This is a genomic window from Arthrobacter sp. YAF17 (genome assembly GCF_052113365.1).
GTDB lineage: Bacteria > Actinomycetota > Actinomycetes > Actinomycetales > Micrococcaceae > Arthrobacter.
Genome location: NZ_JBFRDB010000018.1, coordinates 1 through 57,671, shown reverse-complemented (window position 1 = coordinate 57,671; position 57,671 = coordinate 1). Strand labels below are relative to the sequence as shown.

General features: G+C 62.9%; 39 protein-coding genes and 2 pseudogenes (1 of these 41 running past the window's edge). 19 read left to right on the top strand and 22 right to left on the bottom strand.

All coding sequences use genetic code 11. The features are described 5' to 3' along the window. The 8 genes from AB4Y67_RS15185 to AB4Y67_RS15150 form a co-directional block, all read right to left on the bottom strand. Positions 1 to 66 carry the 5' end (the start) of an ABC transporter substrate-binding protein gene (locus tag AB4Y67_RS15185; RefSeq protein ID WP_441406598.1) on the bottom strand. The gene continues 1,254 nt to the left of window position 1, outside the view, so the window shows 66 of its 1,320 coding nt (coding positions 1–66); its start codon is at positions 64 to 66; the stop codon falls past the left edge of the window. Positions 67 to 202: 136 nt separating this feature from the next. Further along, positions 203 to 1,225 (bottom strand): LacI family DNA-binding transcriptional regulator, encoded by a 1,023-nt coding sequence (locus AB4Y67_RS15180; protein WP_441406597.1) that lies wholly within the window; start codon positions 1,223 to 1,225, stop codon positions 203 to 205. A gap of 560 nt (positions 1,226 to 1,785) precedes the next feature. Next, entirely contained in the window at positions 1,786 to 2,556 is a 771-nt protein-coding gene (locus AB4Y67_RS15175) for a DUF4839 domain-containing protein (RefSeq protein WP_441406596.1), read from the bottom strand. A gap of 421 nt (positions 2,557 to 2,977) precedes the next feature. Beyond that, complete coding sequence (locus AB4Y67_RS15170; protein ID WP_441406612.1) at positions 2,978 to 3,817, bottom strand: GmrSD restriction endonuclease domain-containing protein; 840 nt, start codon at positions 3,815 to 3,817, stop codon at positions 2,978 to 2,980. A 779-nt stretch (positions 3,818 to 4,596) separates the two neighbouring features. Continuing rightward, complete coding sequence (locus AB4Y67_RS15165; protein ID WP_441406595.1) at positions 4,597 to 6,276, bottom strand: NERD domain-containing protein; 1,680 nt, start codon at positions 6,274 to 6,276, stop codon at positions 4,597 to 4,599. Beyond that, positions 6,273 to 7,136, bottom strand: a complete 864-nt coding sequence (locus AB4Y67_RS15160; RefSeq protein ID WP_441406594.1) for a hypothetical protein — start codon at positions 7,134 to 7,136, stop codon at positions 6,273 to 6,275. The genes AB4Y67_RS15165 and AB4Y67_RS15160 overlap by 4 nt, the downstream gene beginning before the upstream one ends. Before the next feature lie 63 nt (positions 7,137 to 7,199). Continuing rightward, positions 7,200 to 8,693, bottom strand: a complete 1,494-nt coding sequence (locus tag AB4Y67_RS15155) for an ADP-ribosylglycohydrolase family protein (RefSeq protein WP_441406593.1) — start codon at positions 8,691 to 8,693, stop codon at positions 7,200 to 7,202. A 28-nt stretch (positions 8,694 to 8,721) separates the two neighbouring features. Next, positions 8,722 to 9,648, bottom strand: coding sequence for an ARPP-1 family domain-containing protein (locus AB4Y67_RS15150; RefSeq protein ID WP_441406592.1), 927 nt, complete (start codon positions 9,646 to 9,648; stop codon positions 8,722 to 8,724). A 94-nt stretch (positions 9,649 to 9,742) separates the two neighbouring features. Here AB4Y67_RS15150 and AB4Y67_RS15145 point away from each other — a divergent pair, with 94 nt between their 5' ends. After that, positions 9,743 to 10,411, top strand: coding sequence for an NUDIX hydrolase (locus tag AB4Y67_RS15145; RefSeq protein WP_441406591.1), 669 nt, complete (start codon positions 9,743 to 9,745; stop codon positions 10,409 to 10,411). A 94-nt stretch (positions 10,412 to 10,505) separates the two neighbouring features. On the opposite strand, the gene AB4Y67_RS15140 is transcribed toward AB4Y67_RS15145, so the two are convergent. Continuing rightward, the gene (locus tag AB4Y67_RS15140) at positions 10,506 to 12,104 is read right to left on the bottom strand and encodes an SIR2 family protein (RefSeq protein WP_441406590.1); all 1,599 of its coding nucleotides are present in this window, start codon (positions 12,102 to 12,104) and stop codon (positions 10,506 to 10,508) included. Positions 12,105 to 12,353: 249 nt separating this feature from the next. On the opposite strand from AB4Y67_RS15140, the gene AB4Y67_RS15135 reads away from it, so the two are divergent. From AB4Y67_RS15135 to AB4Y67_RS15115, 5 genes and pseudogenes are all read left to right on the top strand, one after another. Continuing rightward, entirely contained in the window at positions 12,354 to 15,416 is a 3,063-nt protein-coding gene (locus tag AB4Y67_RS15135) for a hypothetical protein (RefSeq protein ID WP_441406589.1), read from the top strand. Next, positions 15,413 to 16,009: pseudogene (locus AB4Y67_RS15130) on the top strand (DEAD/DEAH box helicase); the annotation flags it as partial. The gene AB4Y67_RS15135 and the pseudogene AB4Y67_RS15130, both read left to right, overlap by 4 nt. A gap of 144 nt (positions 16,010 to 16,153) precedes the next feature. After that, a complete protein-coding gene (locus AB4Y67_RS15125; protein ID WP_441406611.1) occupies positions 16,154 to 20,761 on the top strand; it encodes a helicase-related protein in 4,608 nt (1,535 codons plus the stop codon). Between the two features lie 90 nt (positions 20,762 to 20,851). Beyond that, the gene (locus AB4Y67_RS15120; protein WP_441406588.1) at positions 20,852 to 24,013 is read left to right on the top strand and encodes a DUF3427 domain-containing protein; all 3,162 of its coding nucleotides are present in this window, start codon (positions 20,852 to 20,854) and stop codon (positions 24,011 to 24,013) included. A gap of 173 nt (positions 24,014 to 24,186) precedes the next feature. Then, positions 24,187 to 25,137, top strand: a complete 951-nt coding sequence (locus AB4Y67_RS15115) for a DUF5655 domain-containing protein (RefSeq protein ID WP_441406587.1) — start codon at positions 24,187 to 24,189, stop codon at positions 25,135 to 25,137. A 308-nt stretch (positions 25,138 to 25,445) separates the two neighbouring features. Here AB4Y67_RS15115 and AB4Y67_RS15110 read toward each other — a convergent pair whose 3' ends face one another. From AB4Y67_RS15110 to AB4Y67_RS15100, 3 genes are read right to left on the bottom strand one after another with little or no spacing between them, the layout of a single operon-like run. Further along, complete coding sequence (locus AB4Y67_RS15110) at positions 25,446 to 28,598, bottom strand: DEAD/DEAH box helicase (protein ID WP_441406586.1); 3,153 nt, start codon at positions 28,596 to 28,598, stop codon at positions 25,446 to 25,448. Further along, complete coding sequence (locus tag AB4Y67_RS15105) at positions 28,588 to 30,468, bottom strand: hypothetical protein (protein ID WP_441406585.1); 1,881 nt, start codon at positions 30,466 to 30,468, stop codon at positions 28,588 to 28,590. The genes AB4Y67_RS15110 and AB4Y67_RS15105 overlap by 11 nt, the downstream gene beginning before the upstream one ends. After that, positions 30,461 to 31,708 carry a DUF6361 family protein gene (locus tag AB4Y67_RS15100; RefSeq protein WP_441406584.1) on the bottom strand — a complete coding sequence of 416 codons (1,248 nt, stop codon included), beginning with the start codon at positions 31,706 to 31,708 and terminating at the stop codon, positions 30,461 to 30,463. The genes AB4Y67_RS15105 and AB4Y67_RS15100 overlap by 8 nt, the downstream gene beginning before the upstream one ends. A gap of 672 nt (positions 31,709 to 32,380) precedes the next feature. On the opposite strand from AB4Y67_RS15100, the gene AB4Y67_RS15095 reads away from it, so the two are divergent. The 6 genes from AB4Y67_RS15095 to AB4Y67_RS15070 all read left to right on the top strand — a co-directional run bounded on the left by AB4Y67_RS15095 (position 32,381) and on the right by AB4Y67_RS15070 (position 42,008). Continuing rightward, positions 32,381 to 32,779 (top strand): NYN domain-containing protein, encoded by a 399-nt coding sequence (locus AB4Y67_RS15095; protein WP_441406583.1) that lies wholly within the window; start codon positions 32,381 to 32,383, stop codon positions 32,777 to 32,779. A gap of 71 nt (positions 32,780 to 32,850) precedes the next feature. Beyond that, positions 32,851 to 34,881 (top strand): N-6 DNA methylase, encoded by a 2,031-nt coding sequence (locus AB4Y67_RS15090; RefSeq protein ID WP_441406582.1) that lies wholly within the window; start codon positions 32,851 to 32,853, stop codon positions 34,879 to 34,881. After that, the gene (locus tag AB4Y67_RS15085; RefSeq protein WP_441406581.1) at positions 34,878 to 36,440 is read left to right on the top strand and encodes an N-6 DNA methylase; all 1,563 of its coding nucleotides are present in this window, start codon (positions 34,878 to 34,880) and stop codon (positions 36,438 to 36,440) included. Before AB4Y67_RS15090 ends, AB4Y67_RS15085 begins: the two co-directional genes overlap by 4 nt. Continuing rightward, positions 36,437 to 37,930: a type I restriction-modification system subunit M gene (locus AB4Y67_RS15080; RefSeq protein WP_441406580.1), complete on the top strand. Its 1,494-nt coding sequence runs from the start codon at positions 36,437 to 36,439 to the stop codon at positions 37,928 to 37,930. The genes AB4Y67_RS15085 and AB4Y67_RS15080 overlap by 4 nt, the downstream gene beginning before the upstream one ends. Continuing rightward, positions 37,927 to 39,072 carry a restriction endonuclease subunit S gene (locus AB4Y67_RS15075; protein ID WP_441406579.1) on the top strand — a complete coding sequence of 382 codons (1,146 nt, stop codon included), beginning with the start codon at positions 37,927 to 37,929 and terminating at the stop codon, positions 39,070 to 39,072. Before AB4Y67_RS15080 ends, AB4Y67_RS15075 begins: the two co-directional genes overlap by 4 nt. Further along, positions 39,072 to 42,008: a type I restriction endonuclease subunit R gene (locus AB4Y67_RS15070; protein WP_441406578.1), complete on the top strand. Its 2,937-nt coding sequence runs from the start codon at positions 39,072 to 39,074 to the stop codon at positions 42,006 to 42,008. Before AB4Y67_RS15075 ends, AB4Y67_RS15070 begins: the two co-directional genes overlap by 1 nt. Before the next feature lie 304 nt (positions 42,009 to 42,312). Here the strand turns inward: AB4Y67_RS15070 and AB4Y67_RS15065 are convergent, their stop codons facing one another. After that, positions 42,313 to 42,888: an HNH endonuclease gene (locus AB4Y67_RS15065; protein WP_441406577.1), complete on the bottom strand. Its 576-nt coding sequence runs from the start codon at positions 42,886 to 42,888 to the stop codon at positions 42,313 to 42,315. A 173-nt stretch (positions 42,889 to 43,061) separates the two neighbouring features. Further along, positions 43,062 to 43,441: pseudogene (locus AB4Y67_RS15060) on the bottom strand (alkaline phosphatase D family protein); the annotation flags it as partial. Positions 43,442 to 43,527: 86 nt separating this feature from the next. On the opposite strand from AB4Y67_RS15060, the gene AB4Y67_RS15055 reads away from it, so the two are divergent. After that, positions 43,528 to 44,352, top strand: coding sequence for a hypothetical protein (locus AB4Y67_RS15055; RefSeq protein WP_441406576.1), 825 nt, complete (start codon positions 43,528 to 43,530; stop codon positions 44,350 to 44,352). A gap of 19 nt (positions 44,353 to 44,371) precedes the next feature. Here AB4Y67_RS15055 and AB4Y67_RS15050 read toward each other — a convergent pair whose 3' ends face one another. Then, positions 44,372 to 45,661 (bottom strand): flavin-containing monooxygenase, encoded by a 1,290-nt coding sequence (locus AB4Y67_RS15050; RefSeq protein WP_441406575.1) that lies wholly within the window; start codon positions 45,659 to 45,661, stop codon positions 44,372 to 44,374. 11 nt (positions 45,662 to 45,672) lie between these two features. After that, a complete protein-coding gene (locus AB4Y67_RS15045; RefSeq protein ID WP_441406574.1) occupies positions 45,673 to 45,801 on the bottom strand; it encodes a hypothetical protein in 129 nt (42 codons plus the stop codon). A 408-nt stretch (positions 45,802 to 46,209) separates the two neighbouring features. Here AB4Y67_RS15045 and AB4Y67_RS15040 point away from each other — a divergent pair, with 408 nt between their 5' ends. Next, on the top strand, positions 46,210 to 47,058 hold the full coding sequence (locus AB4Y67_RS15040; RefSeq protein ID WP_441406573.1) for an esterase/lipase family protein: 849 nt from the start codon (positions 46,210 to 46,212) through the stop codon (positions 47,056 to 47,058). A gap of 33 nt (positions 47,059 to 47,091) precedes the next feature. Here AB4Y67_RS15040 and AB4Y67_RS15035 read toward each other — a convergent pair whose 3' ends face one another. Both AB4Y67_RS15035 and AB4Y67_RS15030 read right to left on the bottom strand, forming a co-directional pair. Then, positions 47,092 to 48,672: an alkaline phosphatase D family protein gene (locus tag AB4Y67_RS15035; protein WP_441406572.1), complete on the bottom strand. Its 1,581-nt coding sequence runs from the start codon at positions 48,670 to 48,672 to the stop codon at positions 47,092 to 47,094. A gap of 244 nt (positions 48,673 to 48,916) precedes the next feature. Continuing rightward, positions 48,917 to 49,396: a hypothetical protein gene (locus AB4Y67_RS15030; protein ID WP_441406571.1), complete on the bottom strand. Its 480-nt coding sequence runs from the start codon at positions 49,394 to 49,396 to the stop codon at positions 48,917 to 48,919. 333 nt (positions 49,397 to 49,729) lie between these two features. Between AB4Y67_RS15030 and AB4Y67_RS15025 the strand changes: the two genes are divergently transcribed. Both AB4Y67_RS15025 and AB4Y67_RS15020 read left to right on the top strand, forming a co-directional pair. Further along, a complete protein-coding gene (locus AB4Y67_RS15025) occupies positions 49,730 to 50,944 on the top strand; it encodes an acyltransferase family protein (RefSeq protein ID WP_441406570.1) in 1,215 nt (404 codons plus the stop codon). A gap of 366 nt (positions 50,945 to 51,310) precedes the next feature. Then, positions 51,311 to 52,048 carry a hypothetical protein gene (locus AB4Y67_RS15020; protein WP_441406569.1) on the top strand — a complete coding sequence of 246 codons (738 nt, stop codon included), beginning with the start codon at positions 51,311 to 51,313 and terminating at the stop codon, positions 52,046 to 52,048. A 94-nt stretch (positions 52,049 to 52,142) separates the two neighbouring features. Here the strand turns inward: AB4Y67_RS15020 and AB4Y67_RS15015 are convergent, their stop codons facing one another. Next, positions 52,143 to 52,526, bottom strand: a complete 384-nt coding sequence (locus tag AB4Y67_RS15015; protein WP_441406568.1) for a TfoX/Sxy family protein — start codon at positions 52,524 to 52,526, stop codon at positions 52,143 to 52,145. Between the two features lie 330 nt (positions 52,527 to 52,856). Here AB4Y67_RS15015 and AB4Y67_RS15010 point away from each other — a divergent pair, with 330 nt between their 5' ends. After that, a complete protein-coding gene (locus AB4Y67_RS15010; RefSeq protein ID WP_024365339.1) occupies positions 52,857 to 53,060 on the top strand; it encodes a cold-shock protein in 204 nt (67 codons plus the stop codon). Between the two features lie 110 nt (positions 53,061 to 53,170). Here the strand turns inward: AB4Y67_RS15010 and AB4Y67_RS15005 are convergent, their stop codons facing one another. Then, on the bottom strand, positions 53,171 to 53,521 hold the full coding sequence (locus tag AB4Y67_RS15005) for a hypothetical protein (RefSeq protein WP_441406567.1): 351 nt from the start codon (positions 53,519 to 53,521) through the stop codon (positions 53,171 to 53,173). 144 nt (positions 53,522 to 53,665) lie between these two features. Further along, positions 53,666 to 55,474 carry an SARP family transcriptional regulator gene (locus AB4Y67_RS15000; RefSeq protein WP_441406566.1) on the bottom strand — a complete coding sequence of 603 codons (1,809 nt, stop codon included), beginning with the start codon at positions 55,472 to 55,474 and terminating at the stop codon, positions 53,666 to 53,668. 130 nt (positions 55,475 to 55,604) lie between these two features. On the opposite strand from AB4Y67_RS15000, the gene AB4Y67_RS14995 reads away from it, so the two are divergent. Beyond that, the gene (locus AB4Y67_RS14995; RefSeq protein WP_441406565.1) at positions 55,605 to 55,799 is read left to right on the top strand and encodes a hypothetical protein; all 195 of its coding nucleotides are present in this window, start codon (positions 55,605 to 55,607) and stop codon (positions 55,797 to 55,799) included. A 116-nt stretch (positions 55,800 to 55,915) separates the two neighbouring features. Here the strand turns inward: AB4Y67_RS14995 and AB4Y67_RS14990 are convergent, their stop codons facing one another. Then, positions 55,916 to 56,098, bottom strand: a complete 183-nt coding sequence (locus AB4Y67_RS14990; RefSeq protein ID WP_441406564.1) for a PspC domain-containing protein — start codon at positions 56,096 to 56,098, stop codon at positions 55,916 to 55,918. A 199-nt stretch (positions 56,099 to 56,297) separates the two neighbouring features. Between AB4Y67_RS14990 and AB4Y67_RS14985 the strand changes: the two genes are divergently transcribed. Then, positions 56,298 to 56,969, top strand: coding sequence for a hypothetical protein (locus AB4Y67_RS14985; protein ID WP_441406563.1), 672 nt, complete (start codon positions 56,298 to 56,300; stop codon positions 56,967 to 56,969). The last annotated feature ends 702 nt before the right edge of the window (positions 56,970 to 57,671 follow it).

Genomic DNA, 57,671 nt, shown 5'->3' with positions numbered 1-57,671 from the left:
GGCGGCGACGGTCAGGGATGCGGTGGTGGCGAGAAGAGTCTGCCAGGTGCGGCGGCGCTGCCTCATGTGTTGCTCCTTGTTTTCTGGGGTGGTGCAAGGTGGGTGGTGCGGGTGGTTTGGTGCATGCGGAACTGCGGCGGCTGGCCGGTTGGTGGCACGGGGGAGTGCCGGCTGCCGCCGTTTGGGTGTTGGTCTAGTGGGGCTAGCTGGTGGGTTGCTGGGGGCCCGGCGGCGCTGGGCTGGGCTGTGTTGAGTTCGGTGGCGCGGTGGAACCGCGCTCGATCAGCCGGTGCGGCATGATCTTCGGCCCCAGGTCGCGGGAGCGGAGCAGCTTCTTCACGGCCATCCGTCCCATCTCCTCGAGCGGCTGCGCCATGGTGCTCAGCGGCGGGTTCACGTGCAGCGAGGTGGAGGTGTTATCGAAGCCCAGGACGGAGACGTCCTCCGACACCCGGAGGCCGCGCCGCTGCAGTTCATTGACGACGGCGGCTCCCATCTCGTCGCTCATCGCGAAGATGGCGGTGAGGCCGGGTTCCTGCTGCAGCAGCTCGTCGACGCCGGGAGCGCCGCTTTCGTAAAAGAAGCTGCCGGTGGCGGTCACCGATGTGCAGTTGGCCTCGGTCATGGCGCGGAGGTAGCCGCGCTTCCGGGGCTGGGCGACGTAGATCGACGCCGGATCGCCGGTCAGCAGCCCGATGCGGCGGTGGCCGAGCCGCAGCAGGTGACGGGTCGCGTCGTAGGCTGCCTGCTCGTCGTCGATGGCCACGCTGGGCGAGCCCGACTTGTCGCTGATGGCGACGGAGATGATGGGGACGTTGGGCCCCAGCAGCTGCCTGGTCTCCGGCGTGATCACCGCGGAGATGAGGATGACGCCGGCGGCCCGGTAGGTGCGCAGGGTCCGGAGGTAGCCGGCGATGTAGGCGGACTTGGCGCCGGTGCGGCCCAGCATCACGGCGTAGCCGCGTTCCTGGGCCTCTTCCTCGACGCCCTGCATGACCTGGGAGGCCAGGGCGTCCGAGACCATCGGGGCGAGGAGCCCGATCACGGACGTCTGCCGGGTCTTGAGGCCCCGGGCGAGGTAGTCCGTTTCATAGCTGAGACTCTTCACCGCAGTCTCGACGCGTTCGCGGGTCTCGTCCGAGTAGCCCACGAGCCCGTTGACAACCCGGGAGACGGTGGCCGGGGAGACGCCTGCGTGCTTGGCGACATCGCGGATGGTGACCACTGTTCCTCCTCCCTGAGGGTGTCTGCGGGTGTTGCTGAATCGGACTACAGATGCCTGACGCAAACGGTTTACGTAAACGGTTTCGTAAGGGTGCAGGATCAACAGTAAGGGGTGGGCGCGGGATCGCGTTGCGTTTCGTAAACGGGGGTGCGCGCTAGGCAGGTCCCTGTGGCTAACACTCTGGGCGGGTGGAGTTCAGAGCATCGTGGCGGTGTTGTGTGATCGACTAATGTCACTCCGGCCCAAGGCTGCCCTCCGCTCCGTAGAGGAGCCTGCCTCCGTTCTCGCCAAGATCAAGGTCAGCACCCTATCGGCTTCAGCCCATCTCTCGAAAGTCCTGCTCACTCATCCGCGCCTTTCCTCACGAGAGGGAACAACGACGCCAGTACGCGCAACACGAAAGCCCTGGCCGGAGGGGCCAGGGCTTTCGCTAATTGACGGAAGTGGGGTAAGGGCGGGTGGTTTCGAAGCCTGTTCCGTCCTCGCTCTTTACCGTTGCGGCAATCTTGAGGAGGTGCGATTTATCGGAGTTTTAGGTTCCGAAGTGGGGTGAGTGAGGCTCATCTCACTTCAGTGGAAACCGGTTTCAAAAAGAAAAGCTCTTGAATGCGATTATAGCCTTCGACCCTAGCGATAATGTGAAGATTCTGTCCCGCACCTATAGTGTCTGGAACGTTTGAACCTGTGAGACGTAGATCGCTAACAATATTGACATCCTTGAACTGAAAGTTTGGTCCAGTCGTTGTCGATTTACTGTAATCACCAGCTGCTATTAAGATGTCATATCTAGTTTTATAACTTCCATGATTGTCCATGTGGGCTATGTTTCCATCAAACTCGATATTTTTACCCTCATATTTAGCCGCAAATGCTTCAACCATATCCCCGTCTGAAGCCGACCCAGCCAGAAGCGCTGCAAGGTCCTCGTTGCTCTCTACAGTCAGCGTCTGCGCTAGCTCGGGTACCACTGCTGCGGCCTCGGTCGGGGCGCTCTGCTCGGGTTTCTCGGAGGGCCCCTGCGTCGGCTCCTCGGAGGCAGTCTTAGCGTTATCGCAGGTTCGGTCAACGGTAAGGCGAGGAGCAGTAGAGACCTTTGCCCCGATTTGAGGTTCTTGGCTGCACACCTTCCAGTTCGACTTGTCGACAACACCGAACATGCCGCCGCCGAGGACCTCCACCTCATCGTCGATTCCGGCTCGCTTCACGTCGCTGATTGCAACATCGAGGCCCTTTCCGACCACGTCGGGCATGGTGACGGCGGCCTCGCCAGAGCACCCTGCGACTAGCAAAGCGACGGTGAAGACAGCGGACGTGACGACAAGACGGCGCATGGATGTTCCCCCGGGGACGTGACTCAGATTTGGATGGTGGCGCGCTCAACGGCAGGTAGATACGTGCTGGATGAGCCCCGCTATTTATAAGACTTACAGTACTAGGACTACGCAGCGATAAGACTCACCAGCCGATCACGAAACGCCGCCATGAACCACTGCAATCCACAGCAAAAGCAGGGGCGGGCCAGGCAACCCCCGGCGCACGGCCACCCGGGTGTAGTCTCGCTGGCTGGACTGCAAAAGCACTAAGCCCTAGGGGTTTCTTTGTAACCCTCATGATGGTTCTGTCCGAGTGGGCGGCCAACGGTGAATTTCCAGTCGCAAGAACCCCGTTAGTCGCAAGGACCAACGGGGTTACTCGCGCCATGGTATCGACGTTTTAGCTCCGGGTGGGCGGCCATGTGGCTCTCGACGGTCTTTACTTTTCGCAGCCTACTCCGTCGCCATCGCGGTCCAGGCTTCGACTGTAGCCGGGCTGGCCCGCATAGATCGGAGCTGCCCCGGCAGCCCTAACCGCTGCACAGTTGGCGTAGGAGGTCACAGGTGCCGGGGGCACGTAGACACGTGCCGGCGGAACGTAAGGCGCGGGCGCGGGAGCCGGTCGTACGTATGGCGCGGGGGCCGGCGCGACGTAGACGGGAGCAGGCGGGACATAGGGTCTGGGCGCAGGTGCCACGGGCTCGGGCACCACGACAACTGCTTTGGCTGCGTCATCCCCTTCCGTGTCGGCAGACGCGACGACCGCAGCCTCCTTCTCATTGGTCGGAACCAATTGTCCGGAGCAATCTTGCAGTACGGCTGCCATCGCGTCGTGTTCGGCCTGCGTTACCCACAGGTCATACGTCGCTTTGACGGCGATCTGCCGGGCGACGTATTCGCAGCGGAAGTTCTGGTTCGGCGGCAACCAGGCAGCTGCGTCGCTTTCACCTTTTTTGACATCGGTCGGGCCGTCGGTGGCCTGTAGGTTCAGGGGATCGTTGGCGAGAGCCATGCGCTGCGCGCCGGTGAGTTGCTGGGCTCCCTTTATCCAGGCGTCACCGAGCGCGACTACGTGGTCTATCTGCACGGCGCTGCTGGTTTCCGGGCCGCGTTGGAAATTGATCGTCATTGCCGTGTAGGGGTCGGGTTCAAGGATCCCGCTCTCCACCTTGCAGGTGGAATTGGTCATGAAAATGACCTTGGTCAGGTCTCGCTTGAGTATGTCGTTCCTGGTGTCGCATCCGTTCCTGTCAATATCTGCCCACGCCTGACCGTACATGGCTCGGGCGCTGTAGCCCGGTGTCGGAGCAATGCTCTTTATGGGGAGAAGGGCGAGAAGATCCAGTGCCTTCGTTGCGAAGGCGGGTTGGCTTCTCGGGGCGGTGTAACTGACGCCTCTGGCGAGTTCCGTGACCCTGTCGGGGTCGAGCGGTTCCCCCGTGTTTGTCGGGGACGGCGTGGGGGAAGGAGTGGCCGGTGGTTTGGCTGCGGCGGCGCGGGACGCCTCTTCTGCCGCCCGTTTTTCATTCTCCGAGGCCGCCTGGGCAGCAATGCGTTCGGCTGACGGGGGCGGCACAGCTAGGGCACCAACAAAAAAGAGCACCACAGAGGCCGCCAGAACGATGCCACCAACTTTTCGGCTGCCCGGCAGTCGCGCCCAAGAGCGGCGGCCAGTAGCGACGACGTAAAGGCCGGTGACCGCGGCAAATATGGAAAGAAGTAGCAGTGCTCCACCGACTCCACCACTGGCTGAGCCCAACGCCACGGCCCCCAGAGCGAGAGCTCCGACAATGAAAGTTGAGACTTTGGGCTTTCGTGGCGGCTGAGGCGGATCGTACGAATCCTGCGTGCCTCGAAACAATTGGTAGCTATTCAATTTGAGATCCCCATGTTTTTGGCACATCAGCTTCGTCGCTGGTGCCCGACCTATGACGCTGTCCCGCGTCAAGGGGAGTATATGGCCTTGTTACGATTTCGTGGATTCCGTCTCATCATGTCGTTCCTGACGCCGCTTCGATGGACTAGGCCGCCAGGATTAAAGCCCTGTCGCCCTCCTTCTCAGCGGTGAACGGGCGTTGCCGGCGTCCAAACCTCTGCCCGCGACAGAGCCATCTTCAGATCCCGCCCGCCGGCCTCCTCCAGCAAATCGGAGTCGCCGACAACCACGAGGAGACTTCGAGCCCGGGACAGGCCAACATAAAGCTGTTCGGCTGCCCGGCCTAGGTCCTTAAAGCCGTTGACGCACAGAACAATCACAGACCGTTCCAGGCCTTTGAAGCCCAGAACGTGGCCGTAGAACTCGCTTTCGTTGGCGTGAAACTCGCGCCAGTAGTCAGCGGTAGTGCCGTTCTCGAAGAATTCCTTATGGATTGGATGGCGTTCCTTCGTCGTCAACATGGCGATCTGGTTGTTCGCCCACCCCTCGTCGATCAGAGCATCGATGCAGTCACCGGCAACGTCGAGGGCGTCCTCGCTGGCGCACTGAACGCGCCGGACGGGAAGGCCAGTGCTTCCCCGGGGCGTGAAGTGATCGCCGGCAAAGGATTTGAATGTTTCGGCGATCTTCCTCGTGTTGCGCAGATTCTCGTCGATGTGGATCGTCACTAGGTCTTCCAGCGGGCTTGCCCCATCCGTCGAGGGATTGCCCCAACGCCGGTAAACGTCCTGGTGGTCGTCCAGGAAGGCGTAGATCTCGGCGTCGTCCGTGGTGGTGGCAAGCAGCGCTTGCCACCACAGCGGGGCAAAGTCCTGAGCCTCATCAACGATGACGGCATCCAGTCGCTGTTGGGGCTGCAGGCTGACCGCGAGGTCCTTGAGCAGCTGCGGCAGTTCCTCTTCGAAATAGGCGGGTCCCGTGCCGTCTGGCACCCCGAGACGCCGGGCATATTCATGGAACTCTCCGGTGAATGCCGGCTGGGCATGACGCCAGATCGAAACCCGGTCCTGGAGGTACTGGCTTATGCCCTTGTTGTAGCTAAACAGGCCGACGCGTTTGCCCTGCTTGCAGAGCAGTCGGGCTTTCTCCACGGCCAGCCAAGTCTTTCCACTTCCCGCGCCGCCGGTGAACCGAATCCTTGGCAGCGACCGCGTGGCCTTCAACAGCACCGACTGCCGCTCGGTGAGATGATCCTGGACATCTTCCGATTCTTTGGGGTCCAGCGGCTTGGTGCCATCGTGAGCCAGGGTTCCGTTGAGTACGCGGACGATGCGTTCCATGAACTGCGGCGCCAGCGACGAAGCGCCGCCGCCTTCCCGTTCGATGGCGGTCCGGACCAGTTCGGCCGCTGACACGGTGTCTTCCTTGTCGAGGACCAGCGATCGCGGGCAGCCCGCCATCTCCCAATCACGGGGCACCTCGGTGTAGGGGACGCTGACCATGTAGGCGAAGCGGCTCGTCAGCGGCGTCCCTAGCTGGCGGCCGATCCAGTGCTTGAAGGCGTGAAGGGAGCCCTGCGACTGCGCAACGGGACTCTGTATCTTGTGCGCCCCGGACCTGTCGGACTGGAGCCACTGCCCGTTTTCGACAGAGACGCGTCCGCCCTTCACCTCAATGGCGGCCATGCCGACGCCGGGCCAGAGGACGAGGATGTCGATCTCGTGTTCTGCCCGCCCGTCTCGCAACTGGACCGAGTGGGCAAGTACGACGTCGTCCGGGAGGCTGTTTTTCAGCGCGTCCCAGACAGCCTTCTCTGCCAGCTGGCCCTCGCTGAATTCGGGTTCTTCCGGAATGCACTTCATTGCTGCCCCGTGGCTGCGTTCCGAATTCGCTCAATATCCTCGGGATACTGGGTCTCCAGCACTGCAGAGCCGCCACGCGCTCCCGGGTGCCTGATGAAGCATACGAGCCTCGTGCTGCCGCCGATTTCCAGCGGGAAGACGTTTTGGCTTGCATCAGGCAGACCGTCAAGGCTGTATTTGCCGAAGTTGGGCTTGCCGGCAAGCGCTTCCAGGTGCGCAGCGCGAAAGGCGTTGGCGGCCTTACCTCCAACGACGACGACAAGGCTAGCGGCGGAGGCCGCCAGGATCCGATCCATATGCCGCGTCGAACAATGCAGGGCAGCCTCGGGGACACCATGCTCGTTGTTGGACTTGCAGTGGACAACTTCGGTCATCACGGCTGCTTCGTACCAGACGGTGTCCGAATTCAGCAATGAGTTTGTTTGCTTCTCAACCCAGCCCCAGTAAGGCTCAGGGGAACCGTACGTGGGGCGGCCGGCCTTGATTGCCGCGTCGACTTTACGATGCTGCCGTTCCACCACCCAGCCGCGTTCGGGGTTGAACCGGTTGATCATGAAGTCGGCGATGTCGGGGTCGGCCCAGTTCACGGTTGGGTACTTCTCGGCGTACTGTTTTGAGGCCCACTTTGCAAGCGGGTTTCCGACGCTTATGGCGGGATTGGAAGACAGATAGACAATTCGTGCCGATTCGAGGTTTCCGGCCCACGCCTCCGGCACTTGAAACGTGCCCGGGTGTACGTCCTGGGAATGGACAATTTTGTGGCAAGGATGAGTGCTGCCATCCGGAAGCGCAAAGTCAACTTCCGCCAAGTCAGGACACCGGGCGACGCTCAAAGCGAGTTCTTCAAGGTAAACGGGCAACTATCTTCCCCCTGCATTCGCCGCGTACACCCGTTGGACTTCGGGACATACAATTTGCTCATCTTATGGTGTGGTTTGAGCATTCCTTAGCACCTTCAGGAACAAGTCATTCGGGTTCGCTCCGCGCAGCACGCGCCGCACATCCTCAAGCGCCTCCAGCGGCGAAGTACCTACAACAGCCGCTCCGTATAGCGCAGCCACGGTCGGTGTCCGGGACTCCGCCCTCACACAGTGCAGCAGCACGGTCTTGCCCTCGGCGCGGAAGCGTTCGACGGCGGCCGCCGCGTCGAGCAGCACAAACGCGGGGTGGGCGTTGTCGTCCTCATCAAGGGAGTCGATGACCCAGAACGTGGCGTGGTCTTCCGGTGCCACACTCGGCACACCCAATGCCCCCAGCCGGCACAGCGAGACGACGGCGTCGATCTCCAACTCAGCCAGCCTCCCGAGTGAACCGACTCCGCCCAGCCAGACACCGTCGTCCTGCGGGTGCTGGGCCAGGGCGTCGGTGCGACTCCACATGCTGTAGTCCTGGCGCTCGGCCCGGGGCCAGGAATTGGGGCGGCGGCCCTCGCCCCGGCCGAGCTCCATGCCCAGCATCATGAGGTCGCGGGCCCGCAGCCCGGGCCAGCCGTGCAGGTGCCGGCGCCATTCGAACGGCACGGCCGTATAGCCGTAGGCGGCACCGAGCAGGCCGCCGGCGATGGCGGCGACGGTGTCGGTGTCCCGGCCGCCGCGGACCGCTTCCTCCAGCGCCGCCCGCAGGTGCGCCGGGCCGGAGGCGTACAGGCCCGCGAAGTGGATGGCGCTCCAGGCGCCCTGGAAAGCCTCGACCACCCAGCCGTTGCGGGCGAAGTCCCGCGGCCGGGACCGCTCGGCCACCTCGATCCGTCCCAGCCACAGGGCCGCCCGCTCGGCGAACAGCAGCGGCAGGCCGGCCCGCACGTCCAGCCGTCCGGTCAGGACCGCCTCCCGGATGGCCACACACCAGAGACCGCAGGCTTCCTGCGCATCCGGGTCAGCGTGGGTCAGCGCGCTGAGCACCCCCGCCGCGGCCATCAGCTCAGCCGGGTCCCGGTCCAGGTAGGCCAGCGCCAGCGGTGCAGTGCGCATCAGCGAGCCGTTGCCGGCGCTGCGGCCGGTGCGGGCGTGGAAGTCGGCGGCCGCGGCACTGAAGTCGGCGGCAGTCACCTTGCTCCGCCCGGAGTCGGACGCCAGCCGACCGGCGGCGGCGATCACGGAGCTGGTCTGGGCGCCCACGTCCTTGGCCTCGGCGGCCCACGCAGTCCAGGCCCGGACCACCATGGTGAGCGCCGCGGGAGAAGTGGTTCCGGCGTCGGACGCCGCCGCCAGCAGGACCTGGGCGATCGGGATTGCCATGGAGGTATCGTCCGTCCATTCGGCCGGCGCGAACTCGAACGGCCCACCGCCCTTCATCGTGACTTCGGCGCCGTCGGGCAGCGGCGCGCCGAACTCGTAGCCGGCGCCGAGGGCGTCGCCGGCGGCCAGGGCGACGAGGACGCCGGCCGCGCGGTCATTCTGCAAGGGGGTCAGTTTCATGCCAGCTCCATGAGGGGGTGTTTCGTGTTCAGCCGGTCAGGTGGGCCAGCTGGGGGCGGCGCGTGGGAAGCTCAACGGCCATGCCGGCGGCGGACACCGTCCCGGCAGCGCGGGCGAGGTTCCGGCTCCGGAGCGACCCGTGGCTCCGGACCTCGACCGCCGCGGCGCCGCCGTCGAACGTCCCGAAGTCCATCGCCTGGACGCGGGCGRCGAAGTCGCGGGCCCGCTGGCCCGGCATCGGGCCGGACGCCAGCGCCTGGTGTGAGAGGAGCTCCAGGTCCAGCAGGGCGGAGTCGATCAGCTGGCGGTAGTGCCGGCGGAACAGCGTTCCAGTGCCGAAGACCTCCAGGAGCAGCGGCTGCGTGCCCAGCCCGATCACGACGCCGCGCTGGCCCTCCAGCGGCGCCGGGGCGTCGGCGGCAGCGAAGCGGTTGTGCGCGTTGTCCTTGAACAGGTCCAGGTGGTCCAGTAGGGAGCTCGTCACCGACGCGCCGCGGGCCGCGTCGAAGCGGCTGACCCGCTCCCAGATCCGCCCCTGCCGGTCGCCGCCGCGGCGGCCGTCGACGCCGGTGGCCAGTTCGGACCAGACGTTCAGCGGTGCCCGCCGTGCCTGCCGGCGATGGCTGGACGGGCCGGCTTCCCAGCGGCCGGCCTCGACGCAGAAGGTGTCGATGTCGCGGGTTTCGCCGGGGCCAAGGACGACATCGCGGGCGCAGGTCCGGTGCTGCTGCCCGCCCTCGAGCAGCTCGCCCTCCAGGAGCAGCGCCGGGTGCGGGCCGTTGTTGGTGACGGTGAGCCGGGCGACCTGGGGGCCGCTGGCGAGCTCGGTCACGGCGACGTCGGCGTGAGTGCCGGTGCTGTTGCCCAGGCTGCCGGAGCCGGAGGTCCAAACGGGGAAGATGCTGAGGGGGCCGAGCCGGCTGCCGGCGCCGACGTGGAGCTGGGGGACCTTCATGGTGAACCTCCGGTTGATTTAATGCATTTCTGCGCTAATTGACTCCAGTATGCACGGCTTGCATCTTTAGCGCAATGCTGCGTTAAATAATCGTGTGAAGGATTCCAAGAACAGCCCTGGCCCGTCCCTGCTCGACTATCCGCGCCCCTCGGTGGCGGTGGATACGGCGGTGCTGACGGTTTCAGGGGACAGCGTGTGCGTGCTGCTGGTGCGGCGCGAAGAGGATCATCAGCACGGAAAGTGGGCGCTGCCGGGTACGTTCCTGCGTGAAAGCGAGACGCTCGCGGACGCGGTGCTTCGTTGTCTGCGAGAGAAGGCGGGCATCTCCGGACGCGTGCCGCGCCAGCTGCAGGTCTTTGACGAGCCCGGGCGCGACGACCGCGGCTGGGTGCTCTCAGTGGCGCACGTGGATGTGGTGCCGCTGACGGATCTGGAAGAGGCACTGAAGTCCGACGGCGTCCGGCTGGCTTCGGTGGCTGGGTCACCGGAGCTGATCGCGGGACTGCCCTTCGGCCACGCGGACATTGTGGCGAAGGCTGTGAAGTGGCTGCAGGCGGCCTACGTTGAGGCCCCGGATCCTGGCGAGCTGTTGGATGAGCCGTTCACGCTGCGGGATTTACGGGAGCTGCACGAGGCGGTGGCGGGCGTGGCTTTGATGCGTGACACGTTCCGGCGTTTCATGGAGCCGAAGCTGGCGGGAACTGGGCAGATGTCTGACGGGACGCGGGGGAGGCCGTCGCGGTTGTGGGTGCGGGGACTGTAACCGTCGAGTAGCCCCAGGCAGTGAGTGGGCAGCGTGCCGTTCGAGTATGGGGCGGGTGCAGGTTTTGAGTGACAATAACGAGCAGCCGGACTCGCTATTCGTCTGTTTGTGCCACTGAAGTCGGACCTTCCCAGCCGAGCTCCTGAAACATCCGATGGAGGACAGGCGTGACGCTGCTGGCCTTACCGACAGCGGAGATTCTGGCGACTTCGAGCAAAGCATCCCTGAGTTCCGACTCTTTCTCCGTGAGGCCCTCTCCGTAGTGCGGAGCCAAAAGGAATGAGTGGCTGTCTGAAGAGTGGGCAACGAGTGCGTCCAAGAAGATCTCAAGCCGTCTGGCTGGTTCGTTGGTGCCGAACTCCGGTGCATCCTGATTCTTCATATTGATCAAATTGAGGTGCTTTCCCCAAAGTTTCTCCTGCATCCCATCCTGCTCCAGCATTAGTGCTGATCCGAATCGATCCCCTCCTTTCTTGGGTGGCAGCGCCCGTCGAACGTCGTGAACAATCTCATGGAAGTGGTCATCGGTTAGTCCGAAGCCCACGAAGAGTAAGTGATGAGTTATGAGATGGGCCTTTACCAGGGCGGAGAGCGCTTCCCTTGTGGCGCTATAGCCGAGGTAATCGTCTCTAGTGAGGACAATGGTCTCTGGCTTATCGACTGACCCGTGGAGCTTCAGAAGCCATTTCTTGCTTGCAGCGGTGTGGTCGTCCGGCGGATCGCCGGGAATAACTGTCCGGGGACTTCCTGCGTCCTTAGATGCTGCCTCGAAGAGAGTGTCGTAATTGAGCGTGATCGCTCCGTCAGATGGGAGACAGGCGAGGAGGCTCGGTGCGAGGCCGTAATTCTTAATATCGACGGCGGCGGCCACTGCCTGACCAAACCTGGCATCGCTGTCGCGGGGAAACTTATCCGAGAAGAAGGATCGGAGGACGTCGGCCTGATCCAAATTACTCATTTTCCCGAGTGCGTCCTGTTCGGACAATTCGAGGCCTGCGGCACCGGCCAGACTCTGCAGCAGCTGGCGCCAGCTTGGGGCTCCTGCGCTCATGCTGACGCCGGCGCCCATGAATGGAACTAACCGGCCATCACGTGCGATCCCGGCCAATTCTTTCGCCTGATTGAGGAGAGAAGGCCCCAGGGAGGACCACGCATCCCCGCGTTCCCTCCGTTGCTGTTGCGCGAGAGCGAACGCCGCAGGATCCTGAAAGACAAAGACGACGTCAACCCCAGCCTCGTCCGTGTGACGGTATGCCTCGCCAAGAAGGACGCGGAGAATTTCGCCCCGATAGATGTTCCCGCCACCTCCCCCCGTGCCGAAGAATGGCACGGCCAACACGGGGCGAGTCGCCGATTCTACCGTTAATCGACGGCGCTCGGTGGCGGCAGCTGTGGCGGCTTCGAGGAACGCGCGGAAACGCGGTAGGAGCTGTTCGGCATGGGATATTCCTGCCATCGGAACCGCCGTGAGAACCGGAATGGATGCTTTGTCACGGACATTAAGAGGCAAAGCGAACGCCGATTCGTTCTTTATCGTCTGGAGGTTGTTGGTTTCTAGGGCCTCCTGCAGCCCCGGCAACCTCTCTTTCCAGCGTTTGCCGGGCGAAGCCCGCCGGTCGACTGGCAGAAGCCACGCATCCGACTTGAAGTTGAGCAAGTCGCCCCTGGTGACGAAAACGTGGCCTTTGGTCATTGGGACGGTATATCAGCAGTCATCCACTACATCAACAACTGCGTTTCTGCAGAAAACGTGTCGTCTCACAAAGGTCACCGTTCAAATTCTTGATGCACGCTGGGCATTAACGGCATAAACCTATGGATCTCAGCGGCTGCACTTGTTGGAATGGCTGCGTGCCTGGCTTCTGCGCGTCCAATCAGTAACTGTCAGTACCTCCTACTAACCTGACCTGAAAGAGTTCCTTTGTACTGGGGGTACGTGTAAATGGTTGAACTGGCGGCAAACGATGTCGAGCTAGAAGCCCGTGCGGGCTACGAAGAGTGGAACGCCGCGTTGGCGCACAGATTCTTCGCTGCGGATCGGGCGGGCGAGCTCGTCTACTTGGACAAAGACGACGAGGCGTTTGCCCGTGTTTGCTCCGACGTTGGAGTGGACGCCGATGAGGCTGACGATTCGTTGGCGAACGCCATCAGGGCCAAGCTCTTCTGGAAGGATTCGGGCCGGGCGGCCTTCGCCGAGTTCGATCGAGTCACCTCTCTGTGGCTGGCCAGGAGACGCGATGCACTCGCGAGTGCCGAGCAGGTGCCCCCGCCGCCTCATATCGCGCTTCTTACACTCTTCTCACTGGCCGCCGAAAGGATCGGCGGCGCCAACACGAACACAGGCGCTGTCGAATCCAGCTATTACTCCACACTGGAGGGACTTCTCTGTATACCTGCCAACGAATCGGGGAGATTTCGAACGTCTTTCACGAAATCCAGTGAGGCTTACTGGGAGTCGTTGAGCCTCTGGCTTGAGGACCTGGACGGCCACCGCGGCCTGCCGAGCGCGTACGCGCTCATGCACCGCTATGTTGGCTTGCCCATTTCCCAAGCCCTGGTGCGCGCCCGTGAACGAAGAAACCTAAAAAAGATGTTTGAAGAGCAGGGCTTCGTCGCTGGCATGACGGTGTCTCACACCGACATGTATGGGGCTATTGACGTCTGGATCAATTCTGCAAGGACCTCGGCGAATGCTGCGCTCATCAAGATGTGGGTTTCACCCGAACTCAAGAGTCGAATAGTGGAAATCGCCTTGGCTGAGTTTGCGACTTGGGAAGGAGCTGCGCTGACCGGCGCAGGAAAGAAGACGCCGGGACAGACATCCGGACGCTGTCTCCTCACCCTGAGGGATGGGCGTGTCATGCTTCGATCCGAACTACGATTCGGGTTGATGGTCGGCGGCTCGTCAGTCGTCGGGGAAACTTGCCATGTTGAAGGACTCAACGGTGCGGCCCGAGAGTTCACGCTGGAGGCCCTCGGAATCGGCTCGACAGGATTTGATTTTCGGGCGGTCGGTATCGATGCCGGTTCGGCCATCAACGGTGACTTGCGAATTGTTGTCGGGGACGGCAAGGGTCTACGGCGCTTTCCAAAAAAGGTGGTCATCCTGACCCGTGACGCATTCTCCGCTGGCTATATCGAATCTGATCGAATAAACGCTGCTGCTTTGTCGCGAATTCTGGTCAAGGACGAAGCGCAGCTCGTGTCGTCGGTGGAGAAAATCCTCAACGATGCGGCCCAGCCGGGATACTCCCGAACTCATGGGGGAACAGCCGGCGTTCCGCAAGGTTGGACGGTGTTCACGGACGTCATTCTGTTGCGGGCACCAGCGCCCGCACTGGTGACGGCGAATGACCTCTCAGCATTCCAACCGCGGCTTTCGACACAAATGACCGTCACAGGGGGACTCAAGCTCCCTGGTCACGTGCCGCGCTGGAGTGCGCTCAGCCCGATCCGGGTCATGATCGCCTCCGAGAGCGAAGAGCCCGTTGACGTCGTTTTGTTGACGCGAAACTTGGAAACACTCCAAACAGAAGAGCTTGTCATTCACCGTGGCTTGGCTGTTCCTGCCGTGGTTGACCTGGAAGAGCTACCGGGTGACTGCAAGGACTTCACTTTGTCACTGCGCCGGGGAAAGACAATCCTCCAGAACCTGGCTGTGAAGCTGAGGAGTTCATTGGAGCCAAGCCCGGACGTAACGGAGCGGTTCAGGTCTCTCTGCCACGACCTGGAAGATCCAGTTTGGCCCATGAAGTGTGTCGCCAGCGAAGACGCAGTCGTTCCCGGTCTCGACGGGTTAGCACTCTCAGCCCCGTCGGTGCCATACCGAAGCCGCGCTGTAGCCTCCCGCCCGAATTGGGCCGGCAACGGGCGGATGGGTCTCGGCGGACAGCTGCTTGTTGTGGCTGGACCGCCGGAGAACTCCTGCATCGTGACAGGGCATCACCGGTTCGACTTCCCAGCTTTTGATGGAAAACGTCCAAAATCGAGTTGGATGTATGGTGTCTGCACCCTATGCGGTATGAGCAAACGACAACCGACTTCAGGGCGCAAATCAGCACCCGTCAACGAGATCCCGACCCGACGGACCAGGCATGCCCTGCCCGAGCTATCTGCCGCGGGTCCGAGCTGGAGCGCTCTCATCGACTCCCTGTTCTTCCTGGGCGCGGGGTCACGTCGAGAATTCTCGACTCTAGCGAGGCAGATCGAAGACACTGCTATTTTCGAGAATCAGCTTCTACGCGATTTGGAGGCCCTGAGCATTATCGAGTTGCAGCGCAACGACGAACTCGACGTCACTCGGTGGGAATCCGCAGCGACGTGCTTTGGTGAATTAGCGGATGGATCGTGGATTCTCACAGGATTCTGGAACCGACAACTCAAAGGCGAAGCGATTGAAGCCTTGGAGGCAGCTGGGGCCACGATTTCAGTCAACGCCCCTACCCGCCAGTCCTTGCTCGTCGTCAACAATATCTTGCACGGCAAGATCGCCTCCATCGCTGAGGAGCTAGGGGTCGACTTAGTGCCGAATGCTTCGACGGCCCTATCCAGCGCGCTGCCTGCGTTGTCCTCCGTTGGTGAAGGGCTAGTCCGCTGCGGCATGCCTTTCTCAGAATCATATGAGTACTTCAACCCACCGTCTGCATCATGGATGACGGCGGAAACCGCTGGACTTCCGGGGCTCTATCGCGTGTCTCGGAGTTTCAGTTCGCGGTACTTTTTCCGTAGCGCTCAAGACGTCGCCGACGGTGTCGCGGCTATGGTAACCGTGGAATTGGGAAAGCACCTGGCCGGGCTGGCGGCGAATCGCCCGCTGATTGCCTATGACCCCGCGGAAGCCACTTTGTCAGTGCCAGTGGGTGCCGAACTTCCAGGCATATACGGACGTGCAGCTGTCATGGGCGACGGTGGATTGCCCCAAATACAGCGGGCAGACCGTTCAACGACCTACTTTAATGTCCCTCTCGCCGCTGCAGAAGCGATTATTGGAAAGCTCACGTCATGACTCAGTATCCCAATCCGATCAGCGTAAGTAACGACCTCAAAGAAGCTTTTTCGCGATACTTCTCGACAAATTATCGCCTCCGATCCCCCGGGCTTTCAGCAGATAGGGATGAACTTCTCGCTGCGCCTGGGCATGTATTCCAGGAACCGTTAGTCGAGCCCGTCATTCCCTATCCCACAACCGACGACCTCGTCGACACAGCTACAGCTGCGGGATACACGGAATCGGTTGGACGCGTCGTCGGCGACGCATTCTTTCGCCAATTCGTAAATCCTGGTGAGCGAATGGGAGTTCGCCGCCATCAAGCAACAAGTATCCTGACGAATAGGGGTGCTGGTGAGGCCGGCAAAAGAAACGTCGTCCTTACCTCGGGTACTGGATCCGGGAAGACTGAAGCGATCCTGCTGCCAATCCTGCTTCGGCTAGTGGAGGAATCGGAGGAGTGGAGCAGACCCGGGCCGGTCAACACATGGTGGACTGGGGACTCGTTCAGCCCGATGCGGAAGAACGAGACTCGCAAGGCAGCGGTCCGCGCCATGATCTTGTACCCTACGAACGCGCTAGTGGAAGACCAGCTAACCCGTCTACGTCTTGCCTTCCGGAGGATTTCCGAGACGCGGCCCGAGGCACGGCTCTGGTTCGGCAGGTACACGGGTGCAACGCCCGGAAATAATGTAATGCCGAAACCGTCCGCAAAATCGGGGGCCGTTTCACGGGTAATTCAAGAACTTCGCGAAATGGCCGACGAGTATCAGAGCCTTGTCACTGCGGGGACAGTCGACGAGAGCGATCTGTCGCTATTTACCGACCCAAGGGTTCACGAGATGGTCACGCGTTGGGACATGGTTCAAGACCCACCCGACGTTATGGTTTCAAACTTTGCAATGATCAACGCCATCCTCATGCGGGACTTCGAAGCTCCGCTCTTTCGGCAGACGCGCGAATGGCTTGCTCAATCCCCGGAGCACGTGTTCACGTTGGCAGTGGACGAACTCCACTCTTACCGAGGTTCCGCCGGCAGCGAAGTTGCACTACTTCTGAGAAGGCTCATGAGCAGGCTTGGCCTCGAACCGGACAGCCCACAGCTGCGCATCATCGCGGCCAGCGCATCGCTGAATCAGGATGAGGCAGGCTTGAACTTTCTGGAGGAGTTTTTCGGAGCTTCGAAGAACAGCTTCGTAGTCACCGCAGGCTTATCCCGCGAAATTGTGAGCCCACTACCGATCAGTCGGAATCAAGTGCTGGCAGAGCACGCGGCGGGGACACTAGTGAATCGATCTGCGGAATTGTCGGAGGCGATCGCGGCGGCCTGCTTTGAGGAAGCGGACGGCAGGTACCGCGCGCAGTTCCTACAAACCATTTCTCAACGGGTGTTCGGCACCGACGATCCTGAATTGACTGCACTGCAAGCAGCATTCCAAGCGGTTGCACTCGGCGAACACGTTGGCATCCCACTGCGTGGCCACATATTTGCCCGCGTCCTTTCCGGGTTATGGGCCTGCAGTAGCGCCCAGTGTGCGGGTGTGTCTCCGGACCGACGCGACCAACACCGAAACGTCGGCAAGCTCTTCGGGCAACCGGTATCAGTCTGCGACGACTGCGGCAGCCGAGTCCTGGAACTGATCTTGTGTGGCGAGTGCGGTGACACCAGCTTAGGTGGCTATGTCTTGCCGTTTAGCGACGGAACGGAGAGCCTGAGCGCGACGCCGGCCGGTATCTTGTCGGACGCCCCCGGATTGGTCACCCGTCGAAACCGGGGCATATATCGGTGGTTTTGGCCGGCTGTCGGCAACCAGCCGCCGGTTGGTGCGGGTAGTAAATGGTCAAGTCAGAGTTTCGACGTTGCCTGGGTCCGGGCAAGTTTGGATACCAGCGGCCGCGTTGAAGTAGGGGCTCCTGAGGGCGCAAACGGCTGGGTGCTGCAGATCAGCGGCAAAGGCGACGCCACTGCGACGCCCGCCATCCCGGGTAGGTGTCCCCAATGCGGACAACAGGGCCGCCAGACGGCGGAATTTGTTCAGGGCCAAGTCGCCTCCCCGCTTCAAGGCCACGCAACGTCGCCTGCTCAGACGACTTCGGTATATCTCCGTCAGCTTCCTCGGACGCTCGGAGAGCGTCCGGAGGATTACCGAACCATTGTGTTTACAGATAATCGAGATTCCGCGGCGAGGACGGCCGCTTCACTGGCCACCCGGCAATATAGCGACATCTTGGTGCAGATGCTCCGAAGGGGCCTCTCCGATGCGGCGGCCACAGATATCGTTGACATCCTTCGACGCTTCACCTCCGACCAATCCGTTCTGAAGCCTGCTGAACTCGCCCAAGCACAACACATACTGCAGACCAACCCCGGCGCCCTCATGGCTGTCATGCGCGAAACGGCGGGCGTCGCCACACCCATGGACAATGAGTTGTTGTCGGAGCTCAACGCAACGGGTTCCGAATCCATTGCATGGACGGACCTCCGGGTTCGGATCGAAACCCAGATGATTGACTTGGGGATAAGCCCGGGCGGCCCGTCGCCCTTTGCACAGGACTTCAACAAGGAACCTTGGTACACGTTTTACGCGCCGCCGGAGCCGGGACTCTGGACCAAGGCCGATGCAGCTTCCTCTGCTGTCGCGCAAGAGAAGCTTGGAAACATGCTGGACATGGAATTGGCACGGCAAGTCTTCGACTCCGGCCGGCGCGACGTTGAATCGACCGGGCTTGCCTGGGTCCGTGCAGAAGTCTCGGGGTCCGGGTCCGGCCTAAGCGACGAACTCGCAAGCGAAGTTGCGGCAAGCTGCGTGCGTTTGTTGGGTCTCGACCTCAACTATGAAGGGTCCTTCGCTGCCGGGTCGGACGGGATCAAGACGCCGACCGCGGTGAAGGACTACCTCAAACGAGTTTCGTTTCTGCATGGCGTCGACATCGGAACACTCGAGGCATGGGCATTTGGTGTGCTTAAGAGCCAGGGACTGACCCACGACGGTTGGATTCTAAAAATTCACGGTTCGACGAACCACATCCGCTTTGCTCCTCCATCGGGCCGAGTGTGGACTTGCGACCGTTGTGGTTTTATCCATCTGCAAGGCTCTGCGGGAGTCTGCGCCAACAAGGGCTGCGACTCCACCGCCTTGTCACAACGCGAACGGCTGGCGGACGGTGGCGATTACTATGGGTGGCTTGCGAGCCAGGACCTGAGGCGAATAGCAGTCGCCGAGCTGACAGCACAGACTAAGCCTGCCAGCGAACAGCGTAAGCGCCAGCGCTGGTTCAAGGGCATCCAGCTGCCAGCGCCTAAGGAGAACCCACGCACCTGCCAGCTCGATGTTCTAAGTGTGACTACGACCATGGAGGTCGGTGTGGACATCGGAGCGCTCAACGCAACCCTCATGGCTAACATGCCGCCCCAGCGGTTCAACTATCAGCAGAGAGTCGGCCGCGCCGGCCGCGCGGGGCAGGCGTTCTCATTCGCCATCACATCGTGCCGCGACTCTGCCCATGATGAGTATTACTTCAACAATGCTTATCGTATGACCGGCGATCTTCCGCCACAGCCGTTCCTTGACCTGGGACGACCTCGAATCGTGCAGCGGGTCGCCGCATCCGAGCTGCTCAAGCGGGCCTTCTCATCGTTGGCAGGGAAGCCAGAATGGACCCCCGACAGCCTGCATGGATCATTCGGAAAGGTAGATTCCTGGCCTAGCTACAGGCCCGGGGTCGCTAACTGGCTTGATTCGCACCCGACCGTGAGCGACGTCGTGAGGCAGCTGAGCCGATACACGAGGCTCAGCGAGGCGCAGGTCCTGGAGATCGAGCGTTGGGCCCGCGTCGAACTCGTCGCAGAGGTTGATCGCATAATTGGGTCGCCGGAACGAAGCGAGGAGGAACTCAGCCTGGTCTTGGCCCTGGGTGGGCTGCTTCCCCTCTTCGGATTCCCCACGAGAGTCCGCAATCTCTACGACAGTCAGGTGATGGGCAGGGTACTGGACAACAACGTTGTAGCTGACCGTCCCCTGGCAATGGCTGTTACAAACTACGCGCCGGGCGCGGAAATTGTCAGGGATGGTCTCGTTCACACGGCAGCCGGCTTTGCCCACTACGAGAAGACCGGCAGATCATGGTCCCCGGCCGACCCCATGGGGGCGGCCCACGAAGTTGTCTCGTGTCCGGAATGCGCTACGACCTTTATCGACCGGAAAGTCGGTGACGTCTGTGAGAATTGCGGCCGTGAAGTGGTTCGGTTCTCAATGTTTGAGCCGCGAGGATTCAGAACGACCTACAAACCGCGTCCCTACCGTATCGACGGCTCGCGAGCACAGTCCAAGAGCCTGCCAACGTTCGTTTCTGCCCAGAAGGAAACGGCCCGGGAAGAAGTACTCGGCGTGGACGTCCGCCTTTATGAGCAGGGCAAGTTGCTGCAATACAACGACAACAGAGGGAGGCTATTCGACCTAAAGCGTCAGGGCGACGGGTCCGTTGTGGCCGTGGATAAGGCCATCTATCCGCGGGGTTGGAAGGACATGCCGACGACAGGGATCGACATCGGAAAGAGTGCCATCGGAGAAATTCGCACAACCGATGCCGTGACTGTCGCGTTCACCCGGCTGAAGACGCCAACCGGCGGCCTTCCCACATCTTCTGGGGTACTGCCGGCAGGAATGTCTGCACTGTGGTCGCTGGCGGAAGTGATGCGTGCTGGCGTGAAAGCGCAGCTGGACATCGATCCACAGGAGATACAGGCGGGCCTTCAGCACCTCACCACAGCCGGCGAGCCGACCGCCAGGGTCTTCCTGGCCGACAGCCTGGACAATGGGGCGGGTTATGCCGTGGAAATTGCCAAGCCGGCAAACTTCAAAGCCTTGTTGCGCTCCACCCGTGAGACTTTGAGGGACATGTTCGAAGACAACGGCCACGCCGCATGCTCCACCTCTTGTCCCGACTGTCTGAGGTCGTGGGACAACCAACGACTCCATGGCGTTCTCGACTGGAGACTGGCGCTCGACATGCTCGATTTGTGCGCGGGCGACGAGCTGAAACTCTCCAGATGGTTCGGCCGCAAGCTGGAGCTCCAGTCGGCGGCGCAGTCCATCGATGCTGGTTGCGAGGTCATAGTCGCTGGATCCATGGATGTCCCGGTCGTGCTAATGCCGGATGAGAAAGTTGGGGTGGTTGTGGGGCATCCTTTGTGGTTCCGGGGAGGCACTGCCAACACAGATGCACAAAGAGAAACCGCCATTGCCGAGGCAAAACTGGAGCTGCCCGGGTACCGACTCTCAATCAGCGATCATTTCGAGTTCGACAGGCGGGCACTTCCTGTGCTCGTAGCGGCGTTGGAGGGCGAAGCAGCTGTTCTCTGAGCGGGCCTTCCGTCGGCTTACCCTTTGCTATGCCCTGGGTGAGCCGACAGAATGCGCGTGGTTGTCGGTGACGACTAGTACCCTGGCGCAGTGACTAATTCCATTGGGGGAGTGGCAGCGAATCAGCTGCCCGAGGGCTTGTATGAACTGCTCAACACGGATTCGCTCGACAGTCTGCTGAGCAACGCATCGGATCTGCAACCAGTCTTCGCAGCAATAGACGACGAAGATAGTTCGGACTTCTTGTCACGTCACGTCGCCAATGCCGTCCGCCAAGCCCTTGAGGCAGCCAAACCCACGGAACGGGTGGCCCTAGCAAACAAACTCCTCCAGGAGTTGAAGCACAGCGACCGCATCGGTGAAGGCCCCACCCAGCTTCAGTCCCTGTACCGCCCGGACACACTGAAGCGCCGCAATCTGCGTCGCCCGGCAACAAAGCTGAGCGACTCAGCCCTCCTTACCAACAGCAAGGACGATCCGAACCTCGCCGCGGAACTCCGAACCGAAATCGAATCCGCCAACACCGTAGATCTCCTCTGCGCCTTCGTCCGCTGGACGGGGCTCCGACTGCTCCACCCAGCACTCGAACAGCTCAAGGAGCGTGGCGCCAAACTCCGCGTCATCACCACCACCTACATGGGCGCCACGGAACGCCGCGCCATCGACGAGCTCGTCACGCGCTACGGCGCCGAGGTGAAGATCAGCTACGAAACCCAGGCCACCCGCCTGCACGCCAAGGCCTGGCTGTTCCGCCGGGACTCAGGGTTCGACACCGCATACGTCGGCAGCTCCAACCTCAGCCAGGCTGCCCTCCTGGACGGACTGGAATGGAACGTCCGGCTCAGCTCGGTCGGCACGCCCGCTCTGCTGCAGAAGTTCGAGGTCACCTTCGACAGCTACTGGGCGCAGCGCGCCTTCCAGAGCTACGATCCGGAACGCGACGGTGAAAAGCTGGACGCCGCCCTGGAACGCAACGGCGGCCGGCGGACTGCTGTGCCCGGGGCAGCTACCGGACTTGAAGTCCAGCCATACCTCCACCAGGAGGAAATGCTGGAAGACCTGGAAGCCGAACGGCTCAAGGGCTTCAACCATAACCTTGTCGTCGCAGCCACCGGCACCGGCAAGACCGTCATCGCCGCCCTGGACCATAAGCGCCTCTGCGAAACTGCAGGCCGCGATCTGAAACTGCTGTTCGTGGCCCACCGCCAGGAAATCCTCAAGCAGGCCATGCGCACCTACCGTGACGTCATGCAGGACGGCGCCTTCGGCGAACTCTACGTCGGGGAACACAAACCCGGGCAGTGGAAGCACATCTTCGCCTCCGTCCAGTCGCTGTCATCCCTTGGCATTGAACAGCTCGCACCCGACTTCTTCGACATCGTGGTGATCGATGAATTCCATCACGCCATGGCGCCCACCTACCGCCGGCTGCTGGACCACCTGCAGCCGCAGCAGCTCCTCGGCCTGACCGCGACGCCGGAACGCGGCGACGGCGTCGACGTCGCCAAGCAGTTCTTCGACGGCCGCACCGCCAGCGAACTGCGCCTCTGGGACGCCCTGGACGCGGATCTGCTGGTGCCGTTCCACTACTTCGGCGTTTCGGACGACGTCGACCTGAGCCAGTTGGAGTGGAAGCGCGGCAACTACGACACCGCCCAGCTGAGCAACCTCTATACCGGGAACGACGCCCGTGCCGCCAAGGTGATCCGCGAACTGCGGGACAAGGTCACTAGCACGGACCAGATGCGGGCCATCGGCTTCTGCGTCTCGGTCCAGCACGCCCACTACATGGCGCTGGTGTTCAACCGCGCCGGCATCGCCTCCGTTGCCGTCGACGGGAGCACCGACGACGCCGACCGCGCGGTGGCCCTGGAGCGGCTCAGGACACGGGAGATCAACTGCATCTTCGCCGTCGACCTCTTCAACGAGGGCCTGGACCTGCCGCAGGTGGACACCATCCTGCTGCTCCGGCCCACGCAGAGCGCCACGATCTTCCTTCAGCAGCTGGGGCGCGGGCTGCGCCGTGCCGAGGGCAAGGCGGTGCTGACCGTCATGGACTTCATCGGCCAGCAACGCCGCGAGTTCCGCTTCGACCTACGCTACCGGGCGCTCACCGGCTACGGACGCAAGGAACTGGAGCAGGCGGTCGAGGACGAATTTCCCTACCTGCCGTCGGGCTCGCAAATCGTGCTGGACCGGGTGGCGCAGAAAGTAGTGCTGGACAACATCAAGGCGCAGCTGCGGTTCAACCGGGCGCAGCTGGTTCGGAACATCGCTTCATACGCGGAGACGGAGCTGGCGGCCTATCTAGAGCGGTCCGGAAACGACGTGAAGTCGATCTACCGGTCCACCAGGGATTCGTGGACCGGCTACCTGCGCCAGGCCGGGCTGATCGACGGGTTCTCACCGCTGGAGACTGTCCTAAGCGGAAGGATTCGGGAGCTCTCCGACGCCGACGAGAAAAAGCTCCTCGGCCGGATGGCCGCGCTGATCCATGTGGACGATCCGGAACGCGCCGCGGCGTATTCGATGCTCGTCGATGTCGACGCCGACGCGCCCCGCTACGCGGAGCTCGGCCTGCGGGAGCAGACATTCGCCCGCATGCTGTTCTACACGCTCTGGGACGACGGCGGCGGGTTCCAGTCGTACGACGCCGGCCTGGACTACCTGCGCGGCTACCAGTTTGTCTGCCGCGAGATCCGCCAGATCGTGCAGCTCGGCGTGGCCGCGTCCAAGCACGCTGCAAAGGGATTGGGTGCGGGGCTGCAGCACATTCCACTGCTCTCGCACGCCACCTATCGGCGCGAGGAAATCCTGGCTGCCTTGCAATACGGGTCGCTGGAGCTCGGCAAAAATGTGCAGCACCGGGAGGGCGTGGCCTGGTGCCCTGCAACATCCACGGACGCCTTTTTTGTCACGCTCAACAAGGACGACAAAAAGCACTCGGCCACGACCATGTACCGGGACTACGCCATCAGCCCGGAGCTCTTTCACTGGGAATCGCAGAACGCGACCTCGCCCGGAAGTCCGACCGGCAGACGCTACCTGGACCGGGCATCGTACGGCTCGAAGACCCTGATCTTCACTCGGGATACTTCAGAGGACGAGACCGGCCTGACTGTTCCGTACACGTGCCTCGGACAGGTGGACTACGTCCAGCATGCGGGGGAGAAACCGATCGCTATCACTTGGAAGCTGCACCGGCCGATGCCGGCTGATGTGTTTGCAACGGCGGCCGCAGTGGCGCAATAAGTGCACAATGCCAGCTCACTGCCTTCGCAGAACCAAGCCGTGGCCGCTCGTGCATGCTGTCGGTACTACGATCAACCCAGCGAAACAATGGAAGCCGCCTTCGACCGTGCTGATGAACCATCTCTGCGTGCAACTCGATACTATGCAGCGGTCCGAAAAGAAGAAAGTGACGAATGACTGACTTGAAATTGTTCGAAGTTCTGGACGGTGCGGCCACGGAGTTGGTTTCCCAGTCTGTTGCCCTCGAGAAGTCTCTACAGCTCCTCATCGAAGAGAACATGCAGACTATGTTTGGCATCCACTTTCTCGCGCGCGAATATTCCACCGGCAAAGTGCATCGAGGGCGGATAGACTCTCTAGGTCTGGATGAAAATTTATCGCCCGTAATTTTTGAATACAAGCGCACAATGCATGAAAGCGTCATAAACCAGGGGCTTTTCTATTTGGATTGGCTTATGGACCATCAGGCGGAGTTCCGTTATCTCGTTCAGAAGAAGCTCGGTGCCCATCTAGCCGATGAAATCGACTGGTCGACGCCGCGCCTAATCTGCGTGGCGAACGACTTCACGCGCTACGACGAGTACGCGGTGAGACAGATCGACAGAAATATTGAACTTGTGCGATATCGCGATTTTGGGTCGAAGTTCGTCGCCATCGAACTAGTTTCCTCGGTCACGTCATCTTCAAGTCCCGTGAAGAAAATTTCAACTACTGCAGAGGATTTGGTCGGTAAAAATGCGAATCCTGCGCCGAAGCTTTTTAACAAATCAAAGACGGTCGCCCAGAAGTTAACGCAAGCAGCCTCCCCTCTTGCTGCTCTTTATGAAGCGTTTGAAACTTTTGCCCTGGCCTTAGGTGATGATGTGTCAAAAAAAGAGAATGCCACTTACTTTGCCTTCCGAAGATTGAAAAATTTTGCGTGCGTCGAAGTCCATCCTTCGGCAAATGAATTACTCATCTTCTTGCGCCTCAACCCGGACGAGGTGCAGCTAGAGGAAGGCTTCCTACGCGACGTCACGAATATAGGTCATTACGGAACCGGGGACTTGGAATTGAGAGTGACCCCGGACTCCCCGTGGTCCACGGTGGAGGAGCTCACGAGGAGGTCGTATCTCAGTAGCTAGCGCCCTGGCTGGTGTTCGCCGGACGTGGTGACTGCACTGTAGTCGTGGCAATTGGGTCAAACAGTGCGGTGAATCGAGGTGCCCGAGCCCGCCAGCGACGGGCGACCAAAGAAGCTCGATCGCTGCCGTGAGAGGGTTCGTGATCGGCCCAAAAAGATGCCTCGGAACGTCTCAGCTGAATCCGGCTAGATCAGCTGAGTTCTACACTTGGCTCTGGGAGGCAGATGTAGAATTCATTCTCCCGGCGGGAGGCGTGACTGCGACGAAATGTTTAGGACCTCCGGCAGTCATGTATCTCAACAATGCTCCTAGGGTCGCAAATTCAGCGGCTTGATCTCCCCACCATCCTTGATCAACCCCAGCAAGTCATCCTGACGGGCCTGACCCAGCGTCAGCCGGTACTTCGCCAGGCCGGCCAGCATGTGCTTGGTTCGGGGCACGTCGCGGCTCAGGGGGTGGTCCAGCAGCCGACGCTCGATCTTGTGCGCTCCTGGATGGATCCAGTGCGGAGCAAACTCAGTACTGGAATCTTCCGGGTGTGCCGCAACGTCAGCTGCGGCAACGGAGAACAGTGTCTCCCACGGGTCTGTGACCCCGGGCTTGAGCACTTCAGCGCCATGTGCTTCCGCAACGTTCTTCCGCACGGCATGACCCAAATACCGGTGCACCCGGCCCTCCCGCTGTTCGAAGTCAACGGGGTTTCCTGGCACGTTCCAGTGGATGACGGAGTGGGCCCACCAGTGGAAGTCGATGCCTTCCTGCCCGACGGACGTCGAGGCCAGGACGAACGGCCAGAACGGGCTGTTGAACGCCCTGCGGACGTCGGGCATACGGTTGCTGTCGCCGTCGTCCGTCTTGGCGTTGCTGTACCGGACGGCGAAGCGGACACCCATCCGGAGATCCTCGTGTGACTCGTCGGGATACTTGGCCAGCATCTGCGCGGGCTTGAGCGACAGGGCGCGCCGGATGTCGTCGGCCAGCGCCCACAGCTGCTCGGCGGTGACATCCCCCGGAGCCTGCTGGCTGCGGAGCTGGAAGACATACTCATCCAGCACGGCCTGGAGGTTTCCGGCCTCGCAGTAGCGCAGGACCTTCTGCCAGTAATCGCCTTCGGGGTAGAGCTTGTCCAGCAGCTCGGTGGCATCAAGGCGGTTGAACAGCGTGCGCAGACCGGTAGCCGCGAACACGGCAGCCTTCCACAGCGCCGCGCCATCGAACTCGTCCGGCACCACACGCCTCAGCGCACGGTAGAGGCAGTTGGCGGGGGAGTTAACGGCCAGATCTTCCAGGCCGTCCTCCCAGCCGGCCGGCCCGCCGGTGGACGCCTCCAGCATCCGGTCAACGTGGGCAAGGTAGAGCCCGGCCTCGGAGCCACCTTCGTGCTCGGTGTCCCCGCCGTCCGAGGCCTTGCCGTGCTGCTGGGTGAACTCGTCCAGCTGCCGCAGCTCCCGCGCCGCCAGCTTCGCATCGTCGTTCCACTCGGTTGGCAGACCGCCTGGCACTGAGAAATAGGACGCCCAGGCACCGAGCCGGCTGGCCGGGTCGACCGCAGCGCCCCCAACCATGGCTGTGCCGGCCGCTGCGGCGGCATCCCGCACTGCGTCTCCGGCCACGAGGGAACCGCTCATGGAGGCAGTCTCCAACGGGTCTCCCGCCAGTGCCAGGGCGGCGTGGGGGATGAACAATGCCAGCGTGGACATGGCCTGGGGTTCGCCGTCACGGACGCGGAACCTGAGCCTGCCACGGAAACGCTTGCGGGCCTCGGCCGAATTTTCACCGTGCAGCAGCGAACCCTCGAGGATCTGACGTTCGGCCTCGTAAGAGAGCATCGTGGTGATCGCCGTTGGGGCAGCGTTCCACGCCGAGAAGACCAGTTGCTTGGTGACATCCGGGCCCACCTCAGCGAAAGCAGCGGAGGGCTCAACATAGGGGAGTGACGGCGGCATCCACAGCAGCTTCCACCAGCCCTGCCCGACGGTGTGTTCGCGCACGGCCCGGAATTTGGCGTTATCAGTCTCCACGGGCCCATATCGGCGATAGGCATCTGGATCGATGGTGGTTAGGGCCGGCAGCACCGGGTCAACGGCTTCGCGGTCGCAGTGGATCCTGCCGTCCAGCATCCTGCCAACTTTGTAGTCGGTCAGGAAGTGCGCGAACATCGGCACGGACTTCCAGTACTCCATCGGATTGCCGGTGCGGGCTGCCCGGAACAAAGCGGAGAGGGACTTGTAGCTGGTGAGATCCCCGGCGCGGACATCCGTGGGTGCCATCTCGAGCACGGACAGCATGTCGTCTTTGCCCAGCTGGGGCCGCTCCGTGCGGCTCATGAACAGCTTCAGGCCGTCCTCAATGCGGTGCGTGAGCGCATCGTCCGGGATCTGCTTTAGCAGCTGGGTCCGGCGGCCGTCGAGGTCTGCCTCGAGGCTTTCCATGTAGCCTGGCCGTTCGCTGCTCAGGAAACGCAGCAGCTGCCGGAAGTCTGCGGCGTGGTCGTCGCCGTCTTCCTCGTTCGCTCCGGTGTGCGCCTTGTATGGCGTGGCCGATAGCAGGATCAGTTTGGCGCCCTTGTAGTTCAGGAATTGCCGTGCGAGCTCCGCCGCGGAATCCTCGTCGTCGGGCGCGGTGCCGGGGGAGTAGAGCAGATCGCGGAAGCGTTGGAACTCGTCCAGGATGATCAGGTCCGGTTCCAGACAATCAAGCCCGGCTTGCGCCAGGTCTCCCCGGAGTCCGCCGATGATGGCGCTCATGCGGGGCCGGACCGTCTCCGCCCCATCGTGCGTTGCTTCGCGCAGGGCCTTGCGGAAGGCGGGCAGGTTGCCGCTTTGGTGCGCCAGCGTGCGGAAGCGGTTCCGCACGGCGACGGCGAAGCCGTCCGGGAACTGCTCGTGCATGTACTGGACGCGGCGCGCGAAATTCTGTGGGGAGGCGCCCGCGCGCAGGAGCTCGACGGCGTCGTCGTGCTGTTCCTCGCCGATGACCCCAAGCTGCGCAATGATGCGGAAGAGCACAGCCCGTTCCTTGGCCTGGCCGGTGGCGCCGCCGACGTTGAAGGACGTGCCCGGAGTCAGCGAGATGAAGTTGACGCGCTTCCGTGTTCCCGGCGCGGCCGGAGCGTTGAGCTTGGCCAGCTCGGTGGGCAGCAGTGTCAGCCGGCCGGACTCGATGATGTCCTTCTGTCCGGTGACGTTCAGCCGGCCGAGGTTCTGCTTGGCCAGGTCAGCGTTGGAGCAGACATAGACGACGTCGATGCGGTTCACCCCGGAGTCGGGCCGGTCGAGCAGCTCAATGGCCTTGGCAATGACGCCGCGGGCCACCATGCTCTTGCCCAGCCCGGTCTCGTCCGCGACGAGGAAGCGGTCCGCCGGCTGGTCATCCAGGTAAAGGCGCTTGAAGACATGTTCCACGGTCCGGCGCTGAAAGCCCCTCAGTCCGTCCAGCGCGGGCGTTGCGTCAAACCCCATGAAGTTCCCCTATGTCCAATGCTTCGGTGGCTGCCGTCCAGAGCGCGTGCAGCTGCTGAATCTCCGGGTCATCGCCGCGAAGGGCGAGCAGCCGGTCCATGACCACCTTCAGATCCGGGAAGACCGAGCCAGCGTCCGGCCCCGCCATCGCGCCTACCATCGCTTCGAAGAGCCCGGCGGTGGAGCCGTCGCCGAACTCTGAACCGGCGAACCACCCTGTGCCCGTCCCGGACCCAGGCAGGGCGTCTTCCGGGGTAAGGAACAACAACAGGAACTGGCGAAGCTTCTGCGGGTCGTCCAGCTGGCGGGCGATGATCTCATCCAGGCGTCCCGCAGGATCGGTGCGCAGACGGCCCTGGATCACCGTGCTCTTGGACAGCCCGGCCGCCGGGTCCTCCAGCGTGAGCACCAGGTAAGGCGTCACATCAGCCAGCGGGATGGCGCGGAAGACATGTTCGTGCTGGGCGCCGGAGGGCTCGACGACGGCGCTCGGCTGGGCGAGCGAAAGGAGCCGTAACTTTGCAGTGAACTCGGGCTTCGGCGACCAGTCATGCGTGACGGTCACGTTGAACGTGTTTTTGGCATCGCCGTCGGGGACGGCGTCGAGGAGGAACCGCTGCGCGGCGGCCTCCCGCAGGGCGTTTTCCAGCCGGAACGCGGCCACGTCCTCTTCCGAGCGGGCTGCGCCGCCCGTGCCCAGATAATCGGCGAAGGGCACGTCCTTAAGGCTTTCCCGGATGCGCTGCACCCCCAGGCGCTTCTTTGCTCCCCGCATTTCCAGCAGGAACTCCACGTTCCTAGTGAAACCCGCTTCGGTGGCGTTGGCGGAGCCCAGGAGCGCGTAGGTGAAGTGGTTGTAGTCGCAGAAGTACGCCTTCGCATGCAGGCCGGTCAGATCATCGGCGACCCGCTGTACCCCGGACTCGTCCACATCGCTCTGCCCTGACTCTGACGATTCGGGGATGCCGAGCTCGTCAAAAACTTTGAACGAGGTATGGGTATCAGCGACCGTCTGTTGCTGGAGAAGGTCCAGCTGATCGTCGCGCGAATAGACGTAGAGGTTGTCTGTCCATTTGTCCCGGAGCCGGCCGATCAGCTTGTCATCGAGGAAGGGGGAGATGACCAGCTTGTCCCGACCTAGGTGCGCCCGGTCTCCGGTCTTGTTGTTGAGCGCGATGAAGTTCTCCGGGTCGCGGAGATGCGCCGCGATCGAGCCCTGTTCGAAGTCTTCGCCCATGCCCATCGGCCGGAAGGCCAGGCGGTGGATATCCTCCGGCAACTCCCAGCGGACGTCCGCCAGGCGGGAGGCGAGCCCGCGCACCCTAGCCAGCCGTCCGGCGTCGGGCGTCACGGTGCAGAGGTCGGGGAGCCCGGCGATGAAGCGCGCCAGGGGCCCGCTGTCCGGCCCGGCATCCCCGGCGTCCTGCACGGGTTCGCCGTCCAGCCGGACGAGGAGGTCCCAGCTGGCGTCGGTGGTGAGGTTGCGGCTGCTGCACAGGAAGCGGTAACGGCGCTCGGTGTCGTTCTCGAATTCGAGGAGCCAGACCTTCGGGTGGAACAGCCCGCGCCGGACGCTGACCTGGTGGACCATCGGCTCCAGCAGCGCGAGCAGGTCCGAGGCGTCCGAGGGTGCCTTGATGTGGCCGGCTTGGCAGAAGATGTCGACGCGGTCGGAGACTTTGCGCAGGGCGCTGAGTACCGCCACCGGGTTGGTGAATTCCTCGCCGGAACCCGCAACGAAGCTCAGCGGTACCGACAGGGCGCTGGTCATATCCAGGGTGAAGGTGGTGCCCACCGCGTGGGAGAGCCGGAATCCTGCCGGTGGGCGCAGCTGCTGGGTGAGCGCCTGCCTGTTTGCTGCCTCAAGCATTCAACTGCCCTTCCAGTGCGAGCCCTGCATGGATGTCCAGGGCATTCCGGCGCACTTGCGTCCAGCGGAACGTCAGGGCTGCCACCCGGGCGGGCGGCTGCCAGGCGCGGAGCCGGCGTTCGTTGCGGAACCGCGAGTTGGACTTCTTCATGAGCTTTTCTCGGGTTTCGACGGCGGCACGGAAGTCTGTGTTGTCGATCAGTTTTCCGGGGCTAGTGGCTGCCTCGGCCATGGCCCGCGCGAAGCCGGCGGTGTTGCTGTTGATGCCGCGGTTCAGGGCCGTGGCGCGGTCGATGAAGCCGTCGACGTCCCAGCCGGCGAGGAGATCGCGTTTGCTGTCCCGCTGGTCCTCCCACGCCGCAAGGAGTTCCTGCGTAGGCTCCAGGGTGTCCGCCCCGGCGGTGAAGACGCTCGCTGAGAGCTCGGCGAGCAGGTGCTGGTAAAGGATAGTGGCGCCGTTATGGATGAAGGAGAACGCCTCTGCGTTCTTGAGCCACTGCGCGGGGTCACCTTCCGCGCTTCGGCACGCCGGGTCCAGCCAGGGCGCCCAGAGCCCGGGGGTGGGGCTGACATCGGAGCCGACGACGTGGGCCAGCATGGTGCCGGCGCAGGTGGTCAGGATGCGTTCCTGGAGCCAGCGTGCCTCTTCGTGGGACAGCGTCAGACCGCGGTCCTCCGTTTGCGGGAACCCAGCTGGCGGCTTGGGGAGAGTCTGGTTCCAGACCGAGTAGCTGTTTTCGCCGTCTTCCGGTGCGGGGGCGTCTGCGCACATGAGCTGGGCGACGGCGGAGCGGTCGGTGTCCGGGCTGACGATGCCGTAGGTGCGCAGCGCGGTCCAGTACGCGGCGGAGGGAAGCTGCATCACGTTCCGGCCTGCGTCGCGGCCGATGTAGCTTTCCTCCCCGATTTCCTTGAGTCGGCCGATTAGCTGCCGCTCTGATTCCTCGGACCGCTTCCGCAGGTCATCCGGGTTCCGTGTGCTGCGGTGGGCGGTTTGATAGGCCCACGGGACGAGGAGCATGTAGCGCGCGCCCAGGTGCAGCACGGAGGTGCCAGGGAACAGGCTGTTGCTAATCGCGTCCCGAAGCTGCCCCATGCCGAGGTCATCAGTGGTTTCCGGCGTGCCGAAGAGCTTTACGAGCTCGCGCATCTTCGAGTTTTCCTCAGTGGACGCGTCGAGCCAGGAGATGAGGGAGGTCATTGGGTTCGTGGACTCGCTTCTATCGGTCGGATGGATCACGTCACGGAGGATCCTTCGTTGCTGCGAGCGGCCCCCTATGGACCCTATGACACGAGGAGACCAGGGAGAGCGAAGCGGCGTCAATATTGAGCAAATCCTTGGCCTGTGCCAGTACGGGCTCTGATGGCATGCCAGCGGAAAACGACTTGCTGCAGGTGAGCGCAGATGGATGCGTGTTACTTCATCTCAAGCGTTTTCGTGGAGGGGATCCAATCGACGAGGAACAGTTCGTCCGCCACAACTGCGGCCGACTCGTGCGCACGACGTTAGTCATCTATGACCTCACGACTTATCCTCCTTCCCTCTTCATGCGACCGAAAGTCTGGCCGCTTTGGCCACCGGCCAAACACGTTGATGACACGCAGGAGTCCGGCAGGCCATCCGCTCTCAAGTCCTGCGTGGCGGCACTCAGCGACAAGAATCCAGGAACAAGAGATCAGCCTGTGAACCCGTTCCTCTCATATTTCCTTGTGAATACGATTTACACTTGACAACGGTAAGCGACGACCTTAGAGTAATGACATGAAAAACATTAGAAAATCTGATTCACACAAACTGTGCCCTAGGGTAAGGTTTACATGCAAGCCTCTCGTGTCCAACGGAAAGACTTGGGCAGTAAGGGGGCGCCGCTTGGTCCTGGTGGACCTTGAGAACGTCGTAGGAGGGGCCCGTATGACGGTTGAAGACGCAGCTGAAGCACGGCGGTTGATAAGCAGGGCTTTGCGCCTCAGTTCTGCCGAGCAAGTCATCATTGGAATTGGACCCACCGCCCTCCTTGCCGCGGGTCTCTGCTGGCCGGGATCGCGCCTCGTCATGGGCTCTGGCCAGGACGGCGCAGATTTGGCGCTGTTGGACGTTCTCTCTTCGGAGAGGGTCGAGGAGCGCTTTGATGAGGTTGTAGTGGTCTCTGGCGATGGAATTTTCAGTGAAGCCGTAGCAGCCCTTGGGGCTCACGGAATCGATGTGACGGTCGTCGCCTTGGCGGGTTCTTGTTCGAAGCGGTTGCGGCTGGCTGCCGGCCGTACTTTGTTCCTCGACCCCGCGGCTGCCTATCTTGAGGGTGTGGCTTGATGAATCATCCAGATCAGGGCCTAGTCTCGCCAAGTGACATTGCAGACATGGCAGGAGTGTCTAGGGGAGCTGTGAGTAATTGGCGCAAGCGTACGCACGACTTTCCTGAAGCGGTCGCCGGCACTCCCGCTAAGCCATTGTTCTCCCGCCGAGCAGTTATTGCATGGCTTGAACCGCGCGGACACAAGCCAATAGAGGATGCTGGGGAGACAAATGTATGGGCGGCGCTCAATCTCGTACGCGGACGCCTTTCCGCTGATGAGGCCGCTGAACTGGTGCTATCGCTCGCAGTCAGCCGTAAGACCGGCTACGCACCCGACATCGACATTCCTCAGGTGGCATCTGAAACACTCGAGAAGCTGCAGGAAGCCATCGAAAGCGTCGATGTTAAGAATCTTGCTGCTGCAGCTGATTTCGCCCTTGAACGCCTCGCCAAGGCGCAGGGAAAGGCAGGTGCAGATTTCGGTTTCGTTGGTTCGCGTACTACGAGAATTCTTGCCAGTTTGGCGGCAGCCAAGCAGGGCAATGTGCTTTACGATCCCGCATGTGGGATCGGCGCCGCGCTCATAGAATCGGTGATGCTCGGGGCGCGGCCAGCGAGACTCATTGGTCACGACATCAATAGTCGTGCATTGCGGATCGCTTCAATGCGAGCAAAATTGCGTGGGGTTGCCCTCGAACTAAGTCAGACTGACGTTCTATCTGAAGACATTGAACCCGCTCTCCAGGCAGATGTAATTCTCCTAGAGCCCCCATTTGGGGTTCGATTAGAAGTGCCTGCGCGCCTAACTGACGCTCGATTTCACTTTGGAACACCACCGAGGTCTTCGGCAGACACTGCATGGCTTCAGCATGCGGTATCCCATCTGACCGATACGGGGCGCGCTTATGTCCTCAGCCCGGCAGGTCCCCTCTTCCGTGGAGGCGAGGAAGGAAAGATACGAACTGAACTTGTGCGTCGCGGTTGCGTCGAGGCTGTTGTGGGGTTGCCGGGTAAGTTACTTCCCCACACCTCTATTCCCCTGGCACTTTGGGTCCTAAGGCGGCCTGTTATCGGAGTGCGTACTGCGAAGATTCTGTTCATCGACGCTTCAACGGCAGTCAGCCCGGAGGCGGACATCGCGGCGTGGCTCACGGAACCGGCTTCTCGTCGTCAGGTTGAAAACATTACGGTACCGACCACTGATGTCCTGGCTGCGGATTCTGTACTCACGCCTCACCGGTGGATTGACCGAGTCGAACGTGAGCCGAGTGAGGTCACTGAGGCTTTCGCCGGTAGCTCGGCCGCCATTAGTGACACTCTTCTTCGACTGAAGAGCGACTCGTTTGCCTTCGATTACCTTGACGCTTTTCCGGCGTCACGTGTCATGACGATTGGTGACCTGATCGATCAAGGCGTTCTTGATCTCCGGCCTGGTCGACCAAAAGAACGCTATGCGGAAGCGCCGGAGGAACTTCGCCAGAGAATAGCAACGGCCGCTGACATTCGCGACGGCACTCTGCTAGAGACAGGCATCGATGCGGACTATACGGGGTATTCCGACCAAACCCTTGAAGGTGACGTATTGACGACAACCATGAATACGATCCGTGCTCGTGTGGACAAGGTAGGCGGGCACCTGCCTTCGACTGGCGTCTACCGGCTACGTGTGCGGGATCACGAGGTGCTCTCACCCAGTTACCTCGCGATGATGCTAACAGGAAGTTGGAACGGGCGCTTTCAGGGCGGCAGCACCATTCAACGCGCTTCGATACGTGACCTCGAGGTACCCTTGGTGCCGAGATCAGACCAGGAGAAGATCGAGAGCGCCGTGCGGTCACTCATGACGCTTAGGGAGCACGCCGAATATTTGGCTGCAGAGGCGAAGACGGCTCGGCTTTCCCTCTTGGACGCTGTACGTTACAACGCTCCGCTGATGAATTCTCGGCGTACACGCTCGCGAGTTGCGGCTAAGATCCAAGGGGCGACTCCGGCCCCAGATGAAGACACCAGGAATGCTGTGGCTCGTCGGACATTGAAGGCTCCCAACAAGGACCTCAGCGGCAAGATTTTGCCAGCGCGCCATGAAAAGCAAACGTCTGATACAGAAGGAAAAGAGTGACTGAACACGAGGCACGGGAGTACGCGAGCCGCTTCCTTGTGGCAGCTCAACAGCTGTCACTATCCGAGCTCGAGAGCTATCTGGCCAAGGCGGCTGACCTGCTGCGTGGCAGTATCGATCAGGCCGATTTCAAAGCGTACATTTTCCCGCTGATGTTCTTCAAGCGAGTCTGCGATGTCTATATGGAAGAATTCGGGCAGGCGCTGGAGGAGTCCGGGGGGGACCATGAGTACGCATCGTTCGCCGAGAACCATCGTTTCGCCATCCCCAAAGGTCACCTCTGGGAGGACGTCCGTAGCCGGACCGAGAATATCGGCACGGCTCTGCAGACCGCGTTCCGGGAGATCGAAAAGGCCAACCCCGAGACGCTCTACGGCATTTTCGGTAACGCCAACTGGACCAACAAGGACAAGTTGCCTGACCGCAAAATCGCGGCCTTGATCGAACACTTCTCGACCCGGGCCCTTTCTAACGCCGCCGTTTCCCCTGATGTCTTCGGCAACGCGTACGAATATCTCATCAAGCGCTTCGCCGACCAGTCGAACAAGAAGGCCGGTGAGTACTATACGCCCCGCTCAGTCGTGAACCTGCTCATCAACATCCTCAACCCCCTCGAGGGAGAAAGCGTCTATGATCCAGCCTGCGGCACGGGAGGCATGCTTATCGAGGTCATCGAGCACGTGAAGTCATCCGGCGGCAACCCGAAGACCTTGTGGGGCAAGCTCTATGGCCAAGAGAAGGTTCTCGCCACGTCGGCGATCGCACGCATGAACCTGCTGCTCCACGGCGTCGAGGACTTCCAGATCATCCGCGAAGACACCTTGCGCAGCCCGGCCTTCTACTCCGGCAACCATCTGGCCCAGTTCGACTGTGTGGTCGCCAACCCTCCGTTCTCCCTGAAGAACTGGGGCGAGAGCGAGTGGGGCTCTGACAAATGGGGCCGCAACAGCCTCGGGGGCGTGCCGCCGAAGGGATACGCCGATTGGGCGTGGGTCCAACACATGCTGACCTCAGCCCGTCCGGAGACCGGACGTGTGGCGGTCGTCCTGCCTCAGGGCGCGCTGTTCCGCCAGGGCGCCGAGGCCAAGATCCGAACTCACATACTCAGATCCGGTGTCATAGATTCCGTTATTGGCCTTGCACCCAACCTGTTCTACGGCACCGGCCTCGCCGCCTGCGTCCTGATCCTCTGCCTCGACAAACCCCGCCTGCGCCCGGGCAAGGTGTTGTTCGTCAACGGCGAGCAGCTCTTCAAGCGAGGCCGCAACCAAAACACCTTGGAGCCCGAGCACGCCCAGCAGTTGCTGCGCGCTTATGAGGCGTACGACGACGTCGACGGCCTGGCGCGGGTCGTCRGCCTCGATGAAATCGAAGGCAACGACCGCAACCTCAACATCGCGCTGTACGTCGCCCCCGCCGACACTGGCGAGAAGCTGACCCTGAAGGACGCCCTAGTGAACCTCGAAACCGCCCATGCCACTGCAGCCGAAACCCATGCTGCGCTTCAAGCAGAGTTGGCTAAGTGGGGACTCGGCCAGCAGCAGGAGGCAAGCGCGTGACGACCCGGATCACCCAGCGCGAACTGGAGTCCTACTTGTGGGGTGCCGCCACCGTTCTGCGCGGCCTCATCGACGCCGGCGACTACAAGCAGTACATCTTCCCGCTCGTCTTCCTCAAGAGGATCTCCGACGTCTACGACGAAGAGCACGCCTTCGCGATGGAGATCTACAATGACGAGGAACTCTCCAGCCTGCCGGAGAACCACCGCTTCGCTATCCCGGCAGGCTGCCACTGGGACGACATCCGCGCTGTCACCACCGACATCGGTTCCACCGTGCTCAAAGCGATGCGGGCCATCGAATCCGCCAACCCCGACACCCTGCCCGGAGTGTTCGGTGACGGCGACTGGGGCAACAAGAGCCTGTTGCCGGACTCAACCCTCGCCAACCTAATCGAGCACTTCTCGACGAAGACGTTGTCGATCGAAAACCTGCCCGAGGACGAGCTCGGCAACGGTTATGAGTACCTCATCAAGAAGTTCGCCGACGACTCCGGCCACACGGCCCAGGAGTTCTACACCAACCGCACTCTGGTGCACCTGATGACGTTCATGCTGGAGCCCCACCCTGGGGAGTCTGTCTACGACCCCACGTGCGGCACTGGCGGAATGCTCATCTCCACCGCCGCCGAGGTGAAACGACAGGGCAAGGAGTGGCGCAACCTGCGCCTCTACGGCCAAGAGCTCAACTATGGGACCTCGGCGATCGCGCGCATGAACCTGTTCCTCCACGGCGTCACCGACGGCCACATCGCCCACGGCGATACGCTCTCGCGGCCGGCGTTCCACGACGCCAAGGGCCAGCTCCAAACCTTCGACGTCGTGCTCGCCAACCCGCCCTATTCCATCAAGGAGTGGAACCGCGAGGCGTTCAGCAACGACTCCTACGGCCGCAACATGTGGGGCGTCCCGCCCCAAGGACGCGCCGACTATGCCTTCTTCCAGCACATCGCCAAGAGCCTCGATCCGAAGACCGGCCGGGCCGCGATCCTCTTCCCGCACGGTGTGCTCTTCCGCCGCGAAGAGGCGGCCCTGCGCGAGGCGCTTGTGAAATCGGATCTGATCGAGTGCGTTCTTGGCCTGGGCGCTGGCCTCTTCTACAACAGCCCGATGGAAGCCATCGTCATCACTCTGCGTGCCAGCAAGCCCGCCGAGCACGAGGGCAAGGTGCTGTTCATCAACGCGCTTAACGAGGTCGCCCGCGAGCAGGCGCAGTCCTTCCTGCGCGAGACCCACCAGAAGAGGATTCTCAACGCCTACCGCGGCTTCACGGACGTCGATCAGTTCGCTGCTGTTGCCACCCTCGACCAGATCGCTGAGAAGTCCTACAGTCTCGCGATTCCGCTCTATGTCGCAGCCGCCAAAGCGGCCGACTCGGGCGAGCAGATCGAGGTCGTTGATGCGCTTACATGTTGGCGCGCGGCGGCCGAGGCCTCCGATGCCGCCATCGCCGATGTCCTCGCCCTGCTTCGACCGGAGGTTTCGGCATGAGTCTCAACCTCGACAGGGCAGCTTGGAAGCGCGTCGCCTTTGGTGATGTGGTTCGCAACGTCAGTGACACGATCCGCGACCCGGAGGCCGCTGGAATTGATCGGCTGGTCGCCATGGAGCACCTTGACCGCGGCGAGCTCAAGATCATGCGATGGGGTTCGCCGGAAGACGGCACCACCTTCACTCGTCGTGTGACGCCCGGCCAGACGCTCTTCGGAAAGCGCCGCGCCTACCAACGTAAGGTCGCCTATGCCGAGTTCGACGCAATTTGCTCCGGCGACATTCTCACCCTCGAGGCCGACGAATCGCAACTGCTTTCCGGGTTCCTGCCGTTCCTCGTTCAGTCCGACGATTTCTTCGACCACGCTCTCGGCACGTCGGCCGGCTCGTTGTCACCGCGCACGAACTGGCGTGACCTGTCGAACTTCGAGTTCGATCTCCCGCCCCTCGACGAGCAGCAGCGCATTGCCGACCTCCTCTGGGCTATCGAGCGCCACCGACGCGCTGTCGCGGCCGTTGACGGTCCAATACAAGCATGCCAAGTTCCCCTGCTGGCAGTGGACACTGACGCGTATGTGACAGTCGGCGATGTTGTAACCATCGCCCGGAGTGGGGCGACACCCCTTCGCTCAAATAAGGACTTCTTCGGCGGCTCCATTCCGTGGCTCAAGTCTGGCGAAGTGGTCGGCGACGGGATCACGACGACCGAAGAGTCGATCACGGACATGGGCTTGGCAGGATCCGCGGCCTCGCTTGTACCGTCAGGCGCGGTCGTCGTTGCTATGTACGGAGACGGGAAGACCCGCGGACAGGTGGGGCGAATCGGCGCGCCTATGAGCACGAATCAAGCAGTTCTGGCCCTCGTCGCCGACCCGTCAAAGGCCGACCCCGACTTTCTCTACTACTGGCTGCGGTCCCGTCAAGGAGAACTTCGCAACAAGGGCGCAGGAGCTGCACAGAAGAATTTGTCCAAGGTATTAGTCGTCTCGGAGCCGTTCCCTGCTCTTTCGGTCGCAGACCAGGCGGCTGCAGTGAAACAGGTCATTGGCCTTGACGTGGCCCGGGGCAAGGTCACCGCGGAATGCACAGCCCTCACAACGTTGCGCGCAGTCTTGCTCGCCGAAGTATTTGGAGGCAATTGATGGCTCACTTTGATGAGGCGAACTCGGTTCGGGACTTCGTGCGTGACCTGGTGCAGTCGAGGGATGTCCAGTTCGTGCCGGGCAACGAGCTTCCGCGTCGCACTGACGAGGTCATGCTGGAAGGCCTAGTAGGGGCCGCCCTTCTCCGGCTGAACCCCGAGATCGAAGCTGACCCGGACAAAGTCGATGAGGTCATCTATAACCTCCGGGCTGTCTTGATTGCAGCTCGAACAAGCCCGCATCCGGTGGTGGCGAACGAGGAGTTCATGGCGTGGCTCACGGGGCAGAAGTCGATGCCGTTCGGTCCGAACGGCGAGCACACCACGGTCCGGCTGATTGACTTCGACCACTTGGATGATGACTCGTCGAACCATTGGGTGATTTCGACCGAAGTCACATTCAAGCAAGGCCGTGTCGAGAAACGTTTCGACCTGGTGCTGTGGTGCAACGGGCTCCCACTCGTCGTGGGTGAGGCGAAGTCGCCGACGCGCCCGGCGTACACCTGGATCGACGGCGCTGCACAGGTGCATGACGACTATGAGAAGAGCGTCCCGCAATTCTTCGTTCCCAACGTGTTCTCGTTCGCGACGGAGGGCAAGGACTTCCGGTATGGCACTGTCGGGATGCCCGTCGAGCTGTGGGGGCCTTGGCGTGAAGAAACCACTGCCGAGAACGCCCCGGCCAAGATCGGCCTCGTCGCCGTACAGGAAGCGGTCGAGGGCGCCCTGAAGCCGGCCGCAGTGCTGGAGTTCCTGCGGTTCTTCACCATCTACGCCACCGACAAGAAGCACCGCAAAATCAAGATCATCGCCCGTTTCCAGCAGTTCCAGGCGACCAACCTGATTGTTGAGCGCGTGCTGCGCGGCAAGATCAAGCAGGGCCTCATCTGGCACTTCCAAGGCTCGGGCAAGTCGCTGCTCATGGTCTTCACCGCACTGAAGCTGCGCGCCATGGCGGAGCTGACGAACCCGACCATCCTAATCGTCGTCGATCGCATCGACCTCGACACCCAGATCACCGGCACCTTCAACGCCTCCGACGTCCCCGGGTTGGTGTCGACCGACTCACGGTCCCAGTTGCAGACCCTGCTCAGCCAAGGTGCTCGCAAGGTCATCATCACGACGATCCACAAGTTCGGCGAGGCGCCCGGTACGCTCGACGCGCGCAACAACATCATCGCGATGGTCGATGAGGCCCACCGGTCACAGGAAGGTGACTACGGGCAGAAGATGCGCGAAGCCCTGCCCAATGCGTTCCTGTTCGGCCTCACGGGCACTCCAATCAACAAGCGGGACCGCAACACCTTCATGTGGTTCGGCTCGCAGGACGACGAGGGCGGGTACCTGTCGCGCTACTCCTTCCATGACTCGATCCGAGACGGCGCCACCCTTCCGCTGCACTTCGAACCGCGTCTGTCAGAGATCCACATCGACCAAGAAGCGATCGACGCCGCCTTCGAGGAGCTCGCTGCCGACCGGGACCTGTCCGAGAACGACAAGACCACCCTGTCGAGGAAGGCCGCCTCAATCGAGGTGCTCATCAAGACCCCGTCGCGCATCGCAAGGATCGCCGCCGACATCGCCGACCACTTCCGGGCCAAGGTCGAGCCCGAGGGGTTCAAGGCTCAGGTAGTCGTCTACGACAAAACCTCCTGCGTCGCGTATAAGGAAGAGCTCGACAAGCATCTCGGTCCCGAGGCCGCAACCATCGTGATGTCTAAGTCCCGCGGCGACTCACCCGACTGGGCGAAGTGGACCCCCGGGGCGGAGGACCTGGCGCAGATCGTCTCCCGGTTCAACGACCCGGCCGACCCGCTGAAGATCATCATCGTCACGGCGAAGTTGCTCACCGGCTTTGATGCGCCGATCCTCTACTGCCAGTACCTCGACAAGCCACTCAAGGAACATACGCTGCTGCAGGCGATCACCCGCACCAACCGTGTCTATCCGCCGAAGAAGACGCACGGCCTAATCGTCGACTACCTCGGGATCTTCGATGATGTCGCCAAGTCGCTGGCGTTCGATGAGAAGTCAGTGCAGCAGGTGGTCTCCAACATCGAGGAGTTGAAGAAACAGCTCGCTCCGGCCATCGGCGCAGCGCTTGCGTTCTTCCCCGGCGTCGATCGGACCGTCGGCGGTTACGAAGGCCTGGTCCAGGCTCAGTCGGCAATTGCCGACGACATAGCGAAGGATGCGTTCGGGCTCGCTTACAGCGTCGTGTCCCAGCTTTGGGAGGCGCTTAGTCCCGATCCGATGCTAGCGCCGCATCGCGACGACTACCGCTGGCTGACAGACGTCTACGAGTCCGTCCGGCCTTCCGACATCACCGGCCGGCTGGTCTGGCATGCTCTCGGCGCGAAGACGATCGATCTCATCAACGAAAACGTTCAAGTGGAGATCCCGCAGGGCGCCGAGACGATCGTTCTGGATGCACAGACCATCGAGGACCTAATGCAAGGTAAGCGCAAGGACATTCCGCGAGACGAGATCGAGAAACAGATCACTGCCCGCATCGCTCGCCACCTCAACAACCCAGTCTTCGTCGAACTAGGCAAGCGGCTTAACGCTCTTCGCGAGAAGTACGCCGACATCCAGCAATCCAGCTTGGACTTCCTTCGCCAACTCTTGGAGCTGGCCCGCGACACCGTTGCCGCCGAGAAATCCGTCAATGAAGTTCCGCGCGAAGAGCAGGGCAAGGCCGCCCTGACCGAGCTTTTCGAAGCTCTGAAAACCGACGCGACTCCAATCATCGTTGAGAATATAGTCAACCGGATCGACGAGGTCGTTCGCGCCGTGAGGTTCGATGGCTGGCAATCGACCCATCGCGGGGACCAAGAGGTCCGTCAAGCACTACGCAAGACGCTGTACGTCCAGTTCAAGATCCGCGACAACGACGTCTTCGAGAATGCGCTCGGCTACATCCGCGAGTACTATTAGCCTGTTTCAAACGGTTTCGATCATGCCAACATCGGTCGGGCGCCGTCTTCTGGTATTGGGGGCAGCCTGCTCCCCGCAAGGCGAAGGGATAGCTTCCTCCGTGGCCGTTTTCGGGATGCAACTACGGTTTCTGGGCGTCCTTAGGCTGAGGGCGCATGGACATGTGCTCGCATATCGTCGCGCCACCTTGCGAATGGCCCCCGTCCAAGCGCAGAAACTGCGGGCCCGACGGAGCTCCCGTCAAAAAAGCGAGCGCTGTCGACATAATCAGAAGGTCCGTGGACTGACGGCCCGCTCAGGCAGGTCAGGCCAGGAGTCGTCGCTCGCCGACGCTGTCCGAACCGTCCGGCGCAACGTAGTCCCGCCGTCGTCCTTGAATCCTTGCCTGCTGACCTGGCGACGGAATCCTCGCGCCCTTCGTCCGGTTGCACCTCGCGCAGGCGGCGACGAAGTTCTGCAGGTTGGTGGAGCCACCCTTGGACCAAGGGTAGAAGTGGTCACCGTGCTCAGCGGGCCGCGAGCACCGACGCCCAAAGCCGGCCTCCATCTCGCACTGGCCGCCCGCCCGTGCCATACCGTCCCTGCGCTGCTGGCGACTGAAACGCCGGACGGGGTCCCGTCGTCGGACATCGCGGGCGTGGATGACGATCGCAACAATGGACGAAACAACGATCAGCAGCCCAGGGAGTGCAGCTGCAGCCAGCACGCTGTCAACAAAGCTGCGTAGGACCCCGCTGACGGTGGCTGTACTGTTCGTTGCGTCGACTTTGGCCTTCGGCATCAGCGCCAGGACGACAGATACGGCTAACCACACGGTCACAGCCAAGTAAGTGAGACGTAGAGCCTGTCGGCTCCAGTAGGTGCGCTTCAGTTCCAGCATCGGTCCATTCCCCCAAATATTTCTAGATCCGCCCACGCTGCCGCAGGTCGTTAGAAAGACAATATCTCCCCGGCAGCGGCGAAACCCCGGGCCGAACGGGGTCGACACGGGGTTATGGAGAGTCGGCTGGAAAGTACCCAACGCGATGGACGACGGGCGGCCGGTTCTGCCAGCTACACCAGCCCCGGAACCCCGTCCCGAATCGCGAAGGAGGCCTTCGGGCGGACGGGGGAGCCCGGCGTCTTGGCGTAGTCCAGCACCCGGAAGTCAGCGGTCATGGCTTCCTTCGTGATGCGGGTGTTCACCTACCCGTGCGAGTCGTTTGTGAACTTCAGGTGCGGGTTCCAGGTCATTGTCGCGTCCGTGGCGGAGCCGTTGCCGTTGCCGTTGCCCGTGGAGGTAATGGACATGCTCACCAGCTCCGAGCCGGCCACGGGCGACGCCGGATCTTGTAGTCCACCTTGACGTCGTAGGCCCAGCTGCGATGCACATCTCCGGTGAGGACCAGGGCGATGCGCACGTTTGCGTCCACCCATCCCTGCGCGAAGCGGCGGTGCTGGTCGACTGCTTAAACGCCAAAGGTCCCATTCCCCCAAAGTGCGGGACACTGGAAGTCCCGAACCACGAAAGCGGGCCACCTTGATTAGTCTCCAGCAGGATGCCGACGGCTTCGCCAGGCTGCACCCACGTGACGCCATGGTGCTGAGCAACGCAGGCGGCGCCGGCCATCTCGATCCGCTGCTGTACCCGTGGGACCCGCCCGTGGCCTCGGGGGTCATGGAAGGAAATGTATTCCGGCCCCTTGAGCTTGCAGCTGGACTGGATGAAGCCCTCGCACAAGCCGGCGCGGCACCCCTGGAAGCCCGTTCCCTGGTGGTCTCCATCGGCTCGAATTCGAGCGCCGACGTGATGCGGCGGAAATTCGCCAACTACCACCAGCCTGTCAGCGCGGTCCTGCCGCTGGTCCGGGGGCGGCTCCACAACATCTCCGTTGGCCACTCTGCCCATGTGAGCAAGGCCGGCTACATCGCCGCCGCCCCGTATCCGCTGCTGGGGGAGCGCACAACGGTCTGGCTTTCGTGGCTGGACGATGTCCAGCTGAAGGCCCTCGACGAAACGGAGCCCAACTACCGGCGGATCCAGCTCGACGCCGAAACCTGCCCGCTCGTGCCGGACCTTGGGGAAAATCCGGCGGAGTTTTCGCTGTTCACCTCGCGCTGGGGCGTGCTGACCGACGGCGACGGCGGGAAGCTTCCCTTCCTCGACCAGCCTGCCCTCTTCGAGCTCCTCGCCGGCAGCGGCACCGGGGACCTCCTGGAGGAGGGGAAGTCCGTGTTCGACGGGCCGCCGGAGCGAGTTGCCGAGCAACTTGCTATACCCTCGGTTCAAGGTTGGGCCAGGGAATGGTTCAGCTCGGCCTGCCTCGCCGCGCCAGTGGACTTCGACAGGCCTGGTGCCGGGTAGCCCGCCCTAAACGTCACCTTCACCGGGCGGCGATGTTCTGCCCAATGTTGTCAGCGATGTTCTGCGCGATGGATTCGGCATCGCGGCCCACGCCCGCCACGATGGCCGAGCCGTGCCCGGTCAGCCACGGCAGCCCGACGGCGTACAAACCCGGGTGTTCGGCGACGCCGCGGTGGTGCCGGGGGTAGTTCCATTCGTCCAGCACCGGGATGTCCAGGATGCTGAAGTCCAGCCGGTAGCCTGTGGCCCAGAGGACTGAAGTGACGTTGGCGGCTTCGAAGTTCAGCCGCGCCGGCTCCGAAGGAAGCCAATCGTCTTTGCGCTGCAGCTCCGGCTCCGGTGCCGACATGCCGGTGGCGGCAATGTAGCTGTCGAACATCGGCTTCATCCGCTGGTAGAACGCCGCCTCCACCAGGGCCAGGCGTTCCGGAAGGTCATCGCTGAAGACGAGGTCGCCGTCGTCGGCTGCTTCCAGATGGCCGTGCAGCCGGACGCCGCGCCGGCCGAGGTCCCGCAGGTGGATGTCGTGGCCGCCGTCGGCGCCGGACACCAGCGGGTTGCAGGCGAACCTCGCCGCGGGGGAGGGCAGCTGCCCCACGGTGAGGCCGTTCAGTCCGTAGTCTGGGCCGAATTGTGCAAGCTGCATCATCCAATAGAGGAGGTCCTGGCCGCGGTACCGGCGCGGCGCTTCCGGGCATGTGGACACGGCCAGGTGGATTTCGCGGCCGACGGCGAGCAGTTCCTCGGCGATCTGGCCGCCGGACTGGCCGGTGCCGACGATGAGCACGGCACCCTCGGGCAGTTGGCCCGGGTTGCGGTAGCTGTCGGTGTGGAGTTGCAGAATGTGGCTGGGCAGTTGCGCCGACAGCGCGGGGATTTTCGGCTTCTGGTAGCCGCCGGTAGCGAGCACCACGTTCCGGGCCCGCCAGCTGCCCTGGATTGTGGCCACGTTGAAGCCGCCGCCCTCCGCGGGCGCGATGCGCGTGACATCCGCATCCGTTCGGACCGGAGCGCCGATGCTCTCCGCATAGTGCCTGAGATAGCCGATCATGTCATCGCGCGGCATGAATGCTTCCGGGGCCGGGCCGTCATACGGCATGCCGGGCAGCGCGAGCGAGAAGTTCGGTGTGTTCAGGCAAAACGCGTCCCACCGGTCCTGCCACGCCCCGCCAAGCGTTTCGCGCCGTTCCAGCAACTGATGTTCGACGCCGGCCCGGCTCAGCCAGTAGCTCGTGGCCAGGCCGGCCTGCCCGGCCCCGATGATAAGGGTGTCGACTTCGTTGTCCGGTTTTTCGACGTGGGACTGCATGGCTACTTCTTTCAGGCGTTCGCCTTCGGAGCCCTCTGGGATGTCGGAGCCTTCGCTGGCAGCCCGGCCTCGTGCTCCTCCGGGTGATCTGGGAGCGCCGGGCGGAAGTTTTCCTTGTCGGCGTCGGACGATTTCGACATTTCCAGGGGTCTTCCTCTGACAACTGTGGGTCTTCCTGCAGGATATGCCCGCGGCCCGGCACGGTACAGGTGGTGTGCCAGTACCGGGCGCAGCTGGCGCACGACGTGCCCGGCGCCGCCAACGGCCCGCGGAACGCACGTTTGTGCAGGCGCGGTTGGCCGTTTTCTCAAAGCGTTTCGGGCGAAAAGAAGGTACTGACCAGTAGCTTTGCTTCTCGGCGGGTCGTCATCCCAGGACAGGCGGGATTCGCCCGCGAAGCCGGTTTTTGTGCACATCCGTGCAAATCCATGGCCGGACCGGGCTGTGGGCTGCCTACTGTTGAGTAACCGGGCAACCTTGGCCGACCCGCAGTACAACGGTTACTGCCGGCCCCGCAGCCCGCTGACACACGAACAAAGAGGTTTCAAATGTCGCTGCTCGCCAAAGTCCTGTCCACCGCCGCCGCTGCCGTCATGGCCGGCTCGCTGGCCGTGGCCCCCGCCCATGCGGGAGTTGTTGAGATTTCCCCGCCGGGCGCCAATGACTGGTCCTGCAAGCCGAGCGCCGAGCATCCGTATCCGGTCATCCTGGTGCCTGGCACCTTCGAGAGCATGGACAAAAACTGGTCCACCCTCTCGCCAAACCTCAAGAGCGCCGGGTACTGCGTCTTCGCCCTCAACTACGGCGAGACCAACGGCGTGTACGCCACCGCGCCGGTCGCCGATTCGGCGCAGCAGCTCGCCCCGTTCGTGGACAAAGTGCGTTCCGCCACCGGCGCCAAGCAGGTGGATCTGGTCGGCCACAGCCAGGGCGGCATGATGCCCCGCTACTACATGGGCTTCCTCGGCGGCGCCAAGAATGTCCACCACCTCGTCGGGATCGCACCCTCCAATCACGGCACCGAAGGTGTGATCGTCCCGCAGCCGGGCGCTGTCCCGGACCCCAATTACACCGGCGCGGGCTGTGCCGCCTGCGCCGACCAGCAGGCGGGGTCGGCTTTTATGCAGAAGCTCAACTCCATCGGCGATACGGTTGCGGGACCCTCCTACACCGTCATCTCCACGGTGAACGATGAAGTCGTCATTCCGTACAACAGCCAGTTCCTCAGCGGGCCGGCGCGGCAGGTCACCAACATCACCATCCAGGACAAGTGCCCCGCCGACCCGATCGAACATGACCAGACGCCGAACGACCCCGTGGTGCACCAGTTCGTCGCCCACGCACTGGGCATGGCGTCCGGGCCCGCTGATCCTGCTTATCAGCCCAACTGCGTCTAGAAGCGAGYGGCGGCGGGCCGGGGGAGTGGCGCGCTACTGCAACCCCGGCACCCCGTCCCGGATCTCAAAGGACGCCTTCGTGCTGACGGGCGCACCCGGCGTCGTGACGTAGTCCAGCACCCGGAAGCCAGCGGTCATCGCGTCCTTCGTGATGCGGGTGTTCACGTAGCCGCGGTTGTCGTTGTAGAACTTCAGGTGCGGGTTCCAGGCCATCACCGGATCCGCAGTCGACCCTGAGCCGTTGCCGGTGGACGTGATGGAGGTGCACACCAGCTCCGAGCCCACCACCGGCGACGCCGGATCCTTGTAGTCCACCTTGACGTCGTTGGCCCAGTTCCGGTGCACGCCGCCGGTGAGGACGACGGCGTTGCGCACGTTCGCGTCCACCCAGCCCCGCGTGATGCGGCGGCGCGACGCGGCGTAGCCGTCCCACCCGTCCATGGAGACGTCGTCGATCTCCGGCGCCTGGTTCCGGTCCCGCTCGGCGAAGAAGACCTGCTGGCCCAGGACGTCCCAGCGCTGCGTGGAGTTCTTGAAGCCGTCCAGCAGCCACTTCTCCTGCCCCGCTCCGGTGATGGTGCGGTCCTCGGCGAGGCGCTCAGCCACATTCTTCTTCCAGCCGTCGCCGGCGAGCTGGTCGTCGCGGTACTGCCGGGTGTCCATCATGTGGAAGTTGGCCAGCTGGCCCCACCGGATGGTGCGGTAGATCTTCATGTCGAAACCGGCCGGCACGGACGAGGGCCGCAGCGGCATGTTCTCGTAGTAGGCCTGGAACGCGGCGGCGCGGCGCTGCCGGAAGTGTTCGGTGGTGTCGTTCAGCTGCCCGGCATCCTTGTTCTCCGGGACCTCGTCCGCCCAGTTGTTGTCCACCTCGTGGTCATCCCACACCACCAGCCATGGCGCGATCGCGTGCGCGGTCTGCAGGTCGGCGTCGGCCTTGTACTGCGCGTGCCGCTGCCGGTAGCCCGCCAGGCTGGTGGTCTCCGGACCCTCGTGGTCGCGCGGGTTGCCGCCGCCGATCACGTAACTGTCCTTCTTGTACTCGTACAGGTAGTCGCCCAGGTGCAGCACTAGATCCGGCTGGTCCTGCGCCAGCCGGGCGTAGGCGGTGAAGTAGCCGTGCTCGTACTGCGCGCAGCTGGCGAACGCCATGGCCAGCGCCGCAGGCGTCTCATGCAGGGCCGGGCTGGTGAGGGCGCGGCCCACTGCGCTGAGGTGCCGGCCGGTGCGGAACCGATAGAAGTATTCGCGCCCCGGACGCAGGCCCCGCAGCTCCACGTGCACCGAGTGCGCGGTTTCGATCCGGGCCCGCTCGACGCCGCGGGCTACCACCGTGCGCATGCCCGCGTCCTCGGCCACTTCCCACGCCACCGCGACATTGCGCGAGGGCATGCCGCCCAGGCCGTCCTCGGCCACGGGGTCCACTGCCAGCCGCGTCCAGATGACAAAGCCGTCCGGCCACGGCTCGCCGGAGGCGATCCCGAGCAGGAACGGATCGGTGCGGAGGCCGGCGTCGTCCGCGGTGGAAACGGCGACGGCGGCACCCGGCCAGGCGGCGACGAGCCCGGCCCCGATGCCGGCGGAAAGAAGGGATCTGCGTGAAATGTTGTCCATGCCCTCAACCTACGGAGGCCGGTTGGACAGGTTGCGAGTGCGATGTGAATGCCTGGTTAACTGCGTGACAAGAGCTGTCGACTGCGTTCGACAGACCCGGTTTCGTGAGGCTCAGTCGCCGGGTAGCAGCTTTCTATGCCGCGACTTCTCCGGCGCCCGGCGTTGCCGGAAAAGGCCTGAGCTTTAGTGCAGTCGACAGCGGGCACGGGGGCGCCGTCTATTGGTCATGCCGGGGGCACGCAGCCTACCGGTACCAGCCCACCGCACGGTCGTAGCTGCACTCCAGTGCACCCGTTCCGGGGGCAATGCCGCCGCCAGAGGGAAAGTAGATGGCGCCGAAGTCCGCACCTTCGGCGTCGATCCGTCCCTGTCCCCAGATCTGGGCGGCTTCCAGGTCCTTTTCGGGGATGGATTCCCGGGTGCTGTGGCCGCCGCCAAGGTGAATGTCCAGCTGATACGTTCCCGGTTGGGAAGTCCCGGCGTGATGGGCCGGATCCTTCTCATCGCGCCTGCTGATGAGGACCTGGGCCGAGGCGTGGAGGATGGATGGCTCGCTGGCCAGATTGCCGTGCTCCTGCTGTTTCATCCGCAGGCCCGAGACGACGCTTTCCACGGTGTCTTCCTCCGTGACGACGTAGGCGGAACCGCTGGCGTCGGCCTCTGAGCCGCCGACGCTTTTCAGGTGCTGTCCGAATTGTTCGGAGCTGGACTGGCTGGAAGTCATGCACCCTCCTTGAGGGTTTTCGCGGCGGGTGCCGACCGTCTCACCCTAGACCCGCGGGGAGCATCCGGCCCGTGATGCGGGACTATTTCTTGGGCTGGTCCAAATCGAGGGGTTATTGGGCCACCAACCACTTGGGAAGCCTGTACGTAAGTTACAGCCCTTCCCAACCGTTGCCAGGGGGATCTCCACGTTTAACGGAGGGACTTGAGCTGCGGTTCAGTGGCTCCGTCGTCAGTTATCAGGTGCCAGGGCCGCTCTACCGGCGGCACGAAACGGGCTCAGGAACCCTCGTCGACGGGAGATGCAATGTAACGAACTGGTAACATAAGGTGAATGCGCTCTAAGTCTGGTCAATCACGAGTCACCCAGTTGGACGGCCTCAGGGGGATTGCCGCCCTGGTGGTTGTCGCCTGCCACGTCATGTCGACGCTCCCGGGAATCGGGAATGCTGTCAACGGCGACCGCGCTGCGGAACTCACCGCCGCGGAGTCATGGGCTGTCTTCTCTCCACTGCACGTCCTCTGGAACGGCACCCCGGCGGTCCACGTCTTCTTTGTGCTCTCCGGCTTCGTGCTGGTCCTGCCGTTCACCCGGCCGGGGGCGGCCAAGAGCTGGGCGCAGTACTACGCCAAGCGCTTCTTCCGCCTCTACCTGCCGGCCTGGGCGTCCCTGGCGGTGGCCGTGGCATTGATCCTGATGATTCCCCGGACGGCGTCGCCGCTGCAGAGCCCGTGGGCGGACATGTACGTGATCGACCCCAGCGTGGGCCAGGTCCTCAAGGATGGACTGCTGATGCTGAGCGCGAGCACCATCAACACCCCGCTGTGGTCCCTCAAATGGGAAGTCGCGTTTTCTCTCCTGCTGCCGGCCTACGTTTTTCTTGCCCTCCGCTGGCGGCGCCTCTGGCACGTGAAAATCGGGGCTGCCCTCCTGCTCTCCGTCGTGGGAGGGGTGCAGGACGTGGACTGGCTGACGTACCTCCCGATCTTCGCCATCGGGGCCGTCCTCGGCGCCGAACGTGAGCGGATCAGCGCGCTGACCCGGTCCTGGCCGCGCTTCGTCTGGTTCTTCGTGGCCGCCGCCGGCCTGTTCCTGGCCAACGCGGAATGGATCAGCCGCGAGCAGCCGGTTCCCGGCGTCGAGGCCGTCGTCACCGTGGGGGCCCTGCTGATCGTCCTGCTGTTCGTGTCCTGCGGCTCGGCCAAGAAGCTCGGCGACACGGCCGTGGCGCAATGGCTGGGACGCGTGTCCTTCAGCCTCTACCTGGTGCACCTTCCGATCATCCTGGCCGGCGTCACCCTGCTCCGCTCCGTCTCGCTTCCCCTCGCGCTCGCAGTCTCCGTGGCCGCCTCGTTCGGAATCGCCGAGCTGTTCTTCCGCTACGTGGAACAGCCCGCCCACCGGCTCTCGACGGCGGCTGGCCGCGCCGTGGCGCGCCGGACCCGCCGCGACGCCCCGGCGGACACCCCGCACATCCCGGCCGCAAGGAATATCCAGGCGACTCCGCCCGTCCGGGAGATGGCGGACGCGACGTCGGGTTACCGGTAGTCGGCAGCCCACGGAACCGGGCCGCAGCACAATCACTCCGGAGGATGGTAGCCGTCGGGCGTTTCACGGGCGGCGCGGTTACAGGCCGGTAGGGGCCAGCAGCTCGCGCAATAGTGTCCCGTCAAGCCCGGAAGCCTCTGGTCTTCCCCATAAATACTCGGGCAAAATGAAGACGGCGGTGCCTGCCCGCTGCGACCGTTGGTTTCTTCTCTGTCGCTCCGGGGATGCGGCGCCTCTCCACGCGTGGTGTTCGTCAAGGGTGTCCTGGTTCGGTGCGGACTGCCCTGCTTTTTTCTACGTGGCCATGGGCAAGCAACGGTGCTCTGACCCGGACGGGATTTTCTGCTCAGAAGGAGTGGGAAGGTCATGAATCCACGAACCAGAATCTTTTTTGGTGTCATCGTGCTGTTGCTGGTTGTGGGCGGGGTGTCGCTGTTTGGCTTCGACACCACAAACAAGAGCAGTACCGCGGAGTACAACCCGGAGATCAACCCTGCCGATTTCACCACCAAGATCACCAATAAATACTTCGCCCTCCCGGTCGGCAAGAAACTGACGTACGAGACCGCCGAACAGGGAAATGTCGCCGAGAGGGTCGAGATCGAAATCCTGCCCGAGACCATGACCATCGCGGGTGTGGAGACGGCGGTGTATCTGGACAAGGAATACAAGAACGGGCAGCTCGTCGAGGAAACCAGGGACTACCTGGCGCAGCACAAAAACGGTGACGTGTGGTATTTCGGTGAGGACGTGGACAACTACTCGAATGGAATCCTGTTGAGCCACTCCGGCAGCTTTCTGCATGGAAAAGACGGGGCAAAAGCCGGCATCTGGATGAAGGAAGAGCAGCGCCCCGGCGATTCCTACCGGCAGGAATTCTACGTCGGCCATGCGGAGGATATCCGGGACACCGTCACGACCGGCGAGACCGTCACCACGAAATCCGGCACATACAAGGACTGCGTCAAGGTCTACGACTGGACGCCGCTCGAAAAGAACGCGCGGGAGTACAAATACCACTGCCCCGAGGTCGGTGCGCTGGTCCTCACCGAGGACCTGACGACAGGGAGCCGGTCGGAACTCGTGAATGTCACCCAGCCTTAGACGTAGAACAGCGCACCCGCCTGCCGCCGGCCCTTCCGGCGCGCCTCCGCATCCGCGCGGCCATGCGCGGCAAGCAATCGCCCGACGTCGGCGGCTACTTTTTGGGCCGGGCCTTGGAAACCTTCGGCTCCTTGGCCGGCAGCCCGGCCACGTGCTCGAATGCTTTCTCCACCCAGGCCTTGGCGCGTGCCTGATCGCCGTCGCCCTCGGCGTTCCAGACTTCCGGCAATCCGGTGTAGCCGCCCATGGGTCGCTCGGGCGGCCCGAACGGAACGGTCCGCTCGGTGCTTTCAAGCGTCTCCTTGTCCGCCTCGGCCAGCTTCACGCCGATGGTGGGGCCGAACAGGCCGGCGAACATGTTCCCGTTCACGAAGGCCCCCAGGTTTCCGAACATCGGCTTGATGACCACCTCGGGATGGTCGGGCACCACCGAGCGGAAGTGGTCCTTGTCGGCGTCGGACGCTTTCGGCATTTCCATGAGTCTTCCTCTTATGACGGGTGGCGGGCTGGTCTTCCTGCAGGATATGCCCGCGGTCCGGCACGGTACAGACGGCCCGCCGGGCCGCCGGTGCGGACCCCGGCTGGGGCGGGCGGGCCTGCTGCGGACGGCAGGGCGGCAGGGCTGTGGTAAGCCGCCCCGCGAAACTCCTGTAGAGTTGATCCTGTTGTTGTGTTTATGCAGTTCGTAGTTCAGGCAGTACGCAAGGTTGCAAGACCTTGTTCTTCTGAAGCAGCGGTTTTGAGCACCCCACACCGGAGGACCCGAAAGTCGGGACTTTTCCTCCACCTTCACGAAGGACAAAAAATAATGGCTACTGGTACCGTCAAATGGTTTAACGCTGAAAAGGGCTTCGGCTTCATTTCCCCCGATGACTCCTCACAGGACGTCTTCGCACACTACTCTGCGATCGCTTCCTCCGGCTTCCGCTCCCTCGAAGAGAACCAGAAGGTCTCCTTCGAAACCGAGCAGGGCCCCAAGGGTCCCCAGGCCGTAAACATCCAGGCTCTCTAAGACTTAGCTTTCAGCTAACTCTTCTGAGTCCGGAACCTTACAGGTTTCGAGCAGGGTCCGCCTTTGGCGGGCCCTGCTTTTGTTTAACCCGGATGTGCTTCATCCAGGGCTCACGCGCCGGCCTGGTAGTCGAGGACCAGTGTGGCCGGGATGGGGCCGGCGAGCATTTCCGCCGTCATTCCGTGCACACTCGCCAGATGCCCACGGAACCACACGTCAAACGGATCCTCCGACGAGGCAAGCGTCTGATAAGCCTTGGCCAAGTCCTCGGCCTCGTGGAAGAGGCAGGTGAAGTCCCCCTGCGGCGTCTGCATCAGACTGGCGACCTCCCGCACCAGGCCCATGCGCGCCCGCGAGGCCTCGTGCTCCTCCCGCCGGGGGCCCTTCAGTTCCTCGACGCCCGCCTTCCACTCGTCCAGTTTCCCGGGCAGGATCGGCGCGAACCACGTAATGCATTCCATGACAGAAGTCCTTCCACACAGTAGTGAGCACGGTGGCAATCCCATCGGTACAGGAGCATGGTAATCCCGCGTACGACGGCGGGACAGGGCTTCCGGAACCGGCTTCGGACCCGCTCAACCGCGCCTAACTCACTGCCGGTCAGCTCACAGGGAGACGCTGTGCCGGCGGGCCAGGAACGCGGTCAGCGCGGGGTTGTCGATTTCCTTGGCCAGCCAAGGCACGGACTGGGCTGCTGCCTGGTCACCGAGTGCCGCCCGGTGTGACTGCGCCCGGACCACGAACTCCCGCATCCCGCTCCGGCTGGCAAGCCTGGCCAGCCGCTCCGTGAACTGGGATGCCCGCGGCGAGCCGGTGGCGATGGTGACTTCGGCCGCGACATCCAGCAGCCGGGCCGTGTACCAGAGGTACCACGGCTTGGGTTCGAGGCCCCGGTCGATCCAGTGCTCCGCGGCGGCCAGGTCACCGTGCGCCAGGAACAGCCGGGCTTCGGCACCGGCGGCCAGGGCCAGGTAGCAGTGGTCACTCGCGAGTTCGGCCATCACCCAGGCCCGGTCGATCAGGTCCGCAGCCTCCTCCAGCCGCCCGGCGGCCAGGTAGGTTTCACCGCGCACCCCGGCGACGAACGGTTCGAAAGCGGTCCAGTGTTCCGCCGCCACCCCGTCCAGCGCCCGGTCCAGGGCGGCGGCCGCCAGTTCCAGGTCCCCGCGGAGCAGATGGACGCGGCCCAGCAGCGCCTCGCTGAACGCCAGCTGCCGGCGGTTCCGGACCGTCTTCGCCAGCCTCCTGGACTCCGCGAAGTCAGCCACCGCATCCCCGTAATGCGCCGTGTCCGAGGCCAGCATGCCCTGGATCGCGAGGATCCGGGCCTGCTCCTCCGGGATTCCCTCGGACGACTGCATCGCCCGGTCCAGCCAGCCGGCCGCGCGGTCCGGCACCCCGCGCTGGACGGACAAGTAGCCCAGCTCGCGGTACGCCGCGGCGGCAGTCCGGGAGGCGCCGTCGGGCGCTTCCGCCGACAGCGCGCGGTGCAGGAAGTCGGCCACCTCGGCGCCGCGGCCGCCGGCCTGGTGGATCAGCGCCCCGGACAGCGTCACCAGCGACTCGGCCACGAGGTGCCGGTCCGCGGTGCGCTGGGCGAGGACGACGGCGAGGCGCAGCTGGTCGAGCCCCCGGTCGACGGCGCCCGCAGACAGGGAGGCGCTGCCGGCGTCGAGGTAGGACCGGACGGTGGCCACGGTGGCGTGGAGCTCGGGGTCGGCCACCGGCTCAGAGTCGGCMAGGGCGCGCCGGATTTCCGCCGGCAGCGGCAGGCCGAGCTCACGGTGGTAGAGATCTGCGCATTTGGCGACCTCCTCCCGCGCACGCCGGTGATCGCCCAGGGCAACGAGGGCTTTCACCAAGACGGCGGTGCAGTCCGCGTGGAAGGCATCCCGGCGCAGTGCCAGCGAGGCGAGTTCGACGGCGTCGGCCGGGGCGCCTTCGGCGAGAGCGGCCAGCGCCCCTTCGTACAGCAGCGACTGGACGCAGTTGTCGAGCCGGTACCGCTGGTCCGCCAGCCAGGAATCAAAGACGGCGTTGTCCGCGAAGGCGAGCCCCTCCAGCAGTTGGCCGTTAACCGTTCTCGGGTCCAGGCCGTGGCCGTCGGCCGAGCCGATCAGGTCCAGGGCATCGCAGTGCCAAGGCGGCAGGAGCGCCAGCCGGAGCGGGTCGCCGGTGATGGAGACGCCGGCCAGGGTCCGGCGCAGCTCGGACAGGTTCCAGCGCAGGGCGCCCAGCGGATCCGCGGCGTCCGGGAACAACAGCATGGCGGTCCGGGAGCGGCTGACGCCGTCCGGCTGCAGGGCAAGGTAGGCCAGCACAGCCCAGGCTTTGCGGCCTTTGGGCTGTGGGGGAGTGGTGCCCGAGGACTCGATCTTTGGCGGACCGAGGAGGCGGATCCACGTCTCGGCCATAGGAGTCATTTTACGCCGCGGGGCTCTTTGGCGTCCCGGGAAATTAAGTCGTAGGGATTCACACGGTTGCTCACACGGTGGCTGCCGACACTGGAGCCATCCAATCCGCTCAACCCCTGAGGAACCAAAAATGGAACTGTTCGTAGTCCTGCTGTTCGGCCTCGTGATCGTCGCCGGAACCGCAACGGTCCGCGCCCTACTCAAGGACGGACACGGCCACACTCCCGTGGTGCGGTCCACCGACTCGTGGAATGCCGGGAACCTGCCCAGCGAACCCTTCACGTCATCCTTGGCCTGGTACCTGCCGGGGTCGCGGGTGCAGTAGAGGTTGATTTTGACCCCCCCACACGGTGCCCGGCACGCTGCGCAACGTCGCGGCCGACGTCGTGCCTGACGTCGGCGACGTCGGCACTCAGCCGGCAGCCGCCGTCATACCTTCCGCTAACTGGCTTTGGGGATGAGGATCCACAGCGCGATGTAGACGAGCTCACCGACGCCAAAGAACCCGAAGAGCACGAATCCGAGGCGGACCAGTTTCACGGAGATGCCGAAGCGGTCAGCAAGGGCAGCGCACACGCCCGCGAGGATCTTGCGATTCCTTGGCCTCACCAGTGATCGTTCCATCCAGCCAAGGTAGCAGTGCGGGCGCTTCAGGTGAACAGAAGCCGTCCACATGCCCTGGCCCAGCCGATGAGCCCCGCTCCAGACGCAGTGCCGGGCCTAAGCCTCCATTGGCAGCGTGCGTTCCATTGTTTTCTCAACCTCGAGGTCCTACCATCCGATAACCGTGAGGACTCGCAGCCCGACGAAAGAGAGACGCGCCATGAAAAGGACAGCACTAGGAGCACTGGCACTCGCTGGGACACTCGTCGTTCAACTCGCCAGCGCCGGAGCGAGCATCGCGGCGGAGCGGCACGTCACTCCGAAACCTGTCACTCCGAAGCCCGGCGTTACGAAAACCGTGGTGAGAGGCGAGGCGCTGACCGCGGAATTTGACCAGACGGATGGTTGCATACGGACGAGGGTCAGCGTGTTCGGCAGCGCCCTAACGCTCCGCGGATCTAATGCGCCCGAGAAACTGGGCTTTGTGTCTGTCACGCAGGAAAACACATGCACACAAACAATACTGATCGACGGATCCGGGGAGACGGAAACCCTGAACCTGGTCGTTCCGAACGGGTTGGCTAAAGGGCAGCTGAAAATGTCCCTGGAATTCACGAACTATGCCGACCCCGATAACCCAGCAGTTTCGCCGCTGACGGCAGACCTGTCCTTCCGGGCCACGGCTCCAGCGTCCACTACTTTTGCCAAGTCCAAGTACATTTCCGAGGGCATCAAATTTGTATCGTCGGCAAAAACCAAGAGCCGGACCGGCGGTGCCACCGGCACGGTAACCCTGGGGGCTAAAAAGCTAGTCTCGCCGGCTTCTTCGACGTACTACGCGACGATCGCCTGGGCGGACAGCAAGGAGAAGACGAAAGTCCTCCCCGTCTAGTAGCGCCCAGCAGTTCGTACTCACCGGGCTGACCCAAGGTTCCGCGGGTGCCGGGGGTGAGTGTGTTGAGGCGAGCGTCCACGACGGCGGCCCGCAGCTCGACGTCGTAGGTGACGACGATGCGGGCTTGCAGCCGGATGACCGACGGCGGGCGGCGGGCCGATGCCCGACGCCCGCTTGCGGCCGGATGCTCACGCCGTCCGGCGGCGCCCGAGGACCGATGTAGTGCGGCGGGCCCGTGGCGGGTGACGCACGGCACAAAGGCCCGGTGGTGGGGTTTCGGCCGGCGGGAGGCTTGTTTGGTGACCGGTTTCCGCGCCGTGGCGGGGTTTTTGGGGGGTGTGGGTGGGGTGGTGGGGGTGGATTTGTGCCGGGTGCTGGGGGCGTGTATTGTTGTTCGAGTCGCCGCCGCTGATGCGGAAAGATAGCGACCGACCCCCTTCTGAACAGCCTGGAAAATGGTGCGGTTAGTTACGCGCTGATTTTGGGTGGGGATCCTGCTTGTGGAGTTGTGAGTCGCGGTAACGCTGATTTGCTTAGGCTTCCGGGTTCGGGTAAGTTAGATAAGTTGCTCCGGAGCGATCCACGGCTGAGGTTGTGGTGGTGCCGGGTGTGTCTGTTGTTTGAGAACTCAATAGTGTGCCAAGTTTGTTGATACCAATTTATTGTATTGAATTGGTTGAATTGACCAGGTTGCGCCAC

What these genes read in the sequence shown, in the direction of transcription:
- AB4Y67_RS14995 (WP_441406565.1), top strand. Translation starts at nt 55,605, where the DNA reads ATGGAACTGTTCGTAGTCCTGCTGTTCGGCCTCGTGATCGTCGCCGGA.
- AB4Y67_RS15125 (WP_441406611.1), top strand. Translation starts at nt 16,154, where the DNA reads ATGGCCGACGAGTATCAGAGCCTTGTCACTGCGGGGACAGTCGACGAG.
- AB4Y67_RS15095 (WP_441406583.1), top strand. Translation starts at nt 32,381, where the DNA reads ATGACGGTTGAAGACGCAGCTGAAGCACGGCGGTTGATAAGCAGGGCT.
- AB4Y67_RS15040 (WP_441406573.1), top strand. Translation starts at nt 46,210, where the DNA reads ATGTCGCTGCTCGCCAAAGTCCTGTCCACCGCCGCCGCTGCCGTCATG.
- AB4Y67_RS15155 (WP_441406593.1), bottom strand. Translation starts at nt 8,693, where the DNA reads ATGAAACTGACCCCCTTGCAGAATGACCGCGCGGCCGGCGTCCTCGTC.
- AB4Y67_RS15105 (WP_441406585.1), bottom strand. Translation starts at nt 30,468, where the DNA reads ATGCTTGAGGCAGCAAACAGGCAGGCGCTCACCCAGCAGCTGCGCCCA.
- AB4Y67_RS15020 (WP_441406569.1), top strand. Translation starts at nt 51,311, where the DNA reads ATGAATCCACGAACCAGAATCTTTTTTGGTGTCATCGTGCTGTTGCTG.
- AB4Y67_RS14985 (WP_441406563.1), top strand. Translation starts at nt 56,298, where the DNA reads ATGAAAAGGACAGCACTAGGAGCACTGGCACTCGCTGGGACACTCGTC.
- AB4Y67_RS15165 (WP_441406595.1), bottom strand. Translation starts at nt 6,276, where the DNA reads ATGAAGTGCATTCCGGAAGAACCCGAATTCAGCGAGGGCCAGCTGGCA.
- AB4Y67_RS15050 (WP_441406575.1), bottom strand. Translation starts at nt 45,661, where the DNA reads ATGCAGTCCCACGTCGAAAAACCGGACAACGAAGTCGACACCCTTATC.
- AB4Y67_RS15070 (WP_441406578.1), top strand. Translation starts at nt 39,072, where the DNA reads ATGGCTCACTTTGATGAGGCGAACTCGGTTCGGGACTTCGTGCGTGAC.
- AB4Y67_RS15135 (WP_441406589.1), top strand. Translation starts at nt 12,354, where the DNA reads ATGGTTGAACTGGCGGCAAACGATGTCGAGCTAGAAGCCCGTGCGGGC.
- AB4Y67_RS15140 (WP_441406590.1), bottom strand. Translation starts at nt 12,104, where the DNA reads ATGACCAAAGGCCACGTTTTCGTCACCAGGGGCGACTTGCTCAACTTC.
- AB4Y67_RS15110 (WP_441406586.1), bottom strand. Translation starts at nt 28,598, where the DNA reads ATGGGGTTTGACGCAACGCCCGCGCTGGACGGACTGAGGGGCTTTCAG.
- AB4Y67_RS15035 (WP_441406572.1), bottom strand. Translation starts at nt 48,672, where the DNA reads ATGGACAACATTTCACGCAGATCCCTTCTTTCCGCCGGCATCGGGGCC.
- AB4Y67_RS15015 (WP_441406568.1), bottom strand. Translation starts at nt 52,526, where the DNA reads ATGGAAATGCCGAAAGCGTCCGACGCCGACAAGGACCACTTCCGCTCG.
- AB4Y67_RS15025 (WP_441406570.1), top strand. Translation starts at nt 49,730, where the DNA reads ATGCGCTCTAAGTCTGGTCAATCACGAGTCACCCAGTTGGACGGCCTC.
- AB4Y67_RS15030 (WP_441406571.1), bottom strand. Translation starts at nt 49,396, where the DNA reads ATGACTTCCAGCCAGTCCAGCTCCGAACAATTCGGACAGCACCTGAAA.
- AB4Y67_RS15175 (WP_441406596.1), bottom strand. Translation starts at nt 2,556, where the DNA reads ATGCGCCGTCTTGTCGTCACGTCCGCTGTCTTCACCGTCGCTTTGCTA.
- AB4Y67_RS15010 (WP_024365339.1), top strand. Translation starts at nt 52,857, where the DNA reads ATGGCTACTGGTACCGTCAAATGGTTTAACGCTGAAAAGGGCTTCGGC.
- AB4Y67_RS15005 (WP_441406567.1), bottom strand. Translation starts at nt 53,521, where the DNA reads ATGGAATGCATTACGTGGTTCGCGCCGATCCTGCCCGGGAAACTGGAC.
- AB4Y67_RS14990 (WP_441406564.1), bottom strand. Translation starts at nt 56,098, where the DNA reads ATGGAACGATCACTGGTGAGGCCAAGGAATCGCAAGATCCTCGCGGGC.
- AB4Y67_RS15170 (WP_441406612.1), bottom strand. Translation starts at nt 3,817, where the DNA reads ATGTACGGTCAGGCGTGGGCAGATATTGACAGGAACGGATGCGACACC.
- AB4Y67_RS15065 (WP_441406577.1), bottom strand. Translation starts at nt 42,888, where the DNA reads ATGCTGGAACTGAAGCGCACCTACTGGAGCCGACAGGCTCTACGTCTC.
- AB4Y67_RS15045 (WP_441406574.1), bottom strand. Translation starts at nt 45,801, where the DNA reads ATGTCGAAATCGTCCGACGCCGACAAGGAAAACTTCCGCCCGGCGCTC.
- AB4Y67_RS15115 (WP_441406587.1), top strand. Translation starts at nt 24,187, where the DNA reads ATGACTGACTTGAAATTGTTCGAAGTTCTGGACGGTGCGGCCACGGAG.
- AB4Y67_RS15075 (WP_441406579.1), top strand. Translation starts at nt 37,927, where the DNA reads ATGAGTCTCAACCTCGACAGGGCAGCTTGGAAGCGCGTCGCCTTTGGT.